Raw genomic sequence first — 57,671 nt, forward strand, 5'->3', positions numbered from 1 at the left:
AGTTTATTAAACTGGCACTTTAGTATTAATTCTCCATAAAAGAGACGCAAGAGCCCGATTCTCTAAGGTTATTAAACTAAATCATCTTGGGCAATTTCTCGATCGATTTGTTCGGGATTTTGTTCGTAGTAATACCAAGCTGCACTTAAATCTTCCGCAGTCAATCCAGGGTAATTTGCCAATAATTCTTCATCCGGCGCACCTTGTTGACGATACGCTACCAAAGTCCATACAGGAATTCGTGTATTTCTAATTTGTGCTTGTCCCCCGCAAACTCCAGGTGTAACACGTGTTGTTAGCCTGCGCTGCGTCACGCCATGACGACGTTTACAACTCATCAATTGTCACCAACCCGCCTTCTGTAAACTGAATAACGAGTTCCTGCTCATCCAATAAAGCAGTTCCAAGTAAGGGTCGCCTTCCCGTAGCGATAACCAGAACTTCTCGCTCCTCGCCGTCCCAAAGGACAGTCGCTTCGTAAATTGGAAGCAAGACTTCGCTGTTATCTGCCCAATTTGCGGGAGTATCGTGTCTGAAGGTCAAACCCATCAATGAAATCGCTTCTGGAGGAAGGCACAATTCTCCTGTGAAGCCTGTATCGATAACAAACTCCATCGTGATAACCGTTCCGAAGCAAATAATGAATTACAGAAATTATATCACAATCGAACCCAATAAACGCGGTGGTAAGCCTTGTGTACGTGGCTTGCGAATTACAGTTTATGAAGTGCTTGAATACCTAGCTTCCGAGATGACCGAAGCAGAAATTCTTGATGATTTTCCCGATCTAACGCGAGAAGATTTAAAAGCTTGTATTGCTTATGCGGCTGACCGTGAACGTCGGCTGATGATTTCGACCTGATCAGCATGAAATTACTGTTTGATGATTCAACCCAGTAATAAGGTGTGTTACATTTCATTAACGCATCCTACAAGATCGGCGATCGCACTAAGAGAGGGGCGATCGCATTGTATTTAGCTGCGGTTTTTACGAATCCACACCCTCAAGTCTCGCTTGGCCTGGGTTTCTCCTTGTTGGGCGCAATTACTTAGAAACTCATAAAGCTGCTCTTTGGGAACATCAGGAAATGTTGGACTGGTCTGTACTTCTTGATATTGACCATTTTTAAGCTCATAAAGCTGCAAAATTTTGCCGTTGTAGCGCCAGAATTCAGGCACCCCTAATTCTGCGTAAAGAAGATTTTTGTTGATATCCGTGTGGGTGATGTCAACTTCTACGACCAAATCTGGCGGTGGATCGATGTTGAGATCAACAGTTTTACCTCGCACCAGGGGTTCATTGGCAATGTAGTATCCCTGATCGGGTTCAGCCCCCGCTTTTAGTCCAGGGCGATCGAGGGTGGTGGATTCCATGCTTTTGATGTTGAGATTTAACTCTTCAGTCAGAATCTCGATAAATTGCCCAATTAACCCACTGGAATTTTCGTGTGCTTCTAATGGAGTCATAATCTCCAGAATGCCGTTGTAGTAGGTCAGATGAGCCGAGGGATTTTCACCTAAGGTTTGACGGATTGTTTGATAAGCGTCCCAATCTACATGAAGAGATACACGCTTTTCTGGGAGCGATCGCTGTAATTGGGATATATCAGTTGGAAAGGTATGAACCATAGATCCAATATTCCAATATACGACATGATGCTTTAATCATACTGCGAATCACTCTTGAAAAGTTTGCGCGTCCGGGTTTCCCGGCGCAAAACTTTTCGCTTTCTAACGTCTGCTTGACGAAAGTTGTTGTCAAATTCATCGTACATCAAGAAATACTTAAAATCATCGCTTTTCTCAAAGATGTTTAACTCTGAAATTATCGAGTTTTGAACAGAAATACATGGTAATATCAGACAGGTTAGCAATAATGCATAGCCACCTATGAATTACAGAGATTACATCACAATCGAACCCAATAAACGCGGTGGTAAGCCTTGTGTACGTGGCTTGCGAATTACAGTTTATGAAGTGCTTGAATACCTAGCTTCCGAGATGACCGAAGCAGAAATTCTTGATGATTTTCCCGATCTAACGCGAGAAGATTTAAAAGCTTGTATTGCTTATGCGGCTGACCGTGAACGTCGGCTGATGATTTCGACCTTATCAGTATGAAATTACTGTTTGATGAAAACTTATCCCCTAAATGATCCACCCGCTTGAGCGATCTTTTTCCAGGCTCGCTTCATGTTATGGATGTAGGCATGAAAGCAACAATAGACCCGATAGTTTGGAATTCTGCAAAAGATAATGATTTGATGATCGTCTCGAAAGATGCTGATATGCACGATCTGAGTTTAGTGTTTGGGAATCCCCCAAAAGTCATCTGGCTTAGACTTGGAAACTGTTCTACCTTACAAATTGAAAATTTACTGCGTAGGGAGTTCAGCATGATCAAATTATTTTATGAAGATGAAAATTCATCATTGCTTGCCCTCTCATAATTGCACTAAAAAATTGGAACTGCGTTCAAGCCAGTAATAATGTGTGTTACATTTTACTAACGCACCCTTCGAGATCGGCGAGTGAATTGAAATCACCTTGGTCGTGATGTATGTCATTTAATACTAGTTACTATGAGAAATATAAGAGGACATTGTCTACGAAATAATACTGTCCGCTCTCTCCGAAACAAATCCAATGTACTCAAAGACCGACTTTGAATACCGTTGCAAATCATATTCTATCTCTTCCAAAGATTTATTCTTGAGGTCTGAAAAGAATGAAAACTTTGCTAAAGCGTCATCAACTTCTCCTACATGCTTGATTTTATTATTCAGAACTCTGCATTCATCAATATTTTGATAATTAAGATAAGCAGTTATGTCAATATTCAATTTCTTGTATCGTGCTATTTTTTTATCCCAAACGTGCGAAGACTCGGAATAAGCCATACCAAGCTGTTTTTCTAAAGAGAGTAGGATTCGACTAGTGAATTGTTCAACTGTTGCCCAAAGTGAAATAACAAACGAACTGTTTGCAAAGTATTTAGTTCGGACTAACATCAAATCATTATTATAGATGAATTCCCTTACCCTGGAAAACGAAATTTCAAATTGCGCTAGTTCATCTTCATCTGAAGATTCGTCATATTTTTTCTTGATTTCCTCTAGCTCTTTTGTAAGGCTTTCAACATGCTTATTTTGTTGAACATATTGAGAATAATACATTTGGTAAAATGTACATAAATCCGCATGATAAAAGATTAAACTATTGAAAATGATCAGCAGATCACTATTCCGTAATATTGGAAATTCAGGCCTATCGTCTGGATGTAGCTGCATGGTCGACAGAATAGGTGTATTCATTTAGCTTTCCTTATTTGATTGGTTATTCATTGCAGCACTCATCTCGGAGTCACTTTAAAATTGCCAGAAGTAATGAGAAACCTAACTATTTATTATACGAAAAATTTACGTATATTTAGAGTATTATGCGGAATTTTACCGCACAACATCCTATGGAGCAACGCCCCAAAAAGTTAATTAAGTTGCTCTATAGTTGCATTCGTCGCATTCCCCACCAAGCGATCGCAAACTCGACAATTCCCAAAAGCAGCAAAGCACCGATGAGATGCCAAGTTCCAAACCAGCCTGAACCCCTCACAAATACATCCCGACAGAGTTCAATGTAATACCGCACGGGAACTAAGTAGGAAGCTATGGAAAATGGAAACGGCACTGTATTGAGGGGAAACAAAAATCCTGCCAGCAAAAAGGCAGTCAGCACTTTAATTGTGCCGATTGCTTGTACAGCCGCGCTTTGGGTGGTAGTAAAAATGCCGATGATTAATCCGAGTTGTACACTTACCCAGATGAATATGGGAGTACCAATAATTAAGGGGGTGGGATCGCCAATCACGCGCACTTGAAACAACAAAAAACCGACAATGAATAGAATTAAAGCTTCTCCCAATCCCACGAGGGTATATGCCAAGGATTTACCTAGCAATAGTTCCCAGGCACTGAGGCTAGAGGCGTAAAGCTGTAGAATTGTCCCTTGTTCTTTTTCTCGGACTAATGCGATGGCTTCGCCAAAGCCTTTGGCTAACGCTATCAACAACGGCGGTGTGTTGGTACAAACAAATTGGCGGCGTATAGTGCGATCGCTTGACTTTTAAGACAGTCGCTACGGAATTTGTGAGAAAGTGTGATCTATTTGTGATTGAAAAGTGCGATCGCCTACTATTATTAATATAAAGTTCTAAAGAACTTGGTCGAATCTAATTTTGCAACATCAAGATTTTGCAGACAGTATTACCTTTGAGTCCTACCGAAACAAATTACTGCCACCTGATGAAACCATATTCTGTTATAAGCTATGGCTAAAGACCTATTTCATCAAGCTGTTAAACAAGCCTTAATCAAAGACGGGTGGACAATCACTAATGATCCATTAACTATTCGTATTGATCGCGTTAAACTAGAAATTGACCTTGGTGCAGAGAAAGTATTTGCCGCCGAAAAAGATGGACAGAAAATTGCTGTAGAAGTTAAGAGTTTTATCAATCCTTCCAATATTAGCGACTTTCATAATGCTTTAGGTCAATTTCTCAGTTATCGTCTGGCTTTGCAGATGACAGAATCTAATAGAATTCTTTATTTAGCTGTACCTATTGATATTTTTAACACCTTTTTTCAGGAACGTTTTACTCAAGCAGCAATTTTACAGTATGACCTAAAAATCCTAGCTTATGAACCAAATAAAGAGGAGATTATCGCATGGAAAAACTAGCTAAATATCGCCAAATTGTGCGGGAATTACTAACTGCCCATGCCACAACAAACGAGCCAAATATTGAATGTCAACTCATTTTTGATACAGAACATGATCATTATCAAATTCTCGATCTTGGCTGGCAAGGACTAAATCGTATTTATGCCTGTTATATTCATTTAGATATTAAAGACGGCAAAATCTGGATTCAACATAATATGACTGAAGCTGATATTGGTCAAGAATTAGTTGATAAAGGAGTTCCCGCGTCAGATATTATTTTAGGTTTGCATCCCCCGTACAAACGCCCTTACACTAATTACGGCGTTGCTTTCTGAGTCACATCTGCGGAATGTGGGTAATAACTCATAGTTGCATTCGTCGCATTCCCCACCAAGCGATCGCAAACTCGACAATCCCCAAAAGCAGCAAAGCACCGATGAGATGCCAAGTTCCAAACCAGCCTGAACCCCTCACAAATACATCCCGACAGAGTTCAATGTAATACCGCACGGGAACTAAGTAGGAAGCTATGGAAAATGGAAACGGCACTGTATTGAGGGGAAACAAAAATCCTGCCAGCAAAAAGGCAGTCAGCACTTTAATTGTGCCGATCGCTTGTACAGCCGCGCTTTGGGTGGTAGTGAAAATGCCAATGATTAATCCGAGTTGTACACTTACCCAGATGAATATGGGAGTGCCAATAATTAAGGGGGTGGGATCGCCAATCACGCGCACTTGAAATAACAAAAAACCAACAATGAATAGAATTAAAGCTTCTCCCAATCCCACGAGGGTATATGCCAAGGATTTACCTAGCAATAGTTCCCAGGCACTGAGGCTAGAGGCGTAAAGCTGTAGAATTGTCCCTTGTTCTTTTTCTCGCACTAATGCGATCGCTATCAACAACGGCGGAAAGATGGCTAAAATCACCCCGTAACTTCCAGGTACAATAAATAATGATTCCTGTCGTCCCGGATTAAACCAGAGTCGCACTTGAGAAATTACACCAACCGAGTCAGCAAGTTTACCGAGTTGGGCTTGTACAACTGACAAAGTTGTTCCCTGAATCGCCAATCTTGTTACCCGTGCGTTGATCACATCACTGCCATCAATCACAACTTGAAGATTTCCAGTTTTACCCGCTTGTACCTCAGCAGTAAAGTCTGGTGGAATGGTGACTTGCACTTGAGCCGTTCCCCGGTCGATGGCATCGGGAAAGCGTTCGCCTTGCCATTGTGCTGGGACAAATAAATTGGTGGCGTATAGTCGTTCAACATAACTCCGGCTAAAGCTTGTCTGGTCGAGATCGCGCACCGCCAGGGCAATGTTTTTCGCTTCGAGCCGAATTGCATACCCAATAATTAGCAGGGCAATCACAGGTAAAATGAATGCCAGGGCAACACCTAAGCGATCGCGGACAAACTGCTCTAATTCTTTAAATAACTGATTGCGAATGCGGCGAATCATCATGGCGGCGCACCTCCGGCTCGTTGCACTTCACCAATAAACGCATCTTCTAAGGAAAATGGTATGGGTTGAATATCTGTAAGAGAGAGATTTGCAGATTGCAGATATGACCGCACTTGGGGCAGTTCTTCTTTGGGATGATCAAGAACAACGTGGAGGCGATCGCCAAAAATTGAGACGCGCCACGGTTCGAGAAATTGCCGTAAGCGATCGTAACTTCCTTGCAGTTCGCCAATTTTTAACTCAAATAATTGACCGGGTTGTGCGGCTTTAATCTCACTGGCAGAACCTTCGGCAACTTTCCGCCCTGCAACCATAAAACACATCCGGCTACATTGTTCTGCTTCGTTCATATAATGGGTTGTCACCAAAATTGCCGTCCCATGACGAGCAAAATCGTTAATCAATTGCCAAAATTGCTGCCGTGCTAAAACATCTACGCCAGAAGTCGGTTCATCTAAAAACAAAATTTCCGGTTCATGGATTACAGATGCCCCAAATGCCACCCGTTGCTTCCATCCACCGGGGAGTTGTCGTGTTAGTAAATGTTCTTGTCCTTCTAATCCCGAAATGGATAACACCCAACTAATTTTTTCTCGCTGCTGACGGGGTGGAATCCCATAAACCCCGCTATAGAACTGCAAATTTTCGAGAATGGTTAAATCATCATAGAGGGTGAATTTCTGACTCATATAGCCGATGCGTTGCCGCAATTCTGCACTGCGAAGATTGCCTGTTTCTCCAGCGAGTGAGATTTCTCCAGAACTAATTGGCAACAGTCCACATAGCATTTTGATAGCGGTGGTTTTTCCGGCTCCATTTGCACCCAAAAGTCCATAAACATCGCCATAGCGAATATCAAGATTCAAATCCACAACGGCGTGAAAGTCACCAAAAACGCGATTGAGATTCCGTGCAGAAATCGCTATTTTCGCCTTTGCAGGTTCAGATATTGCCAAGCTTTTGACTCGCGGAAATGGCAGAGATTTTGGTACGGAACCTTTCTGACGTAACAGTGTGGTAAAAACATTCTCTAGTGTGGGTGATTCTGGTTGAATTTGCTCGAACTGTACATTATTTTGAGTCAAGCGATCGCGTACAAAGGCAATTCCCGATTTCACATCTTTCACCAAAACTTCAATGCGATCGCCTAGTGTTGACACCTCTACAATTTCACCTGTGACAATCAGGGCTTTTTCTGCCTGAATTAGCTGCGAAGTGCGGATAATTAAGCGATTTAAGCCTAAATTCCTCTTAAGTTCTGCGGGAGAACCCATTTGCTGAATTTGTCCGTTGTAAATTAATGCCACGCGATCGCACCGTTCGGCTTCATCCAAATCAGGTGTCGCAACCAGCACGGTAATATTTTGGGCAGTTAATCCAGCCAGAATGTCCCAAAACTCACGCCTAGCAATGGTATCAACTCCAGTTGTTGGCTCATCCAGCAATAATACTTGCGGTTCAGCAATCAAGGCACAGCACAAAGCTAACTTTTGCTTCATCCCACCAGAAAGACGACCGGCAAGGCGATCGCGAAATGAATCGAGTTGCATCAACTTGAGATACTTGGTGCGTCGCGCATCAACTTGATCTTCGGGGACAAGTCGTAATCCTGCACTGTAATAGATATTTTCATCCACACTCAGATCGGGATAAAGAGAAAATTGTTGAGTTAAATATCCAGTATAATTTCGAGCATCGCGGGCAGGTAATCCCAGAATTTTAGCATCCCCTGCGGTAGCCTCCATCACCCCACCCAAAATATTAAATGCGGTTGTTTTTCCTGCACCGTCAGGCCCAATCAATCCAAACAATTCGCCACGGCGGATTTGCAGATCAAGTCCGCGAATTGCAATGGTTTTACCATAGTGTTTGTAGAGTCCCCGAATCTCGATTGTCACCTCATTTAGGTTTAGAGAAGCAGCAGGAATTAACTCAGTGGAAACCTTCATACGCTAAAACCTTATTTATTTTTCCTGATTGTTTGAATATATATATCTAAAATTTTATAGCTAATATCATGTTTGATTGAATACTTTATTCTATGTATAGTCTATGCATAAATAAAACATTCAAAAGGAATAGATAATGTTTAAATTGTCTACCCATCAAGATATAAAATTATTTGATAAGCATTGAATAGAGCAAACATATAGGACTCCGACTTGAATTTTGAACGGATACTGAGACGGAAAATTCCGTTTTATCAGGATTTTATCCGAAATTTCGTTAAGAAATCAGATATGAGTCCTATATTAGATAATAGGACTTACGCACTGTACAAATTAATCATGTCATAGTGTGCCTTTACCAAAATAGCTTCTTTCAGGCTTTAATGAATAGTTTTATTGATGTCGTTTTGTATGGTTTTAGCAGTTCTAAATCCCTACGGGTAATGTGGCTTTTCAATAACACCTATTTAGTATTTTCTGTCAATGCTTAAGTTCTAGATAATTAAAAAAACAACGGAAATTGACAATGGATAATTTTTCTTTTTTAACCCAAGTGTTCCCATCAGTTGATATTTTCATAGGATTTAAACCAGCTTTAAAAAGAAATACAAAAGGCAAAACAACTTTTAGTTTTTTTGATACTGATGATAATTTAATAGGTAGTCGGGTATTAAAAGAGGCAAGAGGTCTCAAAAAACTTGCGGTTCCTTCAATAACTCATAAAATCCATATTAAATCATTCAATGAAGATTACTATCTTGCTGATGTTAAATCAATAATTGAGGACTGCATTAAAGATAAAATTGCCTACGTTAAAAGAGATTATGGGTTAACACCTGAAGAATATTATCAAGAAATACTAGAAAATCGTGCAAAAGCAAGTTTAATTAAAGAAGCAGCTTTAAAAATTGATAAATTGGATTCTCCATCTGGTGAGGAATTAGAAGTTAAGCATGAATAGATAAAATAAACCTCCATATTTATTTATAGAGGCTTTTTTGACTATTTTCATCTATTGTGGACTGGTTCACTAGCATTTTGCAAAGTTCCACAATGTTTACAATAGGGTAAAGCTTTGTAAGTAAGTTCGTGACAATTTTCACATTCAACAAATTGATCATAACCACAGTGTGGACAATAAATATCGTTGTGTCGAATTGTCTTAGCACAATTGATACAGCGTGATTTTTGTACTCTGCTAACTGCTTGGACTTTAGTATTAAAAACAATTCTCTGAAAAAATTTGATAATGCCAAAACCAACCAGGGGAACCACCAAGATGTAAGCATAACTGACTAAAAACAACAAGCCACCCAAAAGTGAGCTAACGATATCAAAGATAAACTTAAATATTGCGCCAACTTGCAGAAATTCAAAGATTTTTAGAACTAGCGGAATCAAAAATATAACTAATAAATGCCAACTAATTAGCCCAATGAGTCCATATCCTCTATGTTGAGAAATATTGTGAACTAATAAGGCTATAAAAATTAAAGGCAGCAGAAATAGCGCTTGAAAAGTAAGTTGAATACTTGGATACCAAAATGATGCTTTCTTATAGCCTGTTTCAACTTCTATAAATGAATTATTGGTTTTAATAAAAGCTAAAAAATTAGTACTTTCTGGCTTGGCAAGTAGTTGATTTTTTAGTTGAGAAATTTCTTGTTTAAGTGTTGAAATTTGACGGTTATTTTGTTCTAATGTTTGTTTGGCTTTTTCGGCACTGACTTGATTAATTGATTTATCATTAGACTGACCTGCAATTTTTTCTAACAGTGTTGAGTCATATTGAGCGCGAATATTATTATTGGCTTGTTGAAGGTTGTTAACTTTGTTTTGTTTTTGTTGAATGGTTTTGATAGTTTGCAGGTTTTGGGGATTTTTAATTTTATCTTTGTACTCAGCATACTGTAGGCATATTGGAGAAACTTTGCCCAGATGACCTTCTTCTTGTTGTTGATATATTTCTCGATAACTAAGTGGACTATTAGAGTATTCTGGCAATGCCAAATTAATCATGTGATAGTCTTTATCAGTGGTATTTTTTGTCCGGTAATTGTTCCATTCGGAATAACATGGATAAGCCTGATTAGGATTAAGATGCCATCCACTAATATCATTAAGTCCTGTGAAAACATTGACTAAGATAAAAATATCAATCAAGATAATGACGATCAAACTTACTTTATTTAGAGGTTCGTTATTGACTTTCCTGGATTTACTAAATAATTGACCCAATAAACGGCGTATTTTGGTAAACATATTATTTTCTAACTTGGGGATAATTATTGAAGATAACCTAAAACTGAAGTATTTCAACTACTTCACCAACCACTTTGGTTGATTGGCATAATTGAATACGAAACTTTATCAGGTTACATAGATAAATGCATTATACTTTGTATTTTAAGATACCTGTAATTCACGTGGTAGCTGAATAATGTAACGAAGCATAACAAGTATATTAAGAGATATATATATTTCTAATGTAAAGCTAAATAATATTTTATTATGGCAATTATAAGAACCATTAATATCCTGATTTCTGTTGTTTGGTCTTGATTTCAGGTTAAAAAATCAATTTTAATCAAGGAAAATAAATGCATGAATAAATATTTAATGAAAACAATAAATTATAAAGAATGGAAAATTGAAATATATCAATTTTTTGCGAGAAACAGATTTGAAGTGATGTGCTACAGCCCAAGTGGTAGCAAACTAGATTATTCAAAAACTTCTATGAGATGTTGGTTTAAAGAAGAGTTTGCTATTGAAGAAGCTCAAGAATTTATAGACTCAATTATGACTAATAAAAATTCTGATCCAATGCCTGTTACAAATTGGGAGTACTTTGAATTAGCTAAAACTCAGCAGGTAGATTTATCGCAGTTGGCAAGTTGAATCTTTAAACTCAGTGTTTAGTTATTGAACATAGCCCAAAACTGAAGCAACCCAACCAATTAAACTCCCACTCAAAACCAGCCAAGCGGCATTGATACTGTAGCGAATGGCTAAAATTGCAGAAGTGAGTGCGATCGCTAAACCGAACAAATCTACATAGGGGAATTGTGATAAAGTTAACGTTGCAACTCCCAATTGCAGTGTAGTGACTACCATCAGCGCCACAGCACTCACATTGACAGCATCTAAAAAAGCCCTTGTCCAAGATGAGGCACGTAGGCGGGGAATCAGGGGATTTAAGGCAGCAACAAAGACAAAAGAAGGGAGAAAAATTCCCAAAGTAGCGACAACTGCACCAGGCATACCAGCGATAACATAACCGATAAAGGTTGCAGTAGACAGGACTGGTCCAGGAGTAAATTGACCAATTGCGATCGCATCTAATAACTGCTGTTGTGTCAACCAACCATATTCTTCAACTAATCCACCTTGTAAAAAAGCTACCAGTAAATATCCCCCACCAAACAATACACTACCAACCTTCAAGAAAAACCAACCTAATTGCCACAAAGGCACAGATACAGCATTTACTGATATTACTTGCGAAGTTACACTAATAGTTAAACCTGCGATTAACAAGTTAGTCTGATTTCCTGGTGGATTATTTTGATTACCACGATTTAACCAAACCATCCCCAATAATCCACCTAATAAAAGTGCAATTACTTCACTTACTTTCGCCACTAAAGTCACCACCCCAACAGCGACGGCAATTAATAGTAACTGACGCGATTTCACTGCCTTTTTTGCTAAACGCCAAAGGGCATTAAAGATAACAGCTAAAACAGCAGGTTTAATTCCATAAAGTAAAGGCGAAACTTGCGGTAAAGTTCCATAATTGACATAAACCCAAGCCAATATACCTGTAATTAAAACCGCAGGTAAAATAAAACAAACACCTGCTAAAATTAGCCCTAGCCATCCTGCATAAATGTATCCAATATGAATTGCCATTTCTGTAGAATTGGGGCCGGGAATTAAGTTAGTTGCACCTAACAAATCCAGAAAATGCTCCTGTGTCAGCCATTGACGACGCTTAACTACTTCATCTTCAATCATGGCAATATGGGCAACTGGTCCACCAAAACCAATTACACCTAGTTGAAAAAAGAGTTTAGCGACTTCACTCAAACGACTTAGCTGCACATTATTCATTTTTTTGAGTTAATTATTGTGCAGCTTGATTGTATAATATAAAAATAAAATGTCATAAAACCTAATATCTAATTCACACATTCATCAATAATTGAGGCGGATGTTGATGATGTAGAATTATTTTTACAGTTAATTATAGTTGATTGATGTTGGGTTTCGTTCCATTGCTCCGCAACGCTAACGCGAACAACCCAACCTACGAGGAATTGCGATTCCACTGACAAGTCAGCGCTTGTGCGATGCCTGCGGCGAGCGAAGCTATCGCACTGAAATTCAATTTTCATCACTTTTCTTTTTACCTCCACTTTCGGTCAATGAACTCCCAAGTAGCTTCGAGGAACTCTCCATTGGGCAAAATAATACCAACTCCAATGAAATCGCCCAGATCAAGCTCCCCGATAGCTCCAGTCAAATCAACGTCAAACAGTCCTCCGACATTAAGCATATCCCATGTGGCTCCTTCCAAGTTGACGTTTCTCATATTGCAGTGCTGGAACTCGGCATTACTCATTTCGGCACCTCGGAAAGTAGCCCCTTCCAGATCAACGGAGACAAGGTAAGTTTGTTGCAAGAAAGCACCATCCAAATTAACTCCTCTCCAGTTGGCTTCCTCAGAAACAACATAAGTCAAATCAGTTTTGGACAAGTTAGCCCCTTCCAAGTTAACTTGATGGAGCCTAGCATCCCTCAATTTGGCTCCAGACAAATTAGCCCTACTCAGGTTGGACTCAGCCAAATTAGCTTGATTCAAGTTAATTCCGGGCAAATTAGCTCCACTCAAATCAATCCCCTTGAGGGTAGTGCTTCTAAAATCTCTCTCCCCAGCAGCATACCGTTGAAGCAATTCCTCGACAGTTATTCTCATACCTCAACTCCTGCATCAATTCACACATTCCAAGATAACCCACTCAATCTCTAGCAAACCCTCTTCGACCCCACCTTTAACATCACCCTCCAAATAACCGACCTCCCTACCGGACAACTAGCAGAAGCCCAATCTAATACGACCAAAAAAATCCCTTCTCCTTGAGGAGACGCTACGCGAACGGGTATCCAAGAAACATTACTTGTGCGATGCTTTCGGCGAGTGTAGCGATCGCACCACTCTCTTTATTCCGATATAATAACAAATACTATTAACAGGTTTTGAGTATGCAAATTAGCGAAGAGATCACAATTAAAGTTAGTCCTAATGTTGCTCAAGCTTATCAAAAAGCAACAGAACGTAAAAAGCAATCTCTAGCAACATTGGTTAGTGTATTTTTAAGAGAGGAGATGAATGAAGAAGTTGATTTTCTCGGTAAATTGATGGATGAAATTAGTGATAGAGCAGTTTCCAGAGGCTTGACACCAGAAATTTTGGAGACGATTCTAAATGAAGACTCTCCCTAACTATGTGTTGGATACCAATATTGTTGTTAGTGCTTTGCTTTTCAAAAATAGTCAACCGCGTCAAGCCTTAGATAAAGCTCGGCATCAAGGAACTATTTTGATGTCTCAATTCATTTGGCAAGAAATAACAAAGGTTTTGACAAGACCAAAGTTTGAGAAGTATGTTACTGCAATTGAGAGGGATTTATTTCTAGGTTGGTTGGCTGAATCAGTTAATTTTATTGAAATTAGCAAGACTATTGTTGCTTGTCGAGATGCTAAAGATGATAAATTTTTAGAGTTAGCTGTTAATGGCGATGCAAAATTAATCGTGAGCGGAGACCAAGATTTATTAATTCTGAATCCTTTTAATGGAATTGCTATTGTTACAGTTAGACAGTTTTTAGAGATGGAATAATCTGGGAAGTGTCCTGTAGGGATACGTTTCTCAACCTACCCTACGAGGAATTGCGATTCCACTGGTAATGGGTAATTGGTGATAAAATTCCTGTTTTCATCCTGTTCATCCTTTAATCCTGGATATCCTGATTCAGACAATGTGTCTAAGTAGCACTAAGGAAATTTCTAGCAGAGATAGCAGTATCTGTAAAGTCACTGAAAACACCATCTATACCTAAGTCAAAAAATAGTTGATACTCATCTTGGGGATTTCCTTGAAAATCTAAAGGTAAGAACAAATTTTCATTGCGGAATGTCCAAACATGAACTTGTAAACCAGTTTGATGTGCATCACTAACTACGGATGTCGGAGATAGTAATTTATCATTGCTATCTTTGGGAAGTATTAAATTTTTGTTTACTCCTATCGCTTGTGCATATTTAGCAATTTCTATCAACTCTGTTGGATTTACTAAATATTGATATGTGCGATAATCACCATTAACTACAAAATCATAAGGTTTTCCCGAATCATTAATTAATTGTACTAGAGGTAAATCTGTTTTTTTAGATAATTCTTGCAGATTACCAACTTCAAATGATTGAATAAATATAGGTAAATTAATTTTGTGTAAAGTTGTGAGTAAATTATCTTCTAATGGTAAACCAATTGATTTAAAGTAAGTTGGATATTTCGTTTCTGGGTAAACTCCAATCATTCGACCTATTTCCAAACTTTTGCGTTTTGCTAAATCAATAATTTCATTTAGAGTAGGAATCGTAAAAATTCCATTATATGCTATGTTTTGAGGACGAATTTGAGGAATACGTTCTTTAGCAGTTAATGTTTTTAATTCCGCCAAAGTAAAATCTTCCGTAAACCAACCTATTTTAACCTCACCATCAATTATTTTAGTAGTTTTCAGGTGAGTAAATTCTGTATGAATAGCAACATTAGTAGTTTCAGAAATTTCATTTTCATGACGAGCAATCAAAATACCATCTTTGGTAATTACTAAATCTGGTTCAATATAGTCAGCACCTAAATCAATTGCTAATTCATAAGCAGCTAAAGTATGTTCGGGACGATAGCCACTTGCACCACGGTGAGCAATGATAATAGGACTTTGGTTTGTGAATATTTTAGCCATAGTCTTAATTGTTACAGCACTTCCTGATGTTATGAGGTACAGTTTTTCATCGCCAAGCCCGTAGGGGCGGGGTCTCCCCGCCCTCAATTGCCCTCAATTGCCCTCGATTGTATTGCATTCGACCAATATCTGCTGTATTTAGTGTGACAGGCAGCCTTAGTCCTGATCTAAAAATTTTTCTGCTCTCTTATATAAATCAGCGTTTTAACACAAAAAAACTAGTTTCAAATAGAAGCAACAAGATATTATTATTACATATCTGTAAACCGTCCCTAAATAGTTAACATTTCGTCACAACCAGTCAAAAGTTTAGCCTAGCCTAGCTGCTCACTTATAGGTACTATAGATAACTTCAAAAACTGGGCTTCAAATTTACACATCTTTACAATTAGCGGCTTAGAGAATTGAGTCAGTTGGGTAAACACTTGATAGCCATGTTGCTGATTAAAGCTGAATAGGAGCGATTTTGACAGATAAATTGTTCAGAGAGCTTATTACATTGTTTAAAGTTATGTAGCCTTTTACTTACAGGCTATCAAGCCCTGCGGTAAACTATGCCTTGATTATGATTCCTTCGCAGAGAAGAACACTCGAAAGGAGCAGTTTTTTCCATGTCTCATACCGTAAAAATCTACGATACCTGCATCGGCTGCACCCAATGCGTCCGCGCTTGTCCCACAGACGTACTAGAGATGGTTCCTTGGGATGGCTGTAAAGCCTCTCAAATCGCCTCTTCACCCCGCACAGAAGACTGCGTAGGCTGCAAGCGTTGCGAAACTGCTTGCCCCACCGACTTTTTGAGCATCCGGGTTTATCTAGGCGCTGAAACAACTCGCAGTATGGGTTTAGCATACTGAGAATTTTAAAAAACTCAGTAATTTAGTGCTGAGGACTGAGCAAGGGAGAAACAAGAAGCAAATCACCTAAAAGCATTCTTGATTCTTCCCTCAGCACTCAGCAACCTAATTTTTTTCAATTATTCTGCATAGCAAATGTCTTTAAAACTTTATAGGGTAGCCATTTCTGCCCAATAAAGTTGTTCTTTATAGAGTAAAATTCCAAAATCCATAACACAACCTAGTGGTAATGGGAGCAAGTTGCTCCTTTTTATTTTTTATTTGCTAAAATAACCATTCTGTGATGTCAAGTATCATTTATTAAATTTCAATGAACAGCAAATAGTTGTTTAGCCGATAGTGAGATATTTAAACCCATTGCTAAAGCATTAGACCTTCTTTGAAGGTAATTAAATCGAGAGTAACTGATAATCAGTGGTATAAAAAATGTGTGGAATTGTTGGATATATAGGAACTCAAGCGGCAACAGATATTTTATTGGCTGGACTAGAAAAATTAGAATATAGAGGTTATGACTCGGCAGGAATTGCCACAATTTGGGAAGGTGACGTTCACTGTGTACGGGCTAAAGGTAAGCTGCTGAATTTGCGTTCTAAACTAGAACAAATAGAAAATCCTGCCCAAATTGGTATTGGTCATACTCGCTGGGCTACTCATGGTAAACCAGAAGAACATAATGCCCATCCTCACATGGATACGGCGTTGCGGGTAGCAGTGGTGCAGAATGGCATTATAGAGAATTACCGGGAGTTACGGGAACAATTAAAGGCATTAGGACATGAATTTCGTTCAGAAACAGATACAGAGGTAATTCCTCATCTAATTGCTGAGTGTTTAAAGCATTCTGATCAAAATTCTCTTTCTCCTTCGGTTTTTTTAGATGCGGTGCGGGAAGCGGTGAGTAAGTTGGAAGGGGCTTATGCTGTTGCAGCTATTTCAGCTGACTACCCTGATGAATTGATTGTAGTCCGGCAACAAGCACCTTTAGTCATTGGTTTTGGTCAAGGTGAATTTTTCTGTGCTTCCGACACACCGGCAATTGTTCCCTATACCCGCGCTGTGTTGCCCCTAGAAAACGGTGAAATTGCTCGTTTGACTCCTTTAGGGGTGGAGGTTTATAACTTTGCCGGACATCGTTTAAAAAAGCATCCCCGCACCATCAACTGGAATCCCATTATGGTGGAAAAACAGGGATTCAAGCATTTTATGCTCAAAGAAATTTATGAGCAACCGGGAGTAGTTAGGGATTGTCTAGAAGCTTATTTCCCAACGGAATTGTATGGCAACTCAACTGAAAAATCACCTGTCAGACTGGGTTTAGCTGATGATTTTTACGCAGATTTAGAACAAATTCAAATCGTTGCTTGTGGTACAAGCTGGCACGCTGCTTTAGTTGGTAAATATTTATTAGAACAATTGGCGGGAATCCCCACTCAAGTACAATATGCTTCTGAGTTTCGCTATGCACCATCCCCGTTAACTGCTAATACTCTGACTATTGGTGTTACACAATCGGGGGAAACTGCGGATACTCTAGCAGCTTTAGCGATGGAAAAAGAACGTCGTCAGGGTAAAGAAAGCAAGTATCAAGCACGACTTTTAGGAATAACTAATCGTCCAGAAAGTAGCTTGGGGAATATGGTTGCAAATATCATCAATACTCATGGGGGAATTGAAATTGGTGTGGCGGCGACAAAGACTTTTATTGCTCAATTGATGGCGTTTTATGCTTTGGCTTTAGATATAGCTTATCGTCGCCATGAGATTACTGTGGAAAGATTTGAGGAAATTCTCACAGGTTTACGCCAGCTACCAGGGGAAATTGAAGCGATTTTAGAAACTCAAGAAATTTATATTGAGCAATTAGTACATGACTTTGCAGAAACGAAGGATTTTATCTTTATTGGCAGAGGAATTAATTTCCCCATTGCGTTAGAAGGGGCTTTGAAGTTAAAAGAAATTAGTTATATTCATGCTGAAGGATATCCGGCGGGGGAAATGAAGCATGGTCCCATTGCTTTGTTAGATGCGAAAGTCCCAGTAGTTGCGATCGCAGTTCGGGGTAGTGTATATGAAAAAGTGATCTCTAATGCCCAGGAAGCGAAAGCCCGTGATTCCCGGTTAATTGGTGTGACTTCTGTGAAAGATGGGGAAGCAGGGGAAATCTTTAATGATTTAATTCCTGTTGCAGAAGTAGAGGAAATCCTTTCACCAATTCTCACAGTTATTCCTTTGCAATTATTGGCTTATCATATTGCAGCCCGTCGGGGTTTGGATGTAGATCAACCGAGAAATTTAGCCAAATCCGTGACGGTGGAATAGATAATAGACCTCTTGCTGTGGAGGTTGTGGAGGAATAAAAAAGTTGGAAAATAAATAAAAAATTTGTACAATTTCTCCTGTGGGTGTATCTACCAATCATCCAAAGGAGAATTTTTTGTGGGTAGGACGCTATTCTTGTGAGTCGTAATTTTTAGGCGATCGCTCAAACCCACCTTCCGCACCCCTAGTATCACAATCGGTAATTTCAGATTTTTGAATACCATAAAGGATAATTTTTATACAAAAATGTGGAAATTTCAGATGGCGATCGCGTACCCTACGGGAAGCAAGCTACGTGTAGTGTCTCGTAGAGAAGCGCTGCTGTAAGCAGTTCGCCAGTCCCAAATCTCCAAACTACCAATTTTCGTTGTGTGACAGTTTAGGGTGCGGAAGGTGGGTTGTAACTATAGAGTACTCATACCACCATCAATGATCATCTCGCTACCCAGCATGAAGGATGATTCATCTGAAGCCAGGAACACTGCTGCTTTGGCTATTTCAATCGGCTCACCAAATCGTTTTAACGGAATCTGATTGCGGATTACCTCTGCCATCTGCTGGACATTCGCCACTGGCATACCCAGCTTCTCATATATTGGGGTGGATACAGGACCTGGGCTAATGGCATTAACCCGAATACCTCGCTCAACCAGTTCACCTGACAGAGTTCTTGCTAACGAGATCATCGCAGCCTTACTTGCACCGTAGACGCTAGAGTTTGGCATCCCGATATGAGCATTAATTGAAGTATTCAGGATGACCGAAGCGGGATTCGCCAAAATTGGCAACAGATTCTGGATGAGAAAATAGGGGCCTTTGAGATTGACTGCAATTTGATTATCGAACGATGCTTCATCCCAAGCCTCAAGCGGTTGAAAGATACCGATTCCGGCGTTAAGAAATACGGCATCAACCTGATCAAAAATTCCAGCGATTTGCTCCGCCAAGCGCTTTTGCTCGCCGACTTGACCAGCCTCACTCTTGATGACGATTACCTCTTTGCCCAGTTCTTGCTGTGCCTGAGCTAATGTATCCGGGCTACGTCCAGTAACTATTACACGCGCACCCTCTGCCAGAAATTGCTTGGCTGTTTCAAGTCCTATACCTGTCGTGCCACCAGTGATGAGGGTACGCTTTCCTTGCAAACGATTCATGAAAACTCTCCTAATATAAGTCTTTAAAGTCTCTCGCTCACAATATCACAAGGTTTTGGGTCTAATTTTTATGCGATAGCGATCGCGTAGCGTCTCGTAGAGAAGCGCGACCTAGGAATCACCTCAATTATCTGTCTGTGAAAGGGTTTACTGTAGGCGATCGCTTTTTAGTATGTCGAACGAGAAGCAATGTTCCACTACTACTGCTTGCTTGTCACACAGCCATCTTTAATAGACACAGTTTGAAACACCTGCTATTTTTCAAAGCCAAGATTTAGAGAGTAATGCCTTATATCTAGCTACCTAGAATCAAAATCTCATCCTTCAGAGAGGTAGCAAGCTGCTAGTTTACTGCGATCATTGGGGTGGAGTAAATTTTGGATGCAGTTTGTTTTAACCATTGTTTCTGGACTGATTTTAGGGTTCGTGATTCTTTCACCGAATCTCAACCTCAATCTCAAATCAGAGATTGGTTTTCTGTCCACAATTGAGGGAATTACGGCTTTAGGCTTAAGCATTTACTGGTTCTTTCGCTACGTTCATTTTGGGCAACAATTGTCAGCCCTGGAACCAGCTTTACATCGTAGCCGCAAGGAAATAATTCAAATTTTATAGGAGTTTTAGTCAAATTGGCAGCAATGTTAATGACGTTAGTCGGCATCGGAACAATTGTTATGACATTGCTCCTCAAAACGCTTTCAGTTCCGCAAGGAACCGCTATCTATCTGACAGGGCAATTAATCGAGCCAATTCATATTTTTGTTTTACAAGCAAATATCTGTATGATTGTAGCTCAATTTGTGGGAATTGGAATTCCATTTTAGCTTGCAAGTCGTGTAGAACACCATTAGCAGAAAATACTATGAATGAATTACTTAGTTTGTAGAGTTTTAATGATGAATTTAAATAAGAATTTAGGAGTCATAAATCAGTAGGAAAAATATTCTTTTTCTCTTCTGTTCCCTGTTATATCAAATATTCTGTATCCTAAATCCTTACGAATTTAAAGTAAACAAAGTGTTGATCAAATTAGTAAAAATGCAGAAAGAGTAACAATTGCAGATTACTTTAAGTGAGATTAACCCGAAGGCTCAAAATAATGAACTTTAAACGCATTCTGGTTGCTATTAATCATTCTCCTTTAACATCCGTTGTGTTTGATCGATCGCTCAATTTAGCACAGCAAGAGCAAGCTAAATTGATGATCCTTCATTGCCTCGTAGACTTCACTGCGATCAATCCAGGATTACAGTCAGGTGTGACATTTGGACTCTATCCAATCAACACTGGGTTTTCTCCATCACTCCGCGAGGAAACACTTCAGATAGAGATTGAGAACGCAAAAATTTGGTTACAAGAATACTGTGATCAGGCAACTGCCCGAAATATTGCTACTGAATATCAACACCATTTTGGTGAGCCAGGGGCAACGATTTCTAGTATCGCTCAAGAGTGGAATGCTGATCTGATCGTACTAGGTCGGCATGACCACTCTGCGATGGGCTACGCCGCGCTGGAAGCGATCGCAGAATTTTTCATAGGTAGTGTCAGCAATCATGTGGTTGATCATGCGAATTGTTCTGTTTTAGTCATAAAAGATGCAAGTCCTGATAAAGATAAATTAAAGAGAGAAGAAGCATGAAAGTAATTGATAAGACTGGTGGAATAGGCTTAGAAATTGGGCAATCAACTATAAAAACAAAGACTCTTGACCCAGAATTACTCCACAAGATAGATGCCTACTGGCGTGCTGCCAACTATCTATCAGTTGGGCAAATTTATCTCTACGACAATCCATTGCTGAAAGAGCCTTTGAAACTCTCCCACGTCAAACCACTGGTAGTTGGACACTGGGGTACGACACCGGGACAGAACTTCATCTATGTACACTTGAATCGGGTAATCAAGAAATATGACCTAGATATGCTCTACATCTCTGGTCCCGGTCATGGTGGCCCAGCAATTGTGGGCAACGTTTACCTCGAAGGCACTTGGAGCGAAGTTTATCCCAACGTTACTCAGGACGAAGCTGGGTTGAGAAAGCTGTTCACGCAATTCTCATTTCCTGGTGGGATTTCCAGCCACGTTGCGCCGACAACGCCCGGTTCGATTCACGAAGGAGGTGAGTTGGGATACTCGCTCAGTCATGCCTTCGGCGCTGCTTTCGACAATCCCGATCTAATTGTCGCTTGCGTCATCGGCGACGGGGAAGCGGAGACAGGCCCCTTAGCGACTGCATGGCAGTCCAACAAGTTACTCAACCCAATTACCGACGGTGCCGTGCTGCCCATCCTGCACCTGAATGGCTACAAAATCAACAACCCAACTGTCTTAGCTCGCATCGAGCATGAGGAGTTAGAGCAATTTCTTAAAGGTTGCGGCTGGACACCTTATTTTGTGGAAGGCGACGAGCCGGAAAAGATGCACGAACTTATGGCCAGCACCCTGGAAAAAGCGATCGCAGATATTCGGCAAATCCAAAGCAATGCGCGGGACAAGAACGATACTACTCGCCCACGCTGGCCGGCGATCGTTCTCAAATCGCCCAAGGGCTGGACGGGGCCAAAAGTCGTGGATGGTCTACAAATCGAAGGCACAGCGCGATCGCACCAAGTGCCGCTACAGGTGAACTCCGAGCATCCCGGCCATGTCCAACAGTTAGAAAGTTGGATGAAAAGCTACAAGCCAGAAGAACTGTTTGATGAAAACGGATGTCTCCTGCCGGAATTAGCTGAACTAGCTCCGAAAGGCGATCGCCGCATGGGTGCAAACCCCCACGCCAACGGCGGTATACTGCTGCATGACCTGCAAATGCCAGATTTCCGCGACCACGCGGTTCCTGTGCCTTCTCCCGGTGCCGTTGACGGTCAAGATACCCTTGTGCTGGGCCAATTCCTGCGTGATGTAGTCAAGTTAAATCAGCGCAATTTCCGCATCTTCGGACCCGATGAGACACTCTCGAATCTTTTGGGTGCGGTGTTTGAAGTCACTAATCGTCAGTGGGACGCACGGGAAGAAAAAAATGATGAATTCCTCGCGCCAGCCGGACAAGTACTGGACTCGATGCTCAGTGAACACCAGTGCCAAGGTTGGTTAGAAGGCTATCTACTAACTGGACGGCATGGGCTATTCAACAGCTATGAGGCGTTCATTCGTATTGTTGATTCAATGTTCAGCCAGCACGCCAAATGGCTGAAAGTAACATCGGAACTGCCCTGGCGACGGAAAATCGCCTCGCTGAACTATCTGCTTGCCTCCCACGTCTGGCAGCAAGATCATAACGGCTTCACACACCAAGACCCCGGTTTCATCGACCACGTAATCAATAAGAAAGCCGATATCGTGCGTGTGTATCTGCCACCAGATGGGAACTGTCTGCTATCGGTCTTTGATCACTGCCTACGCAGCCGACACTACGTGAATGTAGTGGTTGCTGGCAAACACGCGCTCCCACAATGGCTGAGTATGGAAGCAGCGATCGTGCATTGCACTGAAGGAATCAGCATCTGGCAATGGGCTAGTAACGACCAGGATACCGAGCCGGATGTGGTGATGGCTTGCTGTGGAGATACGCCGACGTTAGAGATTTTAGCTGCCGTTTCCATCCTGCGAGAACATCTGCCGGATTTGAAAATTCGGGTGATCAATGTTGTTGATCTGATGAAGTTGCAATCCGAGAGCGAACACCCGCACGGACTGAGCGAAAGGGATTACGATTCACTCTTCACTAAAGACAAGCACATCATTTTTGGCTTTCACGGATACCCTTCCCTAGTTCACCGTCTGACTTACCGCCGCACCAATCACAACCTCCACGTCCGGGGCTACAAGGAAGAAGGCACAATCACAACGGCTTTTGACATGAGGGTGCAAAATGACCTGGATCGCTTTCATCTCGTGCAAGACGTGGTGGATCGTTTGCAGCATTTAGGTAGTAAGGGAGCCTATCTCAAGCAGATGATGCAGGACAAGTTGATCGAGCATAAACATTACATCGACATACATGGCGAAGACTTGCCGGAAATCCGCAATTGGAAATGGGGTGCAGTACGGAATGTCGATGGTTGGAAAGACAGACAGCCAGATCCTAGTTATTCCATCTGAATATTAAGCCAATCACAATTACAACAGGAAAACATCATGCAAATTCAAATCCATACCGGACATAACATCGAAGGTCACGAAGCACTAGCCACTCAGGTTAGTAGTGTAGTGGCAGACAGTCTGAGCCGATTTAGCGATAGCGAAGCGCTCCGCAGGAATCGCATCACTCACATTGATGTTCACCTAAGCGATGAGAATAGCGACAAGAAGGGCGGCAATGACGATATGCGCTGCATGATAGAAGCCCATCTCAAAGGCCTCCAACCCCTTGCGGTAACACATCAGGCAGCGACCGTAGACCAAGCTGTTGACGGGGCGGCTGAGAAATTAACTCACTTGATCGAGCATACGCTTGGGCGACTGGAACATCAAGCAAGTCATCGAACTGACCCACCTCTGTCTAGCTCAATTAATACAATAGATTTTCCGAGAAGTAAGAGATGATTTATACTGCCAACGGGTGAAATCTGGACTTATGTCATACTGTATCCCCTAACGGGGGCGTATGACTCCTACGTCGTCACGCAAGCTATGGCCATACGTAACGTAGTGCATTGACAAAATCTATCAAAAAAGGAGATATGTCATGAATGCTATCAAGATTGAAATTTTGGGTACAGGCTGCAAAAAGTGCCAACAGCTAGAAGCAAATGCTAAAGAAGCTGTAGCTAATCTCAATTTAACTGCGGAAGTTTCGCATATTACCGACCCCATCGAAATTGCTAAACGAGGTGTGATGTCTACTCCTGCTATGACAATCAATGGCAAAGTTGCCAGCAAAGGTCAAGTCATCAGTGTCGAACAGATTCAGCCTCTATTGCAGCGTTAAAGAGGCAAATTCATGTTCGATCCATTTTATCCGTTTGATTGGTTGGCAACCCAAATTGTTACCCAAATCTTGAGCTTGCCGATTTCATCGCATTTAGGATCAAGTCTGCACTTCTTTCTTTACGATGTACCAAAAGTCTTAACATTACTGATTGTAATTAGCTTTATTGTGGGGACATTTCAAAGCTTTTTAGAACCAGAACGTGTTCGCTCTTTGTTAGAAGGAAAACGCACTTTTGCAGGAAATATTTTAGCAGCAATGGTGGGAATAGTTACACCATTCTGTTCTTGCTCTGCGGTTCCTTTGTTTATCGGCTTTTTGGAAGCAGGTGTACCTTTAGGCGTGACCTTTTCTTATCTGATGGCAGCGCCAATGGTAAATGAGGTTGCTGTTATCCTTTTGTGGGGATTATTTGGGTTGAAGGTAACGCTGATCTACATTGGCTTTGGTGTGGGTTTAGCTATCGCATCTGGATATATCATCGGACTCATGAAATTAGAAAAATGGGTGGAACCATTTGTTTGGGAACTGCAAAAATCTCGTCAATCAATACCTCTAGAAGGGGAAGACAACCTAGAAACAGTGGTGTTAAGTTGGAAACAGAGATTTGAGCAAGGAAGATTCCAATCCAGCGAAATTGTGCGATCGGTTTGGCTCTATGTGGTGATCGGAATTGCCATCGGTGCAGGGATTCATGGTTATGTGCCGACAGATTTTATCACTCAATATGCAGGTGCAAATAATCCTTTTGCAGTGCCGATCGCAGTAATTTTGGGTGTTCCACTCTATGCAAATATTGCGGGTGTCATGCCAATTACTGAAGCTTTAGTCAATAAAGGAATGCCTATGGGTACAGTTTTAGCCTTCACAATGGCGGTAACAGCACTATCTCTCCCGGAAATGGTGATTCTTAAAAAAGTGCTGCGGCCACAACTTTTAGCTGTATTTATTGGGTTGATGACCGTTGGCATTGTCAGCATCGGCTACATATTCAACGCCATAATTAATTGACTTATCCCAATTTTATGTGAGGCTGCACATAATCCTGAAATCCCTTGATTAATCCATCTTTATCTGTGTTCATCTGCGTTCATCTGCGTTCAATAAATCTTGATATTCTATTCTATGCCCTGACAATTGCGAAATTATATGATATTAAAAAAACCAATTCAGACCATATTAATAGGACTAATTCTATTATTTTTCCTATTTCTTGGTATTGGGCAAAAGCCAATTCTCGCAGCAACTAGACCAATCTTTCCAGAAAGGATGCCAGCAATGTCTGAAAAAACCGTGAATCTGGAATCAACAATCGATCGCTTTCTCACATCAATTCCACCAGGCTATTACACGATCGCTAGTGTGGAAGGGTTAAAAAACCTATTAAAGAACCCTCAAACCTTGTTGGTGGACGTGCGAGAACCATCTGAGTATAAGTCTGGACATATACCTGATGCCATTAATATTCCGCTTCAAACCCTAGCGCACAATCTAGAGCAAATTCCCCATGACCACCCTGTAGTGGTGTACTGTTCCGCTGGGTATCGCGCGGCCATGGGAGTAATGACACTGCACCTATTGGGTTATGAGAATGTGCAGGGATTTCCGCCTAGCTTTGCAGGTTGGAAAACCGCAGGAGAAGCGATCGCTTCTAGTTAAAATCGCAAATTTTAACTCTGGAATTGCCAAAAATTTTAACTAACTTGATGAGGACTTTTATGATCAACTCTATCAGCTTTAACAGGTCTAAAATTCGCCTGATGCGCTGGATAATGGCTACTTTAATCTGCGTTTTCCTGATTATCGGCAGTCCCTTATCCGCTTTTGCTGCTGTGACGCAAATCGAAGAATATCCAGGGCAAATGCTCTACCAATCCCGACAAACCCTGCAAGATCAGGACGGAAACTCCTGGCAAGCGATCGCCTTTAAACGCATCCATCCCGAAGGTAGTGCGAGCGTCTCTCTGCGATTAATCGGCTTTTATGGTGCGGCAAAATTAGATCGCACTCAACCACTTACCTTGACAACATCCTTGGGGAAAACTCTAACCGCCAAGGATATTTCTAGCGAAATTTCTCAGGACACAACAGCCCCAGCGAATGTCGGAGAATATGACATTCAGCTTGCCCTACCACAGTTAAAAGCGGAGATTCCCCTGCAACTGACATTACCAACCATCGACGGTGAATCCGTCAGCTTATCTGTTCCCTCTGCTGCAATTCAGGAATGGCAAACCCTGTTAGCCATTGATTAAAACCTGATACAAGCTTGAGCATAAGGATATGGCGGGTCATCCTGGAGAGAAGATCACCGAAAGTCTGAATGGTTTGCGCGATCGCTTCGCTCTCTTCGAGACGCTACGCGAACGCCGCAGGCATCGCCTCTTTTTAAAATCAGCAACCTAGTCGATGCCAAGTCAAGCAGTCAATAATCACTATGAAAACGAGCTTTATCAGCCACGAATTAACCCCAAAACTAGGATATTAATTATTAATATGTCTCACATCACCAGCCGCGAGATTCGACTCATTTCTCACCCCACTGGGATACCAACCCCAGCTAACTTTAGCCTCGTACAAACCGAAGTAGAGCCGCTGCAAGATGGACAGGTACTCGTTCGCAACCTCTATATGTCCGTTGATCCATATATGCGCGGTCGCATGAACAGCGGAAAATCCTATGTGCCACCCTTCGAGTTGGATAAACCGATGACCGGCGGCGCAGTTGGCGAAGTCGTTGAGTCCCGTGCCGATCAATTCAAGCCCGGTGATGCTGTCACTTCTAGCTATGGCTGGCGGGAATATTTCATCGCTAAACCCCAAGAGTTACACCCAGTCAGCCGTGACCTGCAACCGCTTTCAGTCTATCTAGCTGCCCTTGGCATGACGGGCATGACAGCTTGGGCTGGGTTGAATTTGGTAGATGTCAAAGCTGGCGATGTCATTTTTATTTCAGGAGCTGCTGGTGCGGTGGGAAGTGTAGCTGGGCAATTAGCGAAAATGCGGGGATGCAAGGTCATTGGATCAGCCGGTTCAGCAGAGAAAGTCAAGTTTTTGCTGGAAGACTGTGGCTTTGATATGGCCTTCGATTACAAATCCCCTCCGGTCATCCCTGTGATCGAACAACTGAATCTCGCAGCACCGGATGGAATTGATGTCTATTTCGATAATGTCGGCGGTGAAATGCTCGAAGCTGCACTCTCAGCGTTACGGTTGCATGGTCGGATTATCGCCTGTGGCGGCATCTCTGGTTATAACGAAGAAACACCCCAACCTGGCCCATCGAATCTTTTCAACATGACTACTAAACGGTTGACGATGAAAGGTCTAATTGTCGGCGATTGGCTCAGTCATCAAGGCGAATTTGAACAGGAAGTGGGCGGCTATTTCCGATCTAGAAAACTGAAAAATAAGGAAACAGTGGTGACAGGCATTGATAAAGCTGTGGGCGCATTCATCGGTCTATTTGACGGCAAAAATATCGGCAAAATGATCGTGAAATTCGATTAAGGGACTTCCAAATAAAAAAACACTCAAACACCCAAAGTAAAAATCTCTCAAACCCTCATTCCTCTGTGTCCTCTGCGCCTCTGCGGTATGGCTATAGCTTGCGTGACGACGTAGGAGTCATACGCCACGCTCCGCGTTAGCGTAGCTTTCGCTTTAGCGATACGTTAATCCGGGTAATTTATTTCTTGGAAGTCCCTAAGTAGTGACCTATTTAAAAGTAATTAAAGGAGTCTAGGATGAAAATACTGATGGTGCTGACCTCACACGACCAACTCGGCAATACGGGTAAAAAAACTGGTTTCTGGCTCGAAGAATTCGCTGCCCCTTACTACACATTCAAAGACGCAGGTGCGACTATCACACTAGCTTCACCAGGTGGTGGACAGCCACCGCTCGATCCCAAAAGTGACACCCCAGATTCTCAGACTAAAGACACGCAACGCTTCAAAGCCGATTCTGTCGCACAAGCCGCGATCGCGCAGACAATCGAGTTGAATAAGGTTTCCGCTGGCGATTTCGATGCTGTATTTTACCCTGGTGGTCACGGGCCACTCTGGGACTTAGCTGAAGACGCGGACTCGATCGCCCTGATCGAAGCTATGCTTGGTGCGGGTAAACCAGTTGCCTTAGTTTGCCACGCGCCAGGTGTACTGCGTGATGTCAAGGCAGTCAACGGCGATCCTGTGGTGCAAGGTAAAGCCGTAACAGGCTTCACCAATACTGAGGAGCAGGCAGCCGGATTAACTAAGATTGTCCCTTTCCTGGTCGAGGATATGCTCCGAACCAACGGCGGCAATTATTCCAAAGTAGCTGACTGGCAGCCCTATGTTGTCAAAGATGGTCTATTAATTACTGGGCAGAACCCCGCATCTTCTGAGCCAGCCGCTAAGGAGCTACTGGAAAAGCTCAGTCTGCTTGCCAATGTTAAATAATCAGGACTTACGTACAAGTCACGGAAAAACGTATCCCTTCGAGACATTTCATGAACGCGGAGCGTGCCGTCAGGCATACCACAGAGGCACAGAGTTCACAGAGAAATGAGGGTTTGAGAGATATTTTGCGTAAGTCCTAATAATCTGAGAGGCTCCGCCAATATCTTAGGCTCAAAATAATGACTACTGGTCTGTCAAGCTCAATTAATAGTCAATAAATTTTCCCAGGAGTCAGAAATGAATGCACAAGACCTTATAGATACTGCAAGGATGCTGGTTGCCGACTACAAAGGTCTGCTGGCAATGGATGAAAGTAATCCAACCTGTAACAAACGATTTGCAAAGTTAGGTATTCCCCAGACTGAGGAAGCCCGACGCGCCTATCGAGAATTGATTATCACCACGCCCGGTCTTGGTGAATACATTAGTGGCGCGATCCTTTACGATGAAACGATCCGCCAGCAAAAGCAAGATGGCACGCCCTTTGTGCAAGTCATCACCGAAGCGGGAATTATTCCTGGCATCAAAGTTGACATTGGTGCTAAGGGTATGGCAGGTCATCCTGGAGAGAAGATCACAGAAGGTCTGGATGGATTGCGCGATCGCTTCAAGGACTATTTTCAAATGGGCGCTCGTTTTGCCAAGTGGCGTGCGGTGATTACCATCGGCGTTGGTATTCCTAGCCGGGGCTGCATTGAGGCTAACGCCCATTCTTTGGCTCGCTATGCTGCCTTGTGCCAAGAAGCCGGATTGGTTCCCATTGTCGAGCCGGAAGTGCTGATGGATGGAACGCATACCCTGTCACGGTGCGGTGAGGTGACAGAGGAAGTCCTACAAACCGTCTTCAACCAACTCTACAGGCAAAGGGTGATGTTGGAGGGCATAATCCTCAAGCCCAATATGGTGCTTCCGGGATTGACTTGTTCTCAACAAGAATCGGTGGAAGAGGTGGCTGATGCCACGGTGAAATGTCTATTGCGAAACGTCCCTGCTGCTGTTCCGGGAATTGCATTTTTGTCGGGCGGACAATCTGGTGAACTGGCTTCGGCTCGTTTGAATGGTATGAATCTTAAATTTAAATTGCGTTCACCGACAGTGGGTTCATCGCCTTGGGCATTGTCGTTTTCCTTCGGTCGCGCTATCCAGCAGCCTGCATTGGAGCTTTGGCAAGGTCAAGAGGCGAACGTTTCAAAAGCACAACAGGCTCTATTGCATCGAGCTAAGTGCAATTGGGCAGCACGTCAGGGTGAATACAATGCCGCGATGGAAGGGACGGGAGTATGAAAACAAGTATATCTACGTCCTCTACGACTTTAATATGGTTATTCGGTTCTTTTTTATGTTAACTCTGAGTTTATTTTGGTGATTATTGGTTATATGATGAAAATATATTTACTCAACTTTAGATCAATTGTGAGGCTGTTATATGCCTGAAGTCAATTTCCAACAGCCCATTGATACCGCTGCCAAGATGCTAGAGGAATATGCAGCAGGAAAAAGAGACTTTGAAAAAGCAGAATTAGGTAATGCAGATTTGCAATGTCTTGATTTAAAAGGCTCTAACCTCAGCTATGCTGATTTGAGTGAAGCTAATCTCAGCGGTGCTAATCTACGTGGCTGTGACCTCAGCTTTGCCGATTTGAGTCAAGCTAATTTGTATAATGCAGATTTGCGGGGAGCAATGTTATTTTCTGCGGATTTACGTCAAGCTAACTTACAGGGAGTGCATTTGGAGAAAGCAGATTGCGATCGCACCACCCTTTTTCCCGCAGACTTTGACCTAGTGCAAGCTGGTGTAAAGTTAAGTGAAGAAATTCAGTAGTCAACTAAGCGGCTATATTACCTCGTTCCCAGTCTCCGACTGGGAATGCTATCAAAAGGCTCTGCCTTTCCTATAATTTCCATATAGAGTATAGTAACTAGAAAGGTAAAACCCTTATTTAAAAAGGTTTTTCTCTAGCACCAATACACACAACACAGTTATGTACGCCTTTGGGTGTAAGGGAAAACAAATGATAGAAAGTTGCCACCCCATACACCCGACTAGGTGGTAATTTTAGGCTATGGGCAATGTATAAAGCAATAAATCCAGTTCTAAATAACCAAACAGTTCCGAAGCTCGATGGAGAATTTCAATCAGTGTATCTTGTTGATACTGAAGATGCTTGATAGTTGCATCTAGCATCTTCAATCGTTTATCTCCACTTGGATGCTTAGATGGTGGTGAAATAGAAGTTTTCATATTACCCATTACCCATTACCCATTACCCATTACCAAATTACTAATTACCGATTTAAGTAGCTGCGGTAGTAGTTTCAGTATTCACTTTTTCTAATTTGGGAGGAATGGGAAGATGGATAACATGGACTGAACAAGGAGCATGATGCAAAACATAGTTACTCACACTGCCCATAAATAACTCCGTCAGTCCAGAATGACCACGCCGCCCCATTAATATTATGTCAGCATTCCAAACTTTAGCCAAATCACAAATCATGCGTCCTGGACTACCAGGGTTTTGTGTGAATTCCGTAGTGATACCTAAAGTATTGGCTTGGGAAGAAAAGGACTGTAACATTTGCAAGCCTTCAGTTTTAAAGGTTTCCCAGTTTTGCTGATGTAATTTAAAACTTTGCTCGTTCCAACCTGGATAGTAGTCAATATGAGGAGCAATCATAAAATCAGGACTGTTACTTTCTTCTAGAGAAAGGACGTGTAAGAGCATTAACTTAGCTGATGTTAACTTTGCTAATTCCAAGCCTTGCTCAAAAACATCCCTACCCATTTCTGATCTGTCTAATGCGACTAAAATTTTTTTAAACATATATACCTCGATTTTAGCTTTGCTAATTACTAATAATTGTTGTTTGTGTTTGGGAGATTAAGGCTTGGTTAAAATAATGTGATTTCATGATTGTACTCCTACGGAGAAGCAAGCTACACCAGGGTCTGGTAGATAAGCAATACTAGTAGAGTCAGGTGCAAATCAGCCACAAAGTTGCTTGTACACTTATCTTTTACACTTATATTTATATTTATAGGCAAACAATTTGAGGAACTTGTGAGGATGGGTAAAAATACAGCAAATATTCCCATCAGTGGCAGTAAAATTTTCTATAGAGATGAAATTTTTTTTCCGTTCTGAATCAACTCTAAAAACCATTACTTCAGGAAAGCTTTTAAAATGAAGATTTTAGTAGTCGAGGATGACGAGTTAAATGCTGATGCTCTCTCTACTGTTCTCACTGACCAAAATTATGCCGTTGAAGTAGCAACTGATGGTAATGAGGCTTGGGATTTAGTCGAAACTTATGATTATGATTTAATTATTTTAGATGTCATATTACCCAAACTTGACGGGATTAGTCTCTGTCGGCAAATCCGGTCTAGTGGACGACAAGTACCTATTTTATTATTAACTGGGTGCGATCGCTCTCACGAAAAAGCCATAGGTTTAGATGCCGGTGCAGATGACTATGTAGTTAAACCTTTCGACCAAGAAGAGTTGATAGCTCGTGTCCGAGCATTATTACGCAGAGGTAGTATAACTTCATCACCTGTCTTAGCATGGGGCAATTTACAACTAGATCCTAGTAGCTGTGAAGTCACCTATACCCATCATCTCATCTCACTCACCCCAAAAGAATATGCACTATTAGAACTATTCTTGCGAAATACTCGCCGGGTATTTAGCTGTGGGATGATTTTAGAGCATCTTTGGTCCTATGAAGACACACCCGGAGAAGAAGCAGTCCGCACCCACATCAAAGGACTACGGATGAAGCTCAGATTAGTAGGAGCGCCTAGTGATTTCATAGAAACAGTTTATGGGATTGGCTATCGTCTCAAACCCCAGCAAGAAGAGAGCAAAACCACAAATTCTCCATCACAACAGCAAACACTAACAGCTATTACTCATATTTGGCAGAAATTTCGAGGACGAGTCGATGAGCAAATGAACATCTTGGAACAAGCTGCACAAACTTTAACTCCAGAATTGCTTTCCCAAGCAACCCAAGATGCTCACACCTTAGCAGGTTCATTAGGTACATTTGGCTTACCCCTTGGCTCAGATTTAGCGAAAAAAATTGAAACCTTGCTAAAATCTGGTCAAACTTTCACCAAAACCGACATTACCAATCTGCAAAATTGGGTGCAGTTACTGCGTCAGCAAATTGAGAGCAAGAATGAAATAAATGTAACTCCACCATCAACTGAAGAAATTGAGGATCAACTCCCTTCTCAACAGAGATTAACCGCAGTTAAACCAGTTTTCAACAATTCCCTCCACGCAGTACCAAAAATATTAGTAGTAGATGATGACCCACAAATTTTAGCATTATTACAAACCTTACTCACCCCTTGGGGTCTAAATATCATTCCTCTTCATGACCCCCGTCAATTCTCGCCAACTCTAGCCACAGAAAAGCCAGATTTACTGATTTTAGATGTAGAAATGCCCTACATTAAAGGTATTGAACTCTGTCAACTAGTTCGCAACAATCCCCAGTCTGCTGATTTACCGATCCTGTTTCTCACCGTTCATAACGATACAAAAACTATCAATCAACTATTTAGCGCAGGTGCTGATGATTTTGTCAGCAAACCTATTATTGAATCAGAATTAGTTACCCGTATTATCAATCGTTTAGAAAGGGTGAAGCTAACACGACTAATAGCTCAAACTCACAACACCCAAATCACTGACAAAATTCATGACGAAATAGAGTTAAAAGTAACAGAACGTACAGCCGAATTAATTACTATTAATCAGCAATTGCAGTCAGAACTAAATGAGAGAAAACGCATACAAGAAGCTCTCGAAATTTCCGAAACTCGATTTGAAGGAATTTTGAGTATTGCTGATGATGCCATTATTTCCATTGATGGTAATCAATGCATTACTTTATTTAACCAAGGTGCAGAAAAGATTTTTGGCTACTCTGCCCAAGAAGTTCTCGGAAAACGGCTGGATTTACTGTTACCAATGCGCTTTGCTGAACAACATCGCCATCACGTCACTGATTTTGGTAAATCGCCTAATCCGGCTCGGAGAATGGGAGAAAGACGCGAACTATTTGGTCGTCACAAAGATGGAAATGAATTTCCGGCTGAAGCATCTATTTCTAAATTAGATATTGGCTCCGAATGTGTTTATACAGTTATTCTCCGGGATATAACTGAGCGCAAAAAAATAGAAAGGATGAAGGATGAATTTGTATCTGTAGTTAGTCATGAACTCCGCACTCCCCTAACTTCAATTCACGGCTCTTTGGGAATGTTAGCTAGTGGTTTATTACCAACAAATTCAGAACAAGGTAAACGTTTGCTGCAAATTGCTACCGATAGTACTGATCGCTTGATGAGGTTGATTAATGACATTCTTGACATCGAGCGCATCGAATCGGGTAAGGTGAAGATGGAGCGGGAAAATTGCAATTTAGATGAAATAATTAGTTCAGCTTTGAATATAATGCAGCCTCTAGCTAATAAAGCTGGAGTGAGTTTATCTATTTCTAGTTTATCTGTGCAACTCTGGGCTGATCCAGATCGCATTATCCAAACTTTAACTAATTTATTGAGTAATGCCATTAAATTTTCTACTTCAGGTTCTACTGTTTGGCTCACAGTACAACAACAAAAAGACGAAGTGATTTTAACAGTTAAAGATACTGGTAGAGGAATACCATCTGATAAATTAGATAGTATTTTTGAGCGTTTTCAACAAGTTGATTCTTCCGATTCACGTAACCATGAAGGTACGGGTTTAGGTTTGGCAATTTCTAAGAGTATTGTGCAGCAACATGGTGGACAAATCTGGGTAGAAAGTGTTTTCAATGAGGGCAGTACTTTTTACTTAACTCTACCAATTCGGCAATTTCCTCAACCTGAATTAGAAAATTCTGCTCCTGAGGAAATGCTAATGAAAGGGATAGTAAAAATGACGAACAAGCGAATCTTAATAGTTGATAATGAGCAATATATTCAAGAAGTGGCAAAGATTTGCTTGGAAACCGTCGCTGGTTGGGAAGTATTCACGGCTAGTTCTGGAAAAGAAGGAATAGTAAAGGCTGAAAATTATCAACCAGATGCTATTCTTTTGGATGTGATGATGCCTGATATGGATGGACTTGCTGCATTTGAAAATTTACAGGCCAATCCAGCTACAAAGGCAATTCCAGTGATTTTGTTAACAGCAAAAATTCAAATAGCTGATCGTCGTCGTTATGCTCAACTGGGAATTAAAAGTGCGATCGCTAAACCATTCAATCCGCTAGAATTAGCAGGACAGGTATCAGCAGCTTTGGGCTGGACTTTGGAAAACTAGATGCAACGAGAGCATAGAATTAAGATATCAAGAATAATTAACCGCAGATATAGCTTGCTTCCCGCAGGGTACGCAGATAAACGCAGATAATTCCATTGATGTCATCATTCCGTGCAGCCTCACATAATAATTAGTCTGTTTAACGATCCCTTCTTTCATAACGACGACGGTAGAGTAATTCTAACTGTCCACCATATTCTTGAATCCAAGCAATCTGACGTATATATAATCCCCGAAATGTATTCGCAAATAAAAGCGTAAAAATAGCTACGATTAATCCTGATGCTGTCGAGACTAATGCTTCACTAATCCCCGCTGTAACACCTGCTGTTTTACTACCACCCACATCACCAATATTCAAAGAAGCAAAAGAAGCAATTAACCCCAAAACTGTACCTAGCAATCCTAATAGGGGAGCAAGACCAATAATTGTATCAAAAATGTTTTGGAATCTTTTCAGTAAAGGAATCTCTCCCTGTGCTTCACTCTCTAAAGCCAAGCGGAATTCTTCTGGAGTAGATTCTTCCAATTCCAAAGCAGCTAAAAAAATCCGCGCGATAGGTAAATCAGCATTTTTTTGCAAAGTATCTAAAGCACTAACTACATTACCTTGACGATAAAAATTTAGCACTTCCCTGACTACCCGGTTTTGACGACCACTCAGCTTTACCCAAAAGGTGATTCGCTCCATAATTAGCGCGACTGCTAATACGGAAAAAAACAGCAGTGGCCACATGACTACGCCACCGTCTTTAAATAAATTACTAATTTCCATTGACTATTTTATTAATCTTGCACACAGCTAGATTAACAGATTGTTGCTGAGAGACAACCATAAGTAAGCGATACTTGCGGAATAAGATGTGCTTTATTTTACAGATGCGTCTGCATTCAGGGCTGAAAGTTTAAGCAGAGATCAATTTCAGGGTTCTTGTCAGATCATATATAGACACAACAATTTTGTTGTGTTAATATTAGGAATAGAAGAATTTCGTTGTATTCAAGTACAAAATTCTTCGATTAGAGGCGAAAAATTTATTTAGAAATAAGTACTAAAGCCTTGTAAATAAACGGCTGAGGTTTAATTTCTATTTAAATAGAATCGGTTAATTTGAATGGTTATTATCTTGAGGTATTGATTTATGGGATTCGCACAATCTTTCCTAAAAATTAATTATGATTTTTATATTCGACCAAAATGGCAATTTATTACCAGGTATTCATTTGACTACATGGGAAGAAATTGAAGAGTCTCTAGCTTACAATAAACGCCGAAAAAATCTTTTATCTGGACTCAAACAAGGATGCGAGATATTAAAGCAATGTGGTTGTCAGAAAATTTATCTTGGCGGAAGTTTTGTAACTACTAAAAAACTTCCTGATGATATTGATGTTTGTTGGGAAGACGATTAAGTAGACTTTAAACTCTTGAAAGAACTCGACCCTGTTTTGCATCCTAGTAGCAGAAGGTCGGCACAAAAAAACAAATATCGCTGTGAGTTTTCGATTGCCAACAACACTTTTGAAGATCCATTTACCACTTGTTTAGAATTTTTTCAGCAAGACCGTAATGGCAATATCAAAGGTATAGTAGCAGTTTATTTGTAAGGATAGAATGCGAAATATTTTTTGATAATATTAATTATATAACATTCAAAAGTAGCAATGTGAAACAATAATAAATTGGCATTATCTAATTAATTTCTATTATTAGGTAATGCCATTCTTGAATAAATGAGTTATGGGTTAAACATTATGATTTTCAATGAATGGCAGTACAATATTACTAAAGCACAGATGAAGAAGTTTGAGTTAGCAATAGCTCAATATGCTAGTAAACCAGTTCCAGAAGATGAAAACCAAAAACTACGCTATGAGGCTCGTATTGATTCACTCAAAAGCCAAATTGACGAGTTTATGGAAGAGATAAAAGAATACGAAAACCTCAAAAATAATCAAGGTAAAATTGAGAAATTGCAATATGATAGCTTAGAAAAATTACCAGAAGCACTAATCAAAGCACGGATTATTCGTGGTCACACTCAAGAAAGTTTCGCCAAACTTTTAGGAGTTAAACCTCAACAGGTGCAACGTGATGAAGCAAATGGATATGCTAGTGCTAGTTTGACAAAACTTTTGAAAATTCAACACACTCTCAATCTGGAAATTCGGGAGGAAATTATCTTTAAATAAAGGAGTATTAATTTATGTTTACTCCAATATCTACACCATCACTCTTCAATTGACCATCTTCCATATAAATGATGCGATCTGCAATATCCAGGATACGGTTATCATGGGTGACAAGCAAAATAGTACAACCTTGTTCTTTAGCTAATTTTTGCATTAGTTCCACCACATCACGTCCAGATTGTTTATCTAACGACGCTGTAGGTTCGTCTGCTAGAACTATTTTAGGATGACTAACTAAAGCTCGTGCGATCGCAACTCGTTGCTTTTGTCCCCCCGATAAACTCTCTGGATAGTAATCAACTCGATCGCCTAAACCCACTTCTGCTAACATTGCTATAGCCTTGGCGTTAATATCTCCTTGCAGATAATCTTCATGTAACTCCAAAGACATCCGCACATTTTCTTTCGCTGTTAAAAACGTCATCAAGTTATGCGCTTGAAAAATATAACCAATCTGACGACGCAACTTAGTTAATGATCCCTTACTCGCACCACTCATTTCTTGACCTAATATTTGTAAACTCCCCTCTTGTGCGGAACGTAAACCTCCCATAAGTGATAACAACGTTGTTTTTCCTGAACCAGAAGGCCCCGTCATAATTACAATTTCACCAGTCTTAATCTCTAAATTAATGTCAAATAACACTTGTTTTTTGAGCATCGCTTCACCAAAATAATGATTGAGCTTGGAAATAGTAATTACCGTTTCTGAAGCAATGTTAGATTTCGTCGAAACTTGTAACATAGAATTTTTATCCGTTTTAACTAATCAAGATTACTTCTTTCTAGCTCCCCTTCTCGCTTGCGGTGAACCAGCGCTGTAGGTGGGGTTCCGAGAAACTCTAAAAAACATCTGCTGGATCAGCCGAACTGAGTTTTCGGATAGCGATTGCCCCCGAAATACTACACATAATTACAGTCAAAATAAAAACATTAATTGCTCGGTCTGCTTTCATAAAAATGGGCAACAAAGTAGCAGAATAAGTGACTTGGTACAACCCAAAAGACAGGAAAAATGCTGGTAAAAAACCCAAAAAAGCTAAAAGTAATGCTTCTTGTAGCAAGACAACCAAAAAATAGGTATCAGTATAACCCATTGCTTTGAGAGTGGCGTATTCTGGTAAATGATCGGAAACATCAGAATAAAGAATTTGATAAACAATCACAATACCAACAATAAAACCTACTCCTACACCCATACCAAAAATAAAACCAATACCTGTACCATTAGCCCAATAACTTTTTTCTTTTTGAGCAAAATCTTCAGGTGTTCCCACTTGCACAAAGGGATTTTTTGGATCTGGATTTAATCCTATTTTCAGTTGTGCTTTGACTTTTTCAATATCAGCACCAGGTTGAAGAGTAATTAAACCTACTTCAATTTGATCTGACTTACGTTCAGGAAATAATTGCAAAAAAGTCGAATCACTAGCAACGACATTACCATCAGCTGCAAAGGAAGCACCATTACTAAATAAACCTTTGACACTAACAGATTTACTATTTAGTTCTGTTTGAAAATTACCTGTTTTTGTAAAGATATCACCCACTGCACCATATTCAGGACGACCGGCTTGATCAAACATTACTTGATTCAGTTGCTTGAGGTAATCTTTATTTTTTTGCACTTCAGGAAATATTAAACCTGGTTGTGTTGGATCTACACCCCAAACTAAGATAGCCCTATCAATTCTTGTTTCTGGATTTCGCCACTGTCCAGTACCAATGTAAACAGAGTTAACTGATTTTACGCCATCATAACTCAATGCTTGATACAGTCTTTCTCTAGAAAAGCTTTTAACTGAAAACAGAGTTTCAAATTGAGGATTAATTAAAACTAAATCAGCTTGCAAATTGCGATGTGGTTGAATAGCTGCATCAAATAATGCACTTTCAAAACCCATCTGAATAAACATCAGCATATCTGCAAAAGTAATCCCCGCGACTGCAATAGCCAGCCGCATTTTTTCTTTCATTAACTGTCGCCAAGCAAGAGGCGTTTTGCGAAATAGTTTATTCATTATTGAAAATTATTTTAAAATGAATAATTTTGACCAATCACCCATTACAATTCGATTGCTGTTTGCACTTGCAAGTTAGTTAAACCTGCAACTTTTTTACTGTCTTCCGGGGTAAGGCGAATTTTTACTTCAATTACTCGACTATCGAGGTTTTCACCGGGTTGATTGCTAAACACATTTTGGCGGTTGACTTGTAAGCCAATTTGTGAGACTGTTCCCCGCAGTTCACCTGTAAATGAGGGACTGGTAATTAAGGCTTTTTGCCCTAATTTGACTTTGCTAATATCAGTTTGATAAACTTCTGCAACTGCCAGCATTTGGTCTGTTTGTGCGAAATCTGCAATTCCAGCATTCTCTATTTTTTCGCCAGCACGGGTATGAATTTTGAGTATTTGTCCGTCCATTGGGGCGCGGATATAGGCTGCTTCTAGGTCAGTTTGGGTGCGTTTGAGGGTAGCGATCGCACTTTCAACTTCTGTTTGTGCTAAATTCACATCCACAGGACGAACTTCGGCAATACTGTTCAGCGTGGCTTTGGCTTCGCTAATTTGTTTATTACTGGTGGCGTTAATTCGAGTTAATGCAACTTTGGCTTCTGCTAGTTGTTTAGTGGCGGTGGAATTGATGCGGTTGAGAATTGCTTTAGCTTCCCCTAATTGCTGTTTGGCCGTTTCCACATTTAAACGTTTACTATCAATCACAGAATTAGAAATAGCACCTTCAGAATATAACTGTTGGTAGCGTTGAGATTCGGATTCAGCATTATTCAGTTCTGCTGCTAATTTATTAATAGTTGCTGCTTGAGCAATTCTATCACCTTGCCATTGAGCTTCTATGCGAGCAATATTTTCTTGTTGGGCATTTTTATCGCCTTCAGATTGGGCTTTTATGCGTTCAAGACTTGCTTGTTGTGCTTGAATATCTCCCGATTTTGCCCCAGCTTTGATTTGCTCAAGTTTGGCTTGGGAAACTCTAACTTGTTTCTCACTTTGTTGGACAGCATTTTGCAGATAATCGCGTGAATTTAAAACTGCAATTACTTGTTTGGCTTTGACTCTATCACCCTCTTTAACTAAAACTTCCGCGATGCGATCGCCATCTAATGCTAACGGTGCAGACAAGCTAATGACTTCTGTCTCTGGTTCTAGTCTGCCTAAAGCAGTTACTTTGATGGGACTAGGAGAAGCTTCTGCTAATTCTAATGTGGCATTTTTGCCAATTTGTGCAAAATTATAAATACCGTAAGTCGTCATCCCGGCTATAATAGCAGTAGTACCTATGAGTAAACCGATAAACCCTTTATTTCCAGGTTTGAATAACAGTTTTTGATTCATTTCTATTTACCAAAAGACTCCTCAGTCACCTATGATTTTTGCTGTAAATAAGCAATTAACATTTTTTCTAACAAAGCGCATTGTTCAGGAAAATTAATTGTTTCATTACCCCATAATTTTTCTAGAATTACCCCATTAACAAAGCTTAAAATAAAAGATGCTAATACTACATCTTGAATGCCTAATAAGTCACAGGCTACTTGTTGACATCGTTGATTAGCGTGTTTGAAAACTGTGCTATTACTCAGCAGGGATTTTGAATCTTGATGTTGACAGAAATTAACCCAGACATAAGTCCATTTAATTAGGTATTCCTCATTTTTGACAAGATAATTACCTAAGGCTGTCATCAAGTCAGATAAATTATTCTTTCCTCCCAATTCTGCTAAAGCTGTAATGACATCCTGTTGAGTAATTTCTTCCACCAGTTGTTCAAACAAAGCCTGTTTACTGGGAAAATAGTGATATAACGTACCCGTAGAAACATTTAAACTCTGAGCAATTTGCCGCATGGTTATAGACCCATAACCTTTTTCAGCAAATAAATCGAAACACTTGCCGAGTAATTCTTTACGGTATTGTTCATGATCAACAATTTTCGGCATAACTCGGCTTATCTATATCGAACGGTCGTTATTTTTAATAAAACACACAACATGAGGCTTGTCAAGATTTGACTAATAATTTTTTGATGCTATCAGCCTCCGGATTGATCCGGGCTACCGCTTACAGAATTTTGTGATAATTAGGGTATCAAATTTAGAAGATTGCTATAATGTCAACAGATTTTATGGATTTGTTGGAAAAATTCATGTTTGTGAGTGTATCCAAATATAAAGACTAGAAATTTTCCCAATACTGTTACACTTTTGCAACAAAAGCATCAAAAAAAATATCTACCTTAGTAATAGTCCTCAATATCCCTCCCATACAGCAAATGTCAAACCAACCACAAGAACAAGACAATCTTTTACCAAAAAGCCATCATGATACACCCTGGAAAAAGGCAGCGGCCTCTTTATCCTTGGTGCTACTGGGATCAGGTATGACCTTAACAGGTGGCTATCTAGCTGGAAACCAACAGCAGGTATCTGAAACTGCATCTCAACTAGCACTAAGTCGAGTCAATGCGGCTTCCCCATTACCAGCAAGTACAGATCCTAATTTTATTACTCAAGTTGTCGAAAAAGTAGGGCCTGCGGTAGTGCGAATTAATTCAGCCCGAACTGTTAAAAGCCAGTTACCCGATGAGTTGAATGACCCATTTTTCCGCCGCTTTTTTGGTTCACAACTACCAATGCAAGGAAAAAATCGGGTAGAAAGAGGTACTGGCTCAGGTTTTATTCTCAGTGCAGACGGTCGAATTATTACCAATGCTCACGTAGTTGATGGTGCTGATACGGTGAGTGTCACTCTTAAGGATGGGCGTACCTTTGACGGTAAAGTAATTGGGAAAGATGAGTTAACTGATGTTGCAGTTGTGAAAATTCAGGCTAATAATTTGCCAACAGTGACTATCGGTAATTCTGACCAACTACAACCGGGACAATGGGCGATCGCAATTGGTAATCCTCTAGGGTTAGATAATACAGTAACGACAGGCATTGTCAGCGGCACTGGACGCTCTAGTAATCAAGTTGGCGTTCCCGATAAGCGAGTAGAATTTATTCAAACCGACGCAGCAATTAACCCCGGTAACTCTGGTGGCCCTTTGCTAAATTCGCGTGGGGAAGTTATTGGTATGAATACGGCTATTATTCAAGGAGCGCAGGGTTTAGGATTTTCCATTCCTATTAACACAGCACAACGCATTTCTAATCAACTTATAACGACAGGTAAAGCTCAACATCCTTATTTAGGAATTCAAATGGTGGGTTTAACACCTGAGTTGAAGCAACGTCTCAACTCAGAGTCCAATAGTGGTTTAAATGTGAAAGAAGACAAAGGTGTATTAATAGTCAAAGTTATGGTTAATTCACCAGCGGACAAAGCCGGAATACGTGCAGGTGATGTCATTCAAAAGCTCAATGGCCAATTAGTCACAGATGCCGCTAGTGTGCAGAAAGCTGTAGAAAAAGCCCAAATTGGCGGAAATTTGCGTCTAGATCTGCGTCGAAATAACCAGAATCTCAACATAGCTGTTAGTCCTGGGACTTTTCCCACACGCGTTCAATAAGCAGTAGATAGAAATTTAATTAGTGGGGTGTAGTAAGAATAGGTAGAACTAGAATCAGTTTTCGCTAATAACATCAGAACCCATCCTGTCCTTGATTTCTAGCCAACTGTGTTGGGAGCATCCCACTTTTGCAATGAGCATAAATACTTAGTTAGAAAATAGGCTTTTTGAGGGGTATTCTTGTTTTGATTCTCTATGTACGCACTCTTTAAAAGCCTCTATTCCGTCCCCAGACACGACCAAGAGTGGTTTTCAGACTAAGCATAATTACTTGTTACATATCTGGGATGCTCCCTTTATATTTGAGCCAATACACAGAAATTCCAGATATGAAACTATATAAAGCAATTAAAATCAAGATAGCAAATTCATCAAAGGGAAATTCTAACCCGACTCCTTCCCCTAACCAAAAAGTCCCCATTGCAGTGAGCATAATTCCTGCACCAAGTTTAATTAACACTTCTGGCAGTTTGACCAAATATGGATGTAATAAAATCACCATCACTAACGATAATAATAAAGCTAACCCTGTGCCAGCGATTGCTTCATACCATGCACTGGTGGCTAAACCCAAGGTGATGACAATTACAACTATTTCCAAGGCTTCCAAAGCCACGCTTTTAGTCATAATCAAGAAATTGAGTTTGCTAAATCCCATTGTTTCCTGTTCTAAAACAATACCTTCTTTTTCTAATACATGATCATCAATCCAACCTGCTCGTCTTCCAGTTGCTAGTCTGCGTACCGACTTCTGCACCCATTTCCAACCAAACCACAATAACAGTGTCCCAATCACGATTTGTAATGGTTGTAGTGGTACAAATTGTAACCCACTGCCTAGAGCGATCGCACCAGCCAAAACCACTATTAACCCCACAAGAGAACCCCATAAGGCTTCTTGAACATAACCAGAACTACCAATAGCATAAGCGATCGCTACTACTTCCAAAAATTCAATAGTTGTACTGCCAAGTGCAGCAAAAAAAATAGTCCAATTCATTATTTATCCAGGTTTTAAATTTATATGCCTAACGGCACGTTCTGCGAACAGCATTTCCTATTTATCTAAAATATTTATGTGTGGTTACTTAACTGAGATAGTAGGAAATACTACAAGCAAATATTGCTAAAAGCACAGGAATTACAGTACTAAATTCTAGCTTGCCATTCTTAATAATTTTTAAACACCATAGAGAAATCATTAAAGGCCAGAAGATAGTAGTTGTTAAACACATAATAAATGATAAAAATTTATCTTCTGGAGTAGATGCAGGGTGACGCTGGGAAAAACTTAACCAATTGGTAAAAAAATAGCAAGTCATTAACAGATAAATAATCACTAAAGTCAATTGGATCTGATTCACGGTTTGCACTCCTTAGTTTTTGCGAGATCCAGTAACGATGTCTTTATTCAGGTTATTAGTATACTTTGTGCAGTGAAGATGCATAAGTTTGCAAAGAGACTTTCATATTTAATAACTTTGAAGCTAACTATACATTCCAATACTGCTCGGTTAAGGCTCAAAAGTTATTATATGGTAGGTTGGGTTGAGGCACGAAACCCAACATTATCAAGGATTTTGTTGGGTTTCGCTGTCGCTCAACCCAACCTACATTTCCTTAACCGACAAGTATTGCTATACATTCCGTCCTCAAGTCAATATTAATCGAATCCTAAAAACACCTTAATCAGTACTATCACTGAATTTCAAGCTTCAAGAATTAGGACAGTAATTATACATAGCAATATTAACTAACTATTCTCACCTTGGTGTAGCACATATCTAAAAGAAGGTGCAAATAAAAGTCAGCATTTTCAGCACAGCAGGGAACAGAAGAGAAAAATATTTTTCTTTCTTCTTTTTTCTCCTGACTTCTGAATTCTTACCTTTTTTTAAAGCTAGTTAGGTTTAATATTCAATTATTAAAATATCCATTTTGATGAAGTTTGAGCAAAATATGGAGATTAATTTACTGGCTGTAATTTACCTCTAGAAGTCCTATTAGTTCAGCAGATGTCTGAGTATTTAAATTTGAGAAGTGGACGAAGTGCGATAACTATAGCCAACATGAGAGTCCTTTTGAATATGTTGTTTAATACTATCGAAGTCGATGAAGTAATCAGCCACATCAATCAGGCTATCACTAGTCATTGTTTGTAAACCAATTACTTCTACCCTAGATCCCAAGCTGCTGACAGCACTGACAGCATAGGCTAAATCACCATCACCACTGACTAAAACAGCAGTATCGTAGTAGGGTGCTAGAGTGATCATATCAACGGCAATTTCTACATTGAGATTGGGTTTTTTGCAATTTTCGGCAACTGCAACTATCTCTTTAGTGACTACACGATATCCATTGCGACGCATCCATAACAGAAATCCTTGTTGCTTTTCCTTGCTGGCATCGATTCCGGTATAAAAGAAAGCTCGTAATAATCGAGAACTTTGTGTTAAACGACACAGCAATTTAACGTAGTCGATTTCAATGCCTAGTTGCAAAGCTGAGTGAAATAGGTTTAAGCCATCAATAAAAATTGCCACTCGACCGCGACCCCGATCATCTCCATTGAGAACATCGGTAATGATCTCTTGTGGCTTGATTTCTCTCCCTTTGACACTATTTTTTATTGCGGGTGGCCCTTGCCAATGTGGTTTTTCTTTAAGTTCTTTATATTCGTTTGTTTTCTTGTTAAGATTAGTAAAACTCATAGATACCTCTAGATTTTAAATTTGGGTTGTATTTGATAAATTACTAATACTAGTATAGTCTGTACCAAGTTAATAACCGTAGTCATAAAAGTAGTAGGAAATTGTATACAGACACTAGCTACAAATAAATTTAACTCATTAGGACTGAGCCATATCTTAAATTAAAGTGATGGATGAGAGTATATACAGCACTATAATACTATTGCTGACTGATATTATGGTTCAAACCCAGATGTGAGCAGCCTTTCATCACCCATATTTGCAGAGGGAAAAAGAAAAGTTTGCTTGATCTGTCCTAGCTTAAATATTAAGAAATTGTGAATTTTTTAGATGGAAGTTACTTGAGTGTCTTCACTGTTTGATATGTTGGTAGGAATTAAACCTTGTATGGTTAGAACCGAGCAGTGAGCATGATGTAGTACGTAATTGCTAACACTGCCCAAGAAAAATTCACTGATTCCAGTTCTGCCTCTACGACCGACAATAATGAGGTCAGCTGGCAAATTTAATGCTAATTCACAAATGATGCGACCTGGATCGCCTACAGTTTGGGTCAACTCAGTTTTGATACCTGCATTAACTGCTGTTTGAGTGAGCGATCGCATCCAGTCGAGTCTTTCTTGCTTGAGTTTATCCCATGCTTGCATATACTGATTGATGTTTTCAGTATACAAAGTAGGATAAATTGTTTCTGGTTGCAAAAATATAGGATTGAGGTAAGGATCTTCTAAGGGCGATAGCACATGAAGCAACATTAAGGCTGCATTGCTTGTTTTTGCCAAAAATAAAGACTGCTCAAAAATATACTGGCTTGTTTCGGAGTTGTCTAGAGCAACTAAAATTTTGTGAAACATAGTTAATATTCCTTGAAGAGTAGGAAGCAATAAGCAGGTTTGAGCGCGAGTTTCGACAAGCTCAACTACCCTGTTAGCGGCTCAAATGAGCGATCGCAGAAGGTCTAAAAGAAAGTAGGAGGGAATAATCAAGCAAGTTTTATCAGCTTCTTCACAAATTCTGGGGGTTTAAATCTCCCTAACCGCACTGGAGTCACCATTACAAATCATCTTATACCTTTTTTGACCAGATAGTTATTTCTGATCACCTGCACTTTGGATCTACCATAGAAATAGAAGAGGATGTTTGAAAACTCTACAATTGTATCGAGATCTCTCCTCACCCCCCCATAAAAATTGGAGACTTGTTAGTCATCCAAAATCATTACCATGTGGTGATAGTCATGCTGAAAAGATTTCATAGCCGCACTGAAGCAGGACAAATTCTAGCACAACATTTAACAGCCTATGCTCACCGAGAAGACCTGCTAGTATTGGGTTTGCCTCGTGGGGGTGTGCCTGTCGCCTTTGAAGTAGCCAAAACCTTAAATGCACCTCTGGATGTCTGTATAGTGAGAAAACTCGGCGTACCTGGCCATAAAGAATTGGCAATGGGTGCAATTGCTGGTGGGGGGATGGGAGTACTAAATTATGATGTCATCAATGCCTTGGGAATAGACAGGGAAGTGATTGAGATAGTTGCTGCTGAAGAATTACAAGAATTACAGCGACGCGATCGCACTTATCGAGGTGATGCTCCGCCTTTAAACGTCAAAAATAAAACAGTGATTTTGATAGATGATGGTATTGCTACTGGCTCAACCATGCGAGCTGCGATCACAATCCTCAAACAACAGCAGCCGACAAAAATTGTTGTCGCAGTTCCAGTAGCACCAACAAGCACTTACCAAGAATTGCAGCTAGAAGTAGACGAAATAGTTTGTTTGCAAACTCCAAAACAAATGTCTGCTATTGGATTTTGGTATGAAGATTTTTCCCAAACTACCGATGAAGAAGTACGCGCACTTTTAGCCAAGCAATCAGATTTAAGAAAATTATCTTAGCTGCATACCCAACCTTACTCTCCTTCAGGTATTAGAGACTTCCAACTAAAAAAATATCCCGTCGCTGTGACGGCAGGGAGCAGGGGGGAAGAAAAGTCGCTTTGATTTGGTGAACTGGGATAGCGTACCCTACGGGATCTTGCTACGCGGAGCGTCCCGGAGGGAACTAGCGCTGCTGCAAGCAGTACATCTTTTTTGTGGAGTTCTCTTACTGTGACAGACTGTTATTTAAAAATCTATCACTCACACAAAGGTCGTGGTGTAGCATTTTTGGCTGTATTAGCTTATCCTGTGACAGTAGGAGGAAGGAATACTTGCAAGTAATTATACTGGATTGGCAATATCATAAGTAGAAAAAAGTGTCATCCTGAAGATAGATGTAGTTTACATAAAGTAGATACAATTGACACACAATTTCATTATGATGAATAAAAGTTTGCTAATAACAATGTTTAGATATGAATATCAGTTTAGAGAAATTTGAAAACTCGTCCATGCAAAAAATTGCTCACTCAATGACCATTGGATGTATAGTTTTAGGGTTGTGCAGTTGCGCGTTAATCAACTCAACTACACCAACCGCTTCTAATCCACCTGCTAGTCCGACTAATTCTTTAGACCAAAAGATCATCAAAATTGGCGGTTCCAGTTCCACCGCAACAGTTTTAAAACTATTGGCACAAGCTTATCAAGCCCAAAACAATAACATTAAAATTGAGTTTATCTCTAATACTCAGTCAGAAGGAACAATCGCCGCTTTAAAAAATGGCATCATTGATATCGCTAGTAGCAGCCACAAACTCAAACCAGAAGAAAATAACGGTCAAATTCAAGATCGTGAATTGGCAAAAGATATGTTATTAGTTGCTACAAACAACAGCGTTAAAGGTGTTACTAATTTATCCACTCAGCAATTAAAAGCCATTTATCAAGGTGACATTACCAATTGGCAAGAATTAGGTGGAGCCAATGCCAACATTATTGTGTTGGATAGACCTGAAGATGAATCAGCAAAAAAATTATTGCGAAAATACTATTTAGGAGCAGACAAAACTAGCACTAAGGCCATTATTTTGAATAAAGAAGGAGAATTAATTGAAACCTTAAAAAATACACCTAACTCCATCGGTGCTTTTTCTTCGGCATATTCTGTAATCAATCAATTACCAATCAATCGCCTTAGTCTCAATGATGTTGCACCCACAATAGAAAACTTCAAAAGTGGAAAATACCAAATGGTACGTTACATCGGCATAAACTGGAATAAAAAGCCTTCAGTACCTACTCAGAATTTTATTAATTTTATATTCAGTGAAGAAGGTAATAAAATTCTCCAAAAAAATGGTTTTATCCCTAATTAATTAAATCATATTACTATGCAGAGATTTTTTAGGCGGCTGAATCTGAGCCAAAAAATTGTCATACCACTACTCATAGTTTACTTGAGCGTATTCACATCGGGCTTAATAGTAATAGGAAATTGGTTTACGAAGAGTTTAGAGAAAAATTTTCGTCAAGATTTAGAAAGATTTACTGAACGAGTTGATCAAGATTTTCAGTATGAACAGCAAATTCTACAAACTAAAATCGAACTAATTGCTTATCAAGATCAGCTTGAGCAAGCTATTGAGCAACGAAATAAAGGATTACTGTTACAGGTATTATTGCCACTGAAGACAGTATTAAAATTGGATTGGCTGAAAATAGTTGATACTAAAAACAACGTCCTCACAGACTTGCGTAGCATTTCACTATCTGAGATGAAAGTATCAGATCAAGTAATTATCAGTAGTGCCAGTAATGGAGCGCAATTAATTGATTTCCTTGATGTGGAAGGTGGGAAAAAAATTCTTCAGAGTGTGACTTATTCAATCAAAACACCAACAGGATTAATAGGAGGAATCATTATTGGCAACTTAGTAGATGATAACCTACTGAAAAAAATTGTGGCTGGTTCTTCCAAACACCTGATTACCCGAAAAAACAATCATATAATTGCAACAACCTTATTGATACCGCAGAATGGTAATTGGCAATTGCCCGATCCTGGATTGCCCGTGACAGAAATTATGATTGATAACCAGAAATATTTAGCCAAAAGCATCTTAGTTTCTGGAAATAGTCATACCTTGACCACTACAGTCTTGTTGCCTACATCAACACTAAAAATGGAGCAATGGAGACTATGGCAACAATTGGGATTATTGTATGTATTTGGTAGTGCTATTGTGGCAATCGCCGGATTTTTAACTGTGCAAACAATTACTCGTCCCCTAAAAGTTGTTACACAGATTGCACAGCAAGTCACCCAAGAATCTAATTTTGATCTCCAAGCTCCTGTCACAACTCAAGATGAAGTTGGGATATTAGCCATTTCTTTTAACCAGTTAATTCAACAGGTAAAGCAATTGTTAGTAGAACAATATGAAGCCAATCAAAAGCTAGAGGTTTACAGCCAAATACTAGAACAAAAAGTAGAAGATCGCACGCAAGAACTGCGGCAAAAAAATATAGACCTCAATCACACTCTACATGAACTTAAACTTACCCAATCCCAATTAATTCAAAATGAAAAAATGTCTTCTTTGGGACAGATGATTGCTGGTATTGCTCATGAAATCAACAACCCAGTTAATTTCATTTATGGAAATCTCAAGCATACTGAAGATTATGCTCAACAGTTACTATGGTTAATTCAACTTTATCAAAAATATTATCCCTACCCAGAATTAGAAATTAAAAATGCTCAAGAAGAAGCTGATATTAAATTTTTAATGGAAGATTTCCCTAAAATCTTCACTTCCATGAAGATTGGAGCCAGTCGCATACGAGAAATAGTTCTCAGTTTACGAATTTTTTCTCGTTTGGATGAAGCCGATTTTAAAATTGCCGATCTCCATGAGGGAATTGATAGCACCCTGTTAATTTTACAACACCGTCTCAAATCCCAAAACATAGATAAAAGCGGGCATTTAGATCAACCTCGCCCTCAAATTACAGTGATGAAAGAGTATGGTGATATCCCTAAAATCAGGTGCTTTCCAGGACAATTAAATCAAGTATTTATGAACGTCTTGGTTAATGCTATTGATGCTTTGGAGGAAGCTTTTCAAAATAGTTGTTGTCCAGAACCCATAATTTGTATTTCTTCAGAGCAGGTGAATGAAAATGTTGTTGTTCATATTACTGATAATGGCACAGGGATTCCAGAAGCAATCCAGTCTCATCTATTTGACCCCTTTTTCACTACAAAACCAGTTGGCAAAGGTACTGGTATAGGATTATCAATTAGCTACCAGATAATTACTGAAAAACATGGTGGTTCCTTGCGTTGCATTTCATCACTGGGTCAGGGTACAGAGTTTGTAATTACCATCCCTATTCATTAGATCTTTTGAAAAATCCCCAAAAGTACTGATATTAGTAACGGCTTAAATATGTCTTTAGGTATAAGAATAAACCGATTATTTTTGCTAAAGTAGAAGGATGAAAAAAGCAAATTCGTTCAGTTTTCAAGAGTAGAAATGCTGATGATAATAAGTTAAGTATAATCTTAAAAGCTTCTTAATCATCAGTATTTAATTCCCTCTTTCTCTTTCCTAGTCAAAGGATTGAAGGAAGACATATTAGAAAATAAAGACTTCTTCCCTACCCATAGAGGCAGCATCCTAAATATGCGGAATGTCCTCAAAATAGAAGTCTGTAGCTATGCAAATAAAGTCTACCTTCTCAGGCTGAGATTAATCAGCTTAGGTGGAATTAGTTTGTGTTGCTGCCAGTTTTATCTGCTTTTTTCAATTTGATGAAAGGATTGTCTTATACTTTTTAAGTATACACCCTTAATCAATTCAACACCTTTAAAAATCAGAAGTTTTGGAATTTAGAGAATGATTTTACTTCAAGAATTTCGTAAAATATTGCTAACCGTTAGCCTAGTTTTATTAGTTTCAACTTCTATAGCATTGGGTTTAGGTTCTGGCGATAGTTTAGCTGCAACTCCACTCACAGATATAATTAGTCAACAACCTATTAAAATAGCAACAATGGATAGAGCAAAAGCTATTTTCAAGAATATTGAAGGGCAAAGTCAAGAAGCAGTTGGCAATATTACCGGCAACCGGAAAGACCAAATTGTTGGCAAAGTTAAACAAGGAGAAAGCCAAGTTCGTAACACGATAGAAGACGTGAAAAGTAATCTGAATTTATCAGGAAGAGCAAAAGCAGTTTCTAAAAATATTGAAGGCAAAAGTCAAGAAGCTGCTGGCAATATTACCGGCGACCTCAAAGACCAAGCTGCTGGCAAAGCTAAACAAGTAGAAAGTCAATTTCGTAACACGATAGAAGATGTAAAAGATAATATTCAAAACATCCTCAATTAGTGTGACATTTGCTTAAGCTCTATTCGTTTGTATTTTAATTCCACCAATTATTTCCGATAGCTACTATGACTAACCCCAAAAATCCTAATCCTAATAACAGTGAAGATAAAGTGACCTCTTATGGAGACGGTTACTCTGATGGTCGTGTTTCTGGAACAAATATCAAGAACGAAACGCTAAAAGTGCGCGATCAAAACAATGCTGCTGGTGGCTTGTTAATTGGTATCGGTATTACCGCTTTGTTAGGACTGAGTGGAATTGCTTTCTATCTCTGGGGGCGGACACCAAGCAATCCGGTAATTGTTACACCTGCTCCTGCGGCTCCTCAACAGCCAGCTAAACAGACAACTATCATTGAAAAGACGAATACTGTTGAGCGTGTTCCAGTACCAGTGGCTGTTCCGACTCCTCCACAAAATGCGCCTAATATCAATGTTAAAGTTGACGTTCCAAAGTCGGAAGCACCTAAAGAAGGCAAGACAGATGTTAATGTGATTGTCCCTAATAATTCACAGCCTGCTACTGCTCCACAGAACAAGACGACTAACGAAGCTCCTCCTGAATCGTCCACCAAGACTCCAACTCCACAACCGACCTCTAGCCCAGATACGAGTTCAAGCCCCTAGTATGGCGTAAAACCCATACCTTTCAAATCAGTAATTTTTCACCCACTTTAATGGTGGGTTTATTTGCGCCGATTTGTACTAAGACATATCCAGTTGAACTTAACTGATTCAGAGGTTGTTTGAAAAGTCCCTCATTGTGTATCACATATTTTCAGATCCCCCCAACCCCCCTTAAAAAGGGGGGCTAAATTCATCAAAGTCCCCTTTTCTAAGGGGGATCTACAAGTGTTAAATACTACACGAAAAACTTTTAAAACATCCTCTCAGTTACAGAAATTAAAGTTGGCTAAAAAATTAGTAATATATTATCAAGTTGTTGAGCAGTAAACCGCTTAATTAGCTTACCCTGAGGGAATGCTCCGTGTACATCCCCGGCTTAAAAGACCATTAAACCCTAAAAAGTTTTTTGGCTTCCGTGAGCGTCAGCAGAACGGGTTTTAGGGGTAAATTCCGGAGTTTTTAGCCTATTTTCTGATAAATTTTATGCGTTTACCCGACGAACCAGATTTGCCAGCGCAAATTAATATTGTCCCAATGATTGATGTTATCTTTGCAATTCTGACATTTTTCATTATGTCAACTTTGTTTTTAACTCGTTCGGAAGGATTACCAGTTAATTTACCTAAAGCAGCAACAGCAAAATCACAAGCAGCAACAGAACCAATTACGGTGACAGTAGACAAAGGTGGCAAAATTAGCCTCAACCGTGAAGAAGTCAGCCTCAATAGTTTGCCAGAAAATGTGCGGGAATTAATGGGAAATAATACAGAAGTAGTGGTAATTATTAACGCTGATCAGAATGCTACTCATGGACGAGTAGTGGGAGTTATGGATCGTTTACGTCAGGTGCAGGGAGTAAAATTAGCGATCGCAACTCAAAAACCTTAATCAGGTAATTGGTAATTGGTAATTGGTAATTAGATTTTACCTTTACCCATTATCTATTTTTCCGAGATTGCTAGGAGACTCTACAATTGATGAGCAATGACTCCTGACTCCTGTATTCTATGTATTAATCACCGTTTGAGCAGAAGATATTGAAGGAAAAGTCTATGACTATTTGGGTAAATGAGCAAATTGATCCATCGGGAATGATTTATGCTTGCATTGCTTGTTGTAATGAATCTCAAGCTCAAGATTGTCATGAATCATTTCAAAAAGGTTTAACCGAAAAGCAAAAAGCAGATGGTTGGGTTGCACAATTACGGTTAGTCAATTCTTGGGATGATGTCCCAGTTAATGCTTTAAAGCTCAGTTAAATCGGTATAAAATTGGTTATGAAATTTGGATGAAATTTGGATGTTTGTTTTGCTCAACTTTAAATATCAACAAAATGGGATGATTTTTTGGAAGTTTTCAGGGTTATCATCATATTCAAAGAATAAACTTGCAAAATCCGCATAAATGTGGTGAATTATCCCAGTGTTTGCACTTCAGAGCAAAACTATCCCATTAATTTAGTTGGCAAAACGGGACAAGCTGTTCAAATTTCCATTCATAATCCCAGTCAGTATATCTGTGCCAACTGCGAACAGATTTTACCAGATTGGAAACAGCAACAGTTTTTGTGGGTAGTAGTTATCTTGCAGCAATCACGATATCAATTGGAAGACAAGACCGCACAAACGGAAGCAGAAAAAGAAAGATTGCGGGAAAAGTTTATGCGGTTTGGTTGTGACGTGGCATTTAATTTGCGCGATCGCGGTTATTTGACAGACATCATTGATCCCCGCACTGGCTATCCTTTACTTTCCCATCCTGGCCCAGTTCCCCACGATGACACAGCAGTAGCTAAAGCCTTACTAAATTATCCGGTTATTCAAAATAAATGTCGTGTGCTGGTACATCCTCAATGGGGAACTGCGGTTTATCCCAGTATTTTGCTTTCCGAAGCACCCCCGGAAATGATTGAATTAGTTACGAGAGCGATCGCACCACTGCATGGGTGGACACAGATGAGTGATACCAAGTCCGGTTGTGATCGTTAAGACGGCAGGGGGCAGGGGGAAAGAGAATTTTAGCCCACATTCAGCAGGTAATTTAAGACAAAAAATAATATCGGAGTCCAAAAATTGGTAAAAAAGCTCTCTCGGTATAAGCTGTGATCGGTTGGCTCATGGGCTGTTGGCGTTTGGTCAGAGACTATGAATTTCTGCCGGAAACATCAGAGACCTTTATTTACTTTGCCATGATCCGGATCATGGTGCGCCGACTGGCATAAATTTTGACCCCTCAAAACTTTTCAAACACCCTCTCAGGGATACAGTATGATATAAGTCCAGATTTTACTCGTTTGCAGTATATTTCATATTAATAGAGCATGAAAAAAAGACCCCATAAATCAATATTTATGAAGTCTAAAGATTTTAGGCACAGTTGAAGATATCACCAATCATTTTATCAATTAGAGCAGGTCATTTCTCCACTAATAAAACTCTGGCAGATGTTGCTAATATCTCAAACTTGGAACCTAAAAGCCTACAGGTCAATTATTTCCACACTCTATCAGACATAATGAAAGTTATGTAGCCAAATTGGCTATTTTTAATGCTGTGGGTGATTACAAATTATTAGATCAGGGAAACCCAAAAAATAAATTACCCAAAAATTGCGATGCAGCCTTACCAAACCTAGAAATTGGAGATTTTTTATTTGGAAGTACCCAACTCAATTTTTGTGGGTATTTCCACTAGCTGATAGAGCCTATCTTCAAACTTTTGGGTACATACTGACCAATCAAATTCTAATATAGAAGGACGAGCTTGTTGAGATAATTGTGCTTTGAGTTCAGGATTTTCGAGAATAGCAATGATCTTTTCAGCAAAATCTGTAGGGTTATTCGGTTGAGCGAGAAAGCCATTATGCCCTGGTATTACCTGTTCAGCAGTTGAGGGAGCGATCGCAGCAACTAAAGGAGTTCCTGAAGCTAAAGCTTCATTATTTGTAGTACAAAAGTTTTCAGTAACTGAAGGATTAATAAATACATCTGCTCTAGCAAACCATCCCAAAAGTTCTGTACCGTGAGACTCACCCCAAATCGTCACACCAGATGGATAATTTTGAGCGCGACGACGAATTTCTTGATCTAAAGGACCACTACCAACAATGACCAAGTGAACATCAGGAATTTTAGCTGCAATTAATGGATATGCATCTAAAAGTTGAGTAACATTTTTTTCTGCGGTAATCCGTCCTACAAAAAGAATAGTCGGTCGCTTATCTTCGGGAATTGGATCATAACAAATGTTACGAGGATGGAATTTTTCACAATTAATTCCTTGATAAGGAAGGTATTCACCAGTTTGGCATTTTAGCTTTTGATATTTGGTTAATTGTTCTCTAGAAGAAAATAAATTGAGGTTATAAGATTCACTAAACTGTTTCACTAAAAACGGCACAATTGGACTAACTAAGTTGAAGAATATATCTCCTAAGTAATATCGAATATAGGCCACAATATCCGTATGAAAAATGGAAATAATCGGAGTTTTAGTTTTCTTCGCATATTTAACTCCCACAGGACGGCCGTAACCTTGTAAGAAAAATGAGTATAGTCCTCTCATTTGCGCTGCTTCTTCAACTACGATGATGTCAGGACGGAACTTTTCTAGTAATTTAGTATCGTTCCAATGCCGATAGTTTAATGGTTGTGGTAAAGATTTGTAGAAGATTAGCGGTTTTGTGGGAAAGGCAAATGATGAAAAATTGGGGAAAATTTCTAGTTCTTCTAGTCCCGGCATGGGACGATTACCAACTTGTTTAGGATACAGATTATTGATTTCTGGGTGAATGAGAAAAACCTCATGTCCTTGTTCAAGTAACCAACGCACTCGTTGATGTACTGCAACTGAAACTCCTGTTAAAAAGGGAGCAAATAATCCTGTAAATAATGCTATGCGTAGAGGTTTGTTTTTCATGATTAAAGTAAATATTTGATGAAAATGATATATTTAGGATTTACGCAGTAACTATTTCATGAAAATGCTGGATTTTGGATTTTTTCTTCAACCAAATACCAACATGAAATTACAGAGAAAGCTTGCCATCAATTGGTTGATCTAACCATTGATAAGGATGATATTCAACTAAGCGAATATTCCAGGGACCTTGGACTCGATAGGTAAGACCACGCCATGTAACTGTTGACATCCAGAGAGAAGATATCATTGCTAATCCATACACCCACTGTGTCAGAGGAATGGCAATTAACATTTTCATGATTGTAGCCAGCGACACTTGAGCAATTGTTTGACCTTGAGAGCGAATTACTTCCTGTACTCCTAGTTCCATTACCAACATGAGCAAGAGTAATCCGATGGTATAGATGCTATAAGACTTCAATAAGAAAGCTGCATCTTTCCATTCTGCTCCTAACAAAAATCCTAGACTTAAGATGATGACTAGAGTAGGAAATAGAATGCTGGAAACAGCATCACTGACTAAAGCCAACCAATTAGGGTGATAAAGTCGTGAGCAAAGTATTAAGCGTTTGAGAGATGCAAATAAATTTGGCAAATCGCATTCTTCTCGATTAACCATTAATAAAGAAGGCACAAACTTAATTTGCAATTTGTGTTTTTTGATGACTTTATGCATGAGCATATCATCACCAAAAGCTTCTCCCCACTTCTCAAGTAGTTCTGTTTTGTGCAGGAGTTCTGTTTTAATTGCTAAACTCCCACCCCAAGGAACTTGAAATAGGAACATTTGCACGACGGTGGAGACGTTGCCGGCATAGCGAACTAAAGAACCCCAATAATTACCTGTGGGTAAGTACCAACGGTTTCCTGTGGTTAGTCCGACTTTGCTATCGGTGAGAGGACTAACTAATTCTCGCAACCAATTGGGGTGAACTATGGTATCTGCGTCTACTAAAGCAACTACTTTGTAAGAGTCATCTAAGTCAGAGACGGCTTGGACTAAAGAACTACATTTGAGACTACAATTGTGGCGGACTGTTCTCAAAGTGCTAATTTGGACATTAGTTGCAGTAGTTTCTGCGATCGCTTCTTTGGCAATTTTAAACGCTGGATCTTCTGGACTGTCAACGATCAGCTTTAAATCATACTGCGGGTAGTTTTGCTGTAAGAGCGATCGCACACAATTAGGTAAA

The 57,671-nt window shown here is 40.0% G+C and carries 59 protein-coding genes and 4 pseudogenes (1 of these 63 running past the window's edge); 36 read left to right on the plus strand and 27 right to left on the minus strand.

The annotated features are described in order from the left end of the window. Nucleotides 1–71: 71 nt before the first annotated feature. A complete protein-coding gene (locus VB713_RS04925) occupies nucleotides 72–338 on the minus strand; it encodes a DUF433 domain-containing protein (RefSeq protein WP_323310466.1) in 267 nt (88 codons plus the stop codon). Continuing rightward, entirely contained in the window at nucleotides 328–615 is a 288-nt protein-coding gene (locus VB713_RS04930) for a clan AA aspartic protease (protein ID WP_323310467.1), read from the minus strand. Before VB713_RS04930 ends, VB713_RS04925 begins: the two co-directional genes overlap by 11 nt. Nucleotides 616–640: 25 nt before the next feature. Between VB713_RS04930 and VB713_RS04935 the strand changes: the two genes are divergently transcribed. Then, complete coding sequence (locus VB713_RS04935) at nucleotides 641–862, plus strand: DUF433 domain-containing protein (protein WP_323310468.1); 222 nt, start codon at nucleotides 641–643, stop codon at nucleotides 860–862. 113 nt (nucleotides 863–975) lie between these two features. Here the strand turns inward: VB713_RS04935 and VB713_RS04940 are convergent, their stop codons facing one another. Next, nucleotides 976–1,629, minus strand: coding sequence for a Uma2 family endonuclease (locus VB713_RS04940; protein WP_323310469.1), 654 nt, complete (start codon nucleotides 1,627–1,629; stop codon nucleotides 976–978). A gap of 261 nt (nucleotides 1,630–1,890) precedes the next feature. Between VB713_RS04940 and VB713_RS04945 the strand changes: the two genes are divergently transcribed. Next, the gene (locus VB713_RS04945; protein WP_323310470.1) at nucleotides 1,891–2,121 is read left to right on the plus strand and encodes a DUF433 domain-containing protein; all 231 of its coding nucleotides are present in this window, start codon (nucleotides 1,891–1,893) and stop codon (nucleotides 2,119–2,121) included. Nucleotides 2,122–2,165: 44 nt separating this feature from the next. Then, on the plus strand, nucleotides 2,166–2,450 hold the full coding sequence (locus tag VB713_RS04950; protein WP_323310471.1) for a DUF5615 family PIN-like protein: 285 nt from the start codon (nucleotides 2,166–2,168) through the stop codon (nucleotides 2,448–2,450). 156 nt (nucleotides 2,451–2,606) lie between these two features. On the opposite strand, the gene VB713_RS04955 is transcribed toward VB713_RS04950, so the two are convergent. Together VB713_RS04955 and VB713_RS04960 are read right to left on the minus strand one after the other, a co-directional pair. Then, complete coding sequence (locus tag VB713_RS04955) at nucleotides 2,607–3,314, minus strand: hypothetical protein (protein ID WP_323310472.1); 708 nt, start codon at nucleotides 3,312–3,314, stop codon at nucleotides 2,607–2,609. A 187-nt stretch (nucleotides 3,315–3,501) separates the two neighbouring features. Then, nucleotides 3,502–4,068: an ABC transporter permease gene (locus VB713_RS04960; RefSeq protein WP_323310473.1), complete on the minus strand. Its 567-nt coding sequence runs from the start codon at nucleotides 4,066–4,068 to the stop codon at nucleotides 3,502–3,504. Between the two features lie 258 nt (nucleotides 4,069–4,326). Here VB713_RS04960 and VB713_RS04965 point away from each other — a divergent pair, with 258 nt between their 5' ends. Then, nucleotides 4,327–4,740, plus strand: a complete 414-nt coding sequence (locus VB713_RS04965) for a XisH family protein (protein ID WP_323310474.1) — start codon at nucleotides 4,327–4,329, stop codon at nucleotides 4,738–4,740. Then, nucleotides 4,728–5,060: a XisI protein gene (locus tag VB713_RS04970; RefSeq protein WP_323310475.1), complete on the plus strand. Its 333-nt coding sequence runs from the start codon at nucleotides 4,728–4,730 to the stop codon at nucleotides 5,058–5,060. The genes VB713_RS04965 and VB713_RS04970 overlap by 13 nt, the downstream gene beginning before the upstream one ends. Before the next feature lie 28 nt (nucleotides 5,061–5,088). Here the strand turns inward: VB713_RS04970 and VB713_RS04975 are convergent, their stop codons facing one another. Continuing rightward, nucleotides 5,089–6,195, minus strand: coding sequence for an ABC transporter permease (locus tag VB713_RS04975; protein WP_323310476.1), 1,107 nt, complete (start codon nucleotides 6,193–6,195; stop codon nucleotides 5,089–5,091). After that, nucleotides 6,192–8,144 carry an ATP-binding cassette domain-containing protein gene (locus tag VB713_RS04980; protein ID WP_323310477.1) on the minus strand — a complete coding sequence of 651 codons (1,953 nt, stop codon included), beginning with the start codon at nucleotides 8,142–8,144 and terminating at the stop codon, nucleotides 6,192–6,194. Before VB713_RS04980 ends, VB713_RS04975 begins: the two co-directional genes overlap by 4 nt. A gap of 526 nt (nucleotides 8,145–8,670) precedes the next feature. Between VB713_RS04980 and VB713_RS04985 the strand changes: the two genes are divergently transcribed. Further along, on the plus strand, nucleotides 8,671–9,105 hold the full coding sequence (locus VB713_RS04985; RefSeq protein ID WP_323310478.1) for a hypothetical protein: 435 nt from the start codon (nucleotides 8,671–8,673) through the stop codon (nucleotides 9,103–9,105). Between the two features lie 47 nt (nucleotides 9,106–9,152). Here the strand turns inward: VB713_RS04985 and VB713_RS04990 are convergent, their stop codons facing one another. After that, nucleotides 9,153–10,406 carry a hypothetical protein gene (locus VB713_RS04990; protein WP_323310479.1) on the minus strand — a complete coding sequence of 418 codons (1,254 nt, stop codon included), beginning with the start codon at nucleotides 10,404–10,406 and terminating at the stop codon, nucleotides 9,153–9,155. Between the two features lie 342 nt (nucleotides 10,407–10,748). On the opposite strand from VB713_RS04990, the gene VB713_RS04995 reads away from it, so the two are divergent. Further along, nucleotides 10,749–11,045, plus strand: a complete 297-nt coding sequence (locus VB713_RS04995) for a hypothetical protein (RefSeq protein WP_323310480.1) — start codon at nucleotides 10,749–10,751, stop codon at nucleotides 11,043–11,045. 21 nt (nucleotides 11,046–11,066) lie between these two features. Here the strand turns inward: VB713_RS04995 and chrA are convergent, their stop codons facing one another. The 3 genes from chrA to VB713_RS05010 form a co-directional block, all read right to left on the minus strand. Beyond that, entirely contained in the window at nucleotides 11,067–12,260 is a 1,194-nt protein-coding gene (gene chrA, locus VB713_RS05000; protein WP_323310481.1) for a chromate efflux transporter, read from the minus strand. 68 nt (nucleotides 12,261–12,328) lie between these two features. Then, nucleotides 12,329–12,544 (minus strand): hypothetical protein, encoded by a 216-nt coding sequence (locus VB713_RS05005; RefSeq protein WP_323310482.1) that lies wholly within the window; start codon nucleotides 12,542–12,544, stop codon nucleotides 12,329–12,331. An 11-nt stretch (nucleotides 12,545–12,555) separates the two neighbouring features. Further along, nucleotides 12,556–13,125 (minus strand): pentapeptide repeat-containing protein, encoded by a 570-nt coding sequence (locus VB713_RS05010; RefSeq protein WP_323310483.1) that lies wholly within the window; start codon nucleotides 13,123–13,125, stop codon nucleotides 12,556–12,558. Between the two features lie 287 nt (nucleotides 13,126–13,412). Between VB713_RS05010 and VB713_RS05015 the strand changes: the two genes are divergently transcribed. After that, complete coding sequence (locus VB713_RS05015) at nucleotides 13,413–13,652, plus strand: hypothetical protein (RefSeq protein WP_323310484.1); 240 nt, start codon at nucleotides 13,413–13,415, stop codon at nucleotides 13,650–13,652. Next, the gene (locus VB713_RS05020) at nucleotides 13,636–14,049 is read left to right on the plus strand and encodes a putative toxin-antitoxin system toxin component, PIN family (RefSeq protein ID WP_323310485.1); all 414 of its coding nucleotides are present in this window, start codon (nucleotides 13,636–13,638) and stop codon (nucleotides 14,047–14,049) included. Before VB713_RS05015 ends, VB713_RS05020 begins: the two co-directional genes overlap by 17 nt. Before the next feature lie 145 nt (nucleotides 14,050–14,194). Here the strand turns inward: VB713_RS05020 and VB713_RS05025 are convergent, their stop codons facing one another. Beyond that, on the minus strand, nucleotides 14,195–15,181 hold the full coding sequence (locus tag VB713_RS05025; protein WP_323310486.1) for a glycerophosphodiester phosphodiesterase: 987 nt from the start codon (nucleotides 15,179–15,181) through the stop codon (nucleotides 14,195–14,197). Nucleotides 15,182–15,792: 611 nt separating this feature from the next. Between VB713_RS05025 and psaC the strand changes: the two genes are divergently transcribed. Beyond that, nucleotides 15,793–16,038 carry a photosystem I iron-sulfur center protein PsaC gene (psaC, locus tag VB713_RS05030; RefSeq protein WP_015215228.1) on the plus strand — a complete coding sequence of 82 codons (246 nt, stop codon included), beginning with the start codon at nucleotides 15,793–15,795 and terminating at the stop codon, nucleotides 16,036–16,038. A 426-nt stretch (nucleotides 16,039–16,464) separates the two neighbouring features. Further along, nucleotides 16,465–18,360, plus strand: coding sequence for a glutamine--fructose-6-phosphate transaminase (isomerizing) (gene glmS, locus VB713_RS05035; RefSeq protein ID WP_323310487.1), 1,896 nt, complete (start codon nucleotides 16,465–16,467; stop codon nucleotides 18,358–18,360). Nucleotides 18,361–18,449: 89 nt separating this feature from the next. On the opposite strand, the gene VB713_RS05040 is transcribed toward glmS, so the two are convergent. Beyond that, on the minus strand, nucleotides 18,450–18,584 hold the full coding sequence (locus VB713_RS05040; protein ID WP_323310488.1) for a hypothetical protein: 135 nt from the start codon (nucleotides 18,582–18,584) through the stop codon (nucleotides 18,450–18,452). A 180-nt stretch (nucleotides 18,585–18,764) separates the two neighbouring features. Then, nucleotides 18,765–19,514: an SDR family oxidoreductase gene (locus tag VB713_RS05045; RefSeq protein WP_323310489.1), complete on the minus strand. Its 750-nt coding sequence runs from the start codon at nucleotides 19,512–19,514 to the stop codon at nucleotides 18,765–18,767. A gap of 381 nt (nucleotides 19,515–19,895) precedes the next feature. On the opposite strand from VB713_RS05045, the pseudogene VB713_RS05050 reads away from it, so the two are divergent. The 12 genes and pseudogenes from VB713_RS05050 to VB713_RS05100 all read left to right on the plus strand — a co-directional run bounded on the left by VB713_RS05050 (nucleotide 19,896) and on the right by VB713_RS05100 (nucleotide 30,711). After that, nucleotides 19,896–20,338, plus strand: a pseudogene (locus VB713_RS05050) (DUF3611 family protein). A gap of 275 nt (nucleotides 20,339–20,613) precedes the next feature. Continuing rightward, nucleotides 20,614–21,156: a universal stress protein gene (locus tag VB713_RS05055; RefSeq protein WP_323310490.1), complete on the plus strand. Its 543-nt coding sequence runs from the start codon at nucleotides 20,614–20,616 to the stop codon at nucleotides 21,154–21,156. After that, nucleotides 21,153–23,618 (plus strand): phosphoketolase family protein, encoded by a 2,466-nt coding sequence (locus VB713_RS05060; protein ID WP_323310491.1) that lies wholly within the window; start codon nucleotides 21,153–21,155, stop codon nucleotides 23,616–23,618. Before VB713_RS05055 ends, VB713_RS05060 begins: the two co-directional genes overlap by 4 nt. A gap of 36 nt (nucleotides 23,619–23,654) precedes the next feature. Beyond that, a complete protein-coding gene (locus tag VB713_RS28210) occupies nucleotides 23,655–24,062 on the plus strand; it encodes an HPF/RaiA family ribosome-associated protein (RefSeq protein ID WP_416242410.1) in 408 nt (135 codons plus the stop codon). 142 nt (nucleotides 24,063–24,204) lie between these two features. Beyond that, nucleotides 24,205–24,447 carry a thioredoxin family protein gene (locus VB713_RS05065; RefSeq protein WP_323310492.1) on the plus strand — a complete coding sequence of 81 codons (243 nt, stop codon included), beginning with the start codon at nucleotides 24,205–24,207 and terminating at the stop codon, nucleotides 24,445–24,447. A 12-nt stretch (nucleotides 24,448–24,459) separates the two neighbouring features. Then, nucleotides 24,460–25,458: a permease gene (locus VB713_RS05070; RefSeq protein ID WP_323310493.1), complete on the plus strand. Its 999-nt coding sequence runs from the start codon at nucleotides 24,460–24,462 to the stop codon at nucleotides 25,456–25,458. Between the two features lie 138 nt (nucleotides 25,459–25,596). Continuing rightward, nucleotides 25,597–26,106 (plus strand): rhodanese-like domain-containing protein, encoded by a 510-nt coding sequence (locus tag VB713_RS05075; protein ID WP_323310494.1) that lies wholly within the window; start codon nucleotides 25,597–25,599, stop codon nucleotides 26,104–26,106. A gap of 59 nt (nucleotides 26,107–26,165) precedes the next feature. Then, nucleotides 26,166–26,702: a DUF3122 domain-containing protein gene (locus tag VB713_RS05080; RefSeq protein WP_323310495.1), complete on the plus strand. Its 537-nt coding sequence runs from the start codon at nucleotides 26,166–26,168 to the stop codon at nucleotides 26,700–26,702. Between the two features lie 154 nt (nucleotides 26,703–26,856). After that, on the plus strand, nucleotides 26,857–27,957 hold the full coding sequence (locus tag VB713_RS05085; RefSeq protein WP_323310496.1) for an NADP-dependent oxidoreductase: 1,101 nt from the start codon (nucleotides 26,857–26,859) through the stop codon (nucleotides 27,955–27,957). A 236-nt stretch (nucleotides 27,958–28,193) separates the two neighbouring features. After that, a complete protein-coding gene (locus VB713_RS05090) occupies nucleotides 28,194–28,889 on the plus strand; it encodes a type 1 glutamine amidotransferase domain-containing protein (RefSeq protein WP_323310497.1) in 696 nt (231 codons plus the stop codon). A 237-nt stretch (nucleotides 28,890–29,126) separates the two neighbouring features. Beyond that, entirely contained in the window at nucleotides 29,127–30,173 is a 1,047-nt protein-coding gene (locus VB713_RS05095) for a class I fructose-bisphosphate aldolase (RefSeq protein WP_323310498.1), read from the plus strand. Nucleotides 30,174–30,315: 142 nt separating this feature from the next. Beyond that, nucleotides 30,316–30,711 carry a pentapeptide repeat-containing protein gene (locus VB713_RS05100; protein WP_323310499.1) on the plus strand — a complete coding sequence of 132 codons (396 nt, stop codon included), beginning with the start codon at nucleotides 30,316–30,318 and terminating at the stop codon, nucleotides 30,709–30,711. Nucleotides 30,712–30,850: 139 nt separating this feature from the next. On the opposite strand, the pseudogene VB713_RS05105 reads toward VB713_RS05100, so the two are convergent. Together VB713_RS05105 and VB713_RS05110 are read right to left on the minus strand one after the other, a co-directional pair. Then, nucleotides 30,851–31,131, minus strand: a pseudogene (locus tag VB713_RS05105) (NAD(P)H-dependent oxidoreductase subunit E); the annotation flags it as partial. Nucleotides 31,132–31,183: 52 nt separating this feature from the next. Further along, nucleotides 31,184–31,714: a universal stress protein gene (locus VB713_RS05110; RefSeq protein WP_323310500.1), complete on the minus strand. Its 531-nt coding sequence runs from the start codon at nucleotides 31,712–31,714 to the stop codon at nucleotides 31,184–31,186. A gap of 360 nt (nucleotides 31,715–32,074) precedes the next feature. On the opposite strand from VB713_RS05110, the gene VB713_RS05115 reads away from it, so the two are divergent. After that, a complete protein-coding gene (locus VB713_RS05115) occupies nucleotides 32,075–35,218 on the plus strand; it encodes a response regulator (RefSeq protein ID WP_323310501.1) in 3,144 nt (1,047 codons plus the stop codon). A 139-nt stretch (nucleotides 35,219–35,357) separates the two neighbouring features. Here the strand turns inward: VB713_RS05115 and VB713_RS05120 are convergent, their stop codons facing one another. After that, entirely contained in the window at nucleotides 35,358–35,993 is a 636-nt protein-coding gene (locus VB713_RS05120) for a MotA/TolQ/ExbB proton channel family protein (RefSeq protein WP_323310502.1), read from the minus strand. 401 nt (nucleotides 35,994–36,394) lie between these two features. Here VB713_RS05120 and VB713_RS28215 point away from each other — a divergent pair. Together VB713_RS28215 and VB713_RS05135 are read left to right on the plus strand one after the other, a co-directional pair. Further along, nucleotides 36,395–36,826, plus strand: a pseudogene (locus VB713_RS28215) (DUF6932 family protein). A 147-nt stretch (nucleotides 36,827–36,973) separates the two neighbouring features. Next, nucleotides 36,974–37,411 carry a helix-turn-helix transcriptional regulator gene (locus VB713_RS05135; protein WP_323310505.1) on the plus strand — a complete coding sequence of 146 codons (438 nt, stop codon included), beginning with the start codon at nucleotides 36,974–36,976 and terminating at the stop codon, nucleotides 37,409–37,411. Between the two features lie 7 nt (nucleotides 37,412–37,418). Here the strand turns inward: VB713_RS05135 and VB713_RS05140 are convergent, their stop codons facing one another. The 4 genes from VB713_RS05140 to VB713_RS05155 form a co-directional block, all read right to left on the minus strand. Further along, nucleotides 37,419–38,156: a DevA family ABC transporter ATP-binding protein gene (locus VB713_RS05140; protein ID WP_323310506.1), complete on the minus strand. Its 738-nt coding sequence runs from the start codon at nucleotides 38,154–38,156 to the stop codon at nucleotides 37,419–37,421. Between the two features lie 97 nt (nucleotides 38,157–38,253). Then, the gene (gene devC / locus VB713_RS05145; protein WP_323310534.1) at nucleotides 38,254–39,435 is read right to left on the minus strand and encodes an ABC transporter permease DevC; all 1,182 of its coding nucleotides are present in this window, start codon (nucleotides 39,433–39,435) and stop codon (nucleotides 38,254–38,256) included. Nucleotides 39,436–39,476: 41 nt separating this feature from the next. After that, entirely contained in the window at nucleotides 39,477–40,766 is a 1,290-nt protein-coding gene (locus VB713_RS05150; protein ID WP_323310507.1) for an ABC exporter membrane fusion protein, read from the minus strand. A 29-nt stretch (nucleotides 40,767–40,795) separates the two neighbouring features. Beyond that, nucleotides 40,796–41,371, minus strand: a complete 576-nt coding sequence (locus tag VB713_RS05155) for a TetR/AcrR family transcriptional regulator (RefSeq protein ID WP_323310508.1) — start codon at nucleotides 41,369–41,371, stop codon at nucleotides 40,796–40,798. A gap of 332 nt (nucleotides 41,372–41,703) precedes the next feature. On the opposite strand from VB713_RS05155, the gene VB713_RS05160 reads away from it, so the two are divergent. Then, nucleotides 41,704–42,942, plus strand: a complete 1,239-nt coding sequence (locus tag VB713_RS05160) for an HhoA/HhoB/HtrA family serine endopeptidase (protein WP_323310509.1) — start codon at nucleotides 41,704–41,706, stop codon at nucleotides 42,940–42,942. 274 nt (nucleotides 42,943–43,216) lie between these two features. On the opposite strand, the gene VB713_RS05165 is transcribed toward VB713_RS05160, so the two are convergent. From VB713_RS05165 to VB713_RS05180, 4 genes are all read right to left on the minus strand, one after another. Then, nucleotides 43,217–43,942, minus strand: coding sequence for a COG4280 domain-containing protein (locus VB713_RS05165; RefSeq protein WP_323310510.1), 726 nt, complete (start codon nucleotides 43,940–43,942; stop codon nucleotides 43,217–43,219). Nucleotides 43,943–44,030: 88 nt separating this feature from the next. Next, entirely contained in the window at nucleotides 44,031–44,306 is a 276-nt protein-coding gene (locus tag VB713_RS05170) for a hypothetical protein (RefSeq protein ID WP_323310511.1), read from the minus strand. Nucleotides 44,307–44,969: 663 nt separating this feature from the next. Beyond that, nucleotides 44,970–45,656 carry an NYN domain-containing protein gene (locus tag VB713_RS05175; RefSeq protein ID WP_323310512.1) on the minus strand — a complete coding sequence of 229 codons (687 nt, stop codon included), beginning with the start codon at nucleotides 45,654–45,656 and terminating at the stop codon, nucleotides 44,970–44,972. Nucleotides 45,657–45,982: 326 nt separating this feature from the next. Further along, nucleotides 45,983–46,510: a universal stress protein gene (locus VB713_RS05180; RefSeq protein WP_323310513.1), complete on the minus strand. Its 528-nt coding sequence runs from the start codon at nucleotides 46,508–46,510 to the stop codon at nucleotides 45,983–45,985. A gap of 383 nt (nucleotides 46,511–46,893) precedes the next feature. Here VB713_RS05180 and VB713_RS05185 point away from each other — a divergent pair, with 383 nt between their 5' ends. The 9 genes and pseudogenes from VB713_RS05185 to VB713_RS05225 all read left to right on the plus strand — a co-directional run. Further along, nucleotides 46,894–47,553 carry a phosphoribosyltransferase gene (locus tag VB713_RS05185; RefSeq protein ID WP_323310514.1) on the plus strand — a complete coding sequence of 220 codons (660 nt, stop codon included), beginning with the start codon at nucleotides 46,894–46,896 and terminating at the stop codon, nucleotides 47,551–47,553. Nucleotides 47,554–48,047: 494 nt separating this feature from the next. Continuing rightward, on the plus strand, nucleotides 48,048–48,914 hold the full coding sequence (locus VB713_RS05190; RefSeq protein WP_323310515.1) for a substrate-binding domain-containing protein: 867 nt from the start codon (nucleotides 48,048–48,050) through the stop codon (nucleotides 48,912–48,914). Nucleotides 48,915–48,929: 15 nt separating this feature from the next. Next, complete coding sequence (locus tag VB713_RS05195) at nucleotides 48,930–50,942, plus strand: ATP-binding protein (protein WP_323310516.1); 2,013 nt, start codon at nucleotides 48,930–48,932, stop codon at nucleotides 50,940–50,942. An 807-nt stretch (nucleotides 50,943–51,749) separates the two neighbouring features. Continuing rightward, nucleotides 51,750–51,932, plus strand: coding sequence for a CsbD family protein (locus tag VB713_RS05200; protein ID WP_323310535.1), 183 nt, complete (start codon nucleotides 51,750–51,752; stop codon nucleotides 51,930–51,932). 65 nt (nucleotides 51,933–51,997) lie between these two features. Then, nucleotides 51,998–52,558 carry a hypothetical protein gene (locus tag VB713_RS05205; RefSeq protein ID WP_323310517.1) on the plus strand — a complete coding sequence of 187 codons (561 nt, stop codon included), beginning with the start codon at nucleotides 51,998–52,000 and terminating at the stop codon, nucleotides 52,556–52,558. 483 nt (nucleotides 52,559–53,041) lie between these two features. Then, nucleotides 53,042–53,446: a biopolymer transporter ExbD gene (locus VB713_RS05210; RefSeq protein ID WP_323310518.1), complete on the plus strand. Its 405-nt coding sequence runs from the start codon at nucleotides 53,042–53,044 to the stop codon at nucleotides 53,444–53,446. A gap of 164 nt (nucleotides 53,447–53,610) precedes the next feature. Further along, the gene (locus VB713_RS05215) at nucleotides 53,611–53,817 is read left to right on the plus strand and encodes a glycogen debranching protein (RefSeq protein WP_323310519.1); all 207 of its coding nucleotides are present in this window, start codon (nucleotides 53,611–53,613) and stop codon (nucleotides 53,815–53,817) included. A 147-nt stretch (nucleotides 53,818–53,964) separates the two neighbouring features. Further along, entirely contained in the window at nucleotides 53,965–54,546 is a 582-nt protein-coding gene (locus VB713_RS05220; protein WP_323310520.1) for a methylmalonic aciduria and homocystinuria type D protein, read from the plus strand. Between the two features lie 119 nt (nucleotides 54,547–54,665). Then, nucleotides 54,666–54,779: pseudogene (locus tag VB713_RS05225) on the plus strand (IS5/IS1182 family transposase); the annotation flags it as partial. Between the two features lie 427 nt (nucleotides 54,780–55,206). Here the strand turns inward: VB713_RS05225 and VB713_RS05230 are convergent. Both VB713_RS05230 and VB713_RS05235 read right to left on the minus strand, forming a co-directional pair. Continuing rightward, on the minus strand, nucleotides 55,207–56,475 hold the full coding sequence (locus tag VB713_RS05230; protein ID WP_323310521.1) for a glycosyltransferase: 1,269 nt from the start codon (nucleotides 56,473–56,475) through the stop codon (nucleotides 55,207–55,209). Between the two features lie 109 nt (nucleotides 56,476–56,584). Continuing rightward, nucleotides 56,585–57,671 carry the 3' portion of a glycosyltransferase family 2 protein gene (locus tag VB713_RS05235; protein ID WP_323310522.1) on the minus strand. Its footprint extends 173 nt past the window's final position, so only the last 1,087 of its 1,260 coding nucleotides appear in the window; its start codon lies off the right edge, out of view; it ends in the stop codon at nucleotides 56,585–56,587.

Origin of the sequence: Anabaena cylindrica UHCC 0172 (assembly GCF_034931625.1) — a bacterium.
In the GTDB taxonomy this organism is placed as follows: Bacteria; Cyanobacteriota; Cyanobacteriia; order Cyanobacteriales; family Nostocaceae; genus Anabaena; species Anabaena cylindrica_A.

Coding starts and splice junctions, on each gene's coding strand:
- VB713_RS05190 (WP_323310515.1), top strand. CDS start 48,048: ATGCAAAAAATTGCTCACTCAATGACCATTGGATGTATAGTTTTAGGG.
- VB713_RS05210 (WP_323310518.1), top strand. CDS start 53,042: ATGCGTTTACCCGACGAACCAGATTTGCCAGCGCAAATTAATATTGTC.
- VB713_RS05195 (WP_323310516.1), top strand. CDS start 48,930: ATGCAGAGATTTTTTAGGCGGCTGAATCTGAGCCAAAAAATTGTCATA.
- chrA (WP_323310481.1), bottom strand. CDS start 12,260: ATGAATAATGTGCAGCTAAGTCGTTTGAGTGAAGTCGCTAAACTCTTT.
- VB713_RS05205 (WP_323310517.1), top strand. CDS start 51,998: ATGACTAACCCCAAAAATCCTAATCCTAATAACAGTGAAGATAAAGTG.
- VB713_RS04975 (WP_323310476.1), bottom strand. CDS start 6,195: ATGATGATTCGCCGCATTCGCAATCAGTTATTTAAAGAATTAGAGCAG.
- VB713_RS05230 (WP_323310521.1), bottom strand. CDS start 56,475: ATGAAAAACAAACCTCTACGCATAGCATTATTTACAGGATTATTTGCT.
- VB713_RS05015 (WP_323310484.1), top strand. CDS start 13,413: ATGCAAATTAGCGAAGAGATCACAATTAAAGTTAGTCCTAATGTTGCT.
- VB713_RS04940 (WP_323310469.1), bottom strand. CDS start 1,629: ATGGTTCATACCTTTCCAACTGATATATCCCAATTACAGCGATCGCTC.
- VB713_RS05115 (WP_323310501.1), top strand. CDS start 32,075: ATGAAGATTTTAGTAGTCGAGGATGACGAGTTAAATGCTGATGCTCTC.
- VB713_RS05160 (WP_323310509.1), top strand. CDS start 41,704: ATGTCAAACCAACCACAAGAACAAGACAATCTTTTACCAAAAAGCCAT.
- VB713_RS05155 (WP_323310508.1), bottom strand. CDS start 41,371: ATGCCGAAAATTGTTGATCATGAACAATACCGTAAAGAATTACTCGGC.
- VB713_RS05215 (WP_323310519.1), top strand. CDS start 53,611: ATGACTATTTGGGTAAATGAGCAAATTGATCCATCGGGAATGATTTAT.
- VB713_RS05185 (WP_323310514.1), top strand. CDS start 46,894: ATGCTGAAAAGATTTCATAGCCGCACTGAAGCAGGACAAATTCTAGCA.
- VB713_RS04925 (WP_323310466.1), bottom strand. CDS start 338: ATGAGTTGTAAACGTCGTCATGGCGTGACGCAGCGCAGGCTAACAACA.
- VB713_RS04970 (WP_323310475.1), top strand. CDS start 4,728: ATGGAAAAACTAGCTAAATATCGCCAAATTGTGCGGGAATTACTAACT.
- VB713_RS28210 (WP_416242410.1), top strand. CDS start 23,655: ATGCAAATTCAAATCCATACCGGACATAACATCGAAGGTCACGAAGCA.
- VB713_RS04955 (WP_323310472.1), bottom strand. CDS start 3,314: ATGAATACACCTATTCTGTCGACCATGCAGCTACATCCAGACGATAGG.
- VB713_RS05180 (WP_323310513.1), bottom strand. CDS start 46,510: ATGTTTCACAAAATTTTAGTTGCTCTAGACAACTCCGAAACAAGCCAG.
- VB713_RS04965 (WP_323310474.1), top strand. CDS start 4,327: ATGGCTAAAGACCTATTTCATCAAGCTGTTAAACAAGCCTTAATCAAA.
- VB713_RS04990 (WP_323310479.1), bottom strand. CDS start 10,406: ATGTTTACCAAAATACGCCGTTTATTGGGTCAATTATTTAGTAAATCC.
- VB713_RS04985 (WP_323310478.1), top strand. CDS start 8,671: ATGGATAATTTTTCTTTTTTAACCCAAGTGTTCCCATCAGTTGATATT.
- VB713_RS05110 (WP_323310500.1), bottom strand. CDS start 31,714: ATGTTTAAAAAAATTTTAGTCGCATTAGACAGATCAGAAATGGGTAGG.
- VB713_RS04980 (WP_323310477.1), bottom strand. CDS start 8,144: ATGAAGGTTTCCACTGAGTTAATTCCTGCTGCTTCTCTAAACCTAAAT.
- VB713_RS05075 (WP_323310494.1), top strand. CDS start 25,597: ATGATATTAAAAAAACCAATTCAGACCATATTAATAGGACTAATTCTA.
- VB713_RS05080 (WP_323310495.1), top strand. CDS start 26,166: ATGATCAACTCTATCAGCTTTAACAGGTCTAAAATTCGCCTGATGCGC.
- VB713_RS05005 (WP_323310482.1), bottom strand. CDS start 12,544: ATGAAAATTGAATTTCAGTGCGATAGCTTCGCTCGCCGCAGGCATCGC.
- VB713_RS05065 (WP_323310492.1), top strand. CDS start 24,205: ATGAATGCTATCAAGATTGAAATTTTGGGTACAGGCTGCAAAAAGTGC.
- VB713_RS05120 (WP_323310502.1), bottom strand. CDS start 35,993: ATGGAAATTAGTAATTTATTTAAAGACGGTGGCGTAGTCATGTGGCCA.
- VB713_RS05100 (WP_323310499.1), top strand. CDS start 30,316: ATGCCTGAAGTCAATTTCCAACAGCCCATTGATACCGCTGCCAAGATG.
- VB713_RS05085 (WP_323310496.1), top strand. CDS start 26,857: ATGCCAAGTCAAGCAGTCAATAATCACTATGAAAACGAGCTTTATCAG.
- VB713_RS05060 (WP_323310491.1), top strand. CDS start 21,153: ATGAAAGTAATTGATAAGACTGGTGGAATAGGCTTAGAAATTGGGCAA.
- VB713_RS04995 (WP_323310480.1), top strand. CDS start 10,749: ATGAATAAATATTTAATGAAAACAATAAATTATAAAGAATGGAAAATT.
- VB713_RS05095 (WP_323310498.1), top strand. CDS start 29,127: ATGAATGCACAAGACCTTATAGATACTGCAAGGATGCTGGTTGCCGAC.
- VB713_RS05150 (WP_323310507.1), bottom strand. CDS start 40,766: ATGAATCAAAAACTGTTATTCAAACCTGGAAATAAAGGGTTTATCGGT.
- glmS (WP_323310487.1), top strand. CDS start 16,465: ATGTGTGGAATTGTTGGATATATAGGAACTCAAGCGGCAACAGATATT.
- VB713_RS05165 (WP_323310510.1), bottom strand. CDS start 43,942: ATGAATTGGACTATTTTTTTTGCTGCACTTGGCAGTACAACTATTGAA.
- VB713_RS04930 (WP_323310467.1), bottom strand. CDS start 615: ATGGAGTTTGTTATCGATACAGGCTTCACAGGAGAATTGTGCCTTCCT.
- VB713_RS05140 (WP_323310506.1), bottom strand. CDS start 38,156: ATGTTACAAGTTTCGACGAAATCTAACATTGCTTCAGAAACGGTAATT.
- VB713_RS04945 (WP_323310470.1), top strand. CDS start 1,891: ATGAATTACAGAGATTACATCACAATCGAACCCAATAAACGCGGTGGT.
- VB713_RS05090 (WP_323310497.1), top strand. CDS start 28,194: ATGAAAATACTGATGGTGCTGACCTCACACGACCAACTCGGCAATACG.
- VB713_RS05025 (WP_323310486.1), bottom strand. CDS start 15,181: ATGGCTAAAATATTCACAAACCAAAGTCCTATTATCATTGCTCACCGT.
- VB713_RS05055 (WP_323310490.1), top strand. CDS start 20,614: ATGAACTTTAAACGCATTCTGGTTGCTATTAATCATTCTCCTTTAACA.
- VB713_RS05175 (WP_323310512.1), bottom strand. CDS start 45,656: ATGAGTTTTACTAATCTTAACAAGAAAACAAACGAATATAAAGAACTT.
- VB713_RS04935 (WP_323310468.1), top strand. CDS start 641: ATGAATTACAGAAATTATATCACAATCGAACCCAATAAACGCGGTGGT.
- VB713_RS05045 (WP_323310489.1), bottom strand. CDS start 19,514: ATGAATCGTTTGCAAGGAAAGCGTACCCTCATCACTGGTGGCACGACA.
- VB713_RS05040 (WP_323310488.1), bottom strand. CDS start 18,584: ATGGTATTCAAAAATCTGAAATTACCGATTGTGATACTAGGGGTGCGG.
- VB713_RS05135 (WP_323310505.1), top strand. CDS start 36,974: ATGATTTTCAATGAATGGCAGTACAATATTACTAAAGCACAGATGAAG.
- VB713_RS05010 (WP_323310483.1), bottom strand. CDS start 13,125: ATGAGAATAACTGTCGAGGAATTGCTTCAACGGTATGCTGCTGGGGAG.
- VB713_RS05070 (WP_323310493.1), top strand. CDS start 24,460: ATGTTCGATCCATTTTATCCGTTTGATTGGTTGGCAACCCAAATTGTT.
- VB713_RS05020 (WP_323310485.1), top strand. CDS start 13,636: ATGAAGACTCTCCCTAACTATGTGTTGGATACCAATATTGTTGTTAGT.
- psaC (WP_015215228.1), top strand. CDS start 15,793: ATGTCTCATACCGTAAAAATCTACGATACCTGCATCGGCTGCACCCAA.